The sequence below is a fragment of the Nesiotobacter zosterae genome, from assembly GCF_033843645.1.
GTDB lineage: Bacteria > Pseudomonadota > Alphaproteobacteria > Rhizobiales > Stappiaceae > Pseudovibrio > Pseudovibrio zosterae.
In genome coordinates this window covers 151,922-209,592 of the sequence record NZ_JAWXVZ010000005.1, presented here as the reverse complement: position 1 = coordinate 209,592, position 57,671 = coordinate 151,922, and the positions used below count along the sequence as shown (strand labels likewise).

The 57,671-nt window shown below is 56.4% G+C and carries 47 protein-coding genes and 3 tRNA genes (1 of these 50 cut by a window edge); 16 read left to right on the top strand and 34 right to left on the bottom strand.

Annotation, left to right across the window (positions count from 1 at the left end; all coding sequences use genetic code 11):
• Positions 1 to 317: 317 nt before the first annotated feature.
• Positions 318 to 1,820 (bottom strand): IMP dehydrogenase, encoded by a 1,503-nt coding sequence (gene guaB, locus Q3Y58_RS09200; RefSeq protein WP_274217028.1) that lies wholly within the window; start codon positions 1,818 to 1,820, stop codon positions 318 to 320.
• Between the two features lie 337 nt (positions 1,821 to 2,157).
• Between guaB and Q3Y58_RS09195 the strand changes: the two genes are divergently transcribed.
• The gene (locus Q3Y58_RS09195) at positions 2,158 to 3,588 is read left to right on the top strand and encodes an MFS transporter (protein WP_319622008.1); all 1,431 of its coding nucleotides are present in this window, start codon (positions 2,158 to 2,160) and stop codon (positions 3,586 to 3,588) included.
• 38 nt (positions 3,589 to 3,626) lie between these two features.
• On the opposite strand, the gene Q3Y58_RS09190 is transcribed toward Q3Y58_RS09195, so the two are convergent.
• From Q3Y58_RS09190 to Q3Y58_RS09180, 3 genes are all read right to left on the bottom strand, one after another.
• Positions 3,627 to 4,334 carry an RlmE family RNA methyltransferase gene (locus Q3Y58_RS09190; protein ID WP_274217030.1) on the bottom strand — a complete coding sequence of 236 codons (708 nt, stop codon included), beginning with the start codon at positions 4,332 to 4,334 and terminating at the stop codon, positions 3,627 to 3,629.
• Entirely contained in the window at positions 4,331 to 5,674 is a 1,344-nt protein-coding gene (locus Q3Y58_RS09185; protein WP_319622007.1) for a Ppx/GppA phosphatase family protein, read from the bottom strand. The genes Q3Y58_RS09190 and Q3Y58_RS09185 overlap by 4 nt, the downstream gene beginning before the upstream one ends.
• A gap of 460 nt (positions 5,675 to 6,134) precedes the next feature.
• On the bottom strand, positions 6,135 to 6,830 hold the full coding sequence (locus tag Q3Y58_RS09180; RefSeq protein WP_319622006.1) for a gamma-glutamyl-gamma-aminobutyrate hydrolase family protein: 696 nt from the start codon (positions 6,828 to 6,830) through the stop codon (positions 6,135 to 6,137).
• A gap of 90 nt (positions 6,831 to 6,920) precedes the next feature.
• Here Q3Y58_RS09180 and Q3Y58_RS09175 point away from each other — a divergent pair, with 90 nt between their 5' ends.
• Positions 6,921 to 7,391: a DM13 domain-containing protein gene (locus Q3Y58_RS09175; protein ID WP_274217033.1), complete on the top strand. Its 471-nt coding sequence runs from the start codon at positions 6,921 to 6,923 to the stop codon at positions 7,389 to 7,391.
• 81 nt (positions 7,392 to 7,472) lie between these two features.
• Here Q3Y58_RS09175 and Q3Y58_RS09170 read toward each other — a convergent pair whose 3' ends face one another.
• Positions 7,473 to 8,468 (bottom strand): amidoligase family protein, encoded by a 996-nt coding sequence (locus Q3Y58_RS09170; RefSeq protein ID WP_319622004.1) that lies wholly within the window; start codon positions 8,466 to 8,468, stop codon positions 7,473 to 7,475.
• Between the two features lie 358 nt (positions 8,469 to 8,826).
• Between Q3Y58_RS09170 and Q3Y58_RS09165 the strand changes: the two genes are divergently transcribed.
• Both Q3Y58_RS09165 and Q3Y58_RS09160 read left to right on the top strand, forming a co-directional pair.
• Positions 8,827 to 8,900 (top strand) — tRNA-Gln (locus Q3Y58_RS09165).
• 344 nt (positions 8,901 to 9,244) lie between these two features.
• Positions 9,245 to 9,318, top strand: a tRNA-Gln gene (locus tag Q3Y58_RS09160).
• Between the two features lie 27 nt (positions 9,319 to 9,345).
• On the opposite strand, the gene Q3Y58_RS09155 is transcribed toward Q3Y58_RS09160, so the two are convergent.
• The gene (locus Q3Y58_RS09155) at positions 9,346 to 9,690 is read right to left on the bottom strand and encodes a hypothetical protein (RefSeq protein ID WP_274217035.1); all 345 of its coding nucleotides are present in this window, start codon (positions 9,688 to 9,690) and stop codon (positions 9,346 to 9,348) included.
• Between the two features lie 222 nt (positions 9,691 to 9,912).
• Between Q3Y58_RS09155 and Q3Y58_RS09150 the strand changes: the two genes are divergently transcribed.
• Complete coding sequence (locus Q3Y58_RS09150; RefSeq protein ID WP_274217036.1) at positions 9,913 to 10,254, top strand: hypothetical protein; 342 nt, start codon at positions 9,913 to 9,915, stop codon at positions 10,252 to 10,254.
• A 38-nt stretch (positions 10,255 to 10,292) separates the two neighbouring features.
• On the opposite strand, the gene Q3Y58_RS09145 is transcribed toward Q3Y58_RS09150, so the two are convergent.
• From Q3Y58_RS09145 to puuE, 4 genes are all read right to left on the bottom strand, one after another.
• The gene (locus tag Q3Y58_RS09145; RefSeq protein WP_319622003.1) at positions 10,293 to 13,457 is read right to left on the bottom strand and encodes an efflux RND transporter permease subunit; all 3,165 of its coding nucleotides are present in this window, start codon (positions 13,455 to 13,457) and stop codon (positions 10,293 to 10,295) included.
• A 30-nt stretch (positions 13,458 to 13,487) separates the two neighbouring features.
• Positions 13,488 to 14,756 (bottom strand): efflux RND transporter periplasmic adaptor subunit, encoded by a 1,269-nt coding sequence (locus Q3Y58_RS09140; protein ID WP_319622002.1) that lies wholly within the window; start codon positions 14,754 to 14,756, stop codon positions 13,488 to 13,490.
• A 299-nt stretch (positions 14,757 to 15,055) separates the two neighbouring features.
• Entirely contained in the window at positions 15,056 to 15,748 is a 693-nt protein-coding gene (locus Q3Y58_RS09135; protein ID WP_274217039.1) for a L,D-transpeptidase, read from the bottom strand.
• A gap of 346 nt (positions 15,749 to 16,094) precedes the next feature.
• Positions 16,095 to 17,000, bottom strand: a complete 906-nt coding sequence (puuE, locus tag Q3Y58_RS09130) for an allantoinase PuuE (protein ID WP_319622001.1) — start codon at positions 16,998 to 17,000, stop codon at positions 16,095 to 16,097.
• A 202-nt stretch (positions 17,001 to 17,202) separates the two neighbouring features.
• Between puuE and Q3Y58_RS09125 the strand changes: the two genes are divergently transcribed.
• From Q3Y58_RS09125 to Q3Y58_RS09110, 4 genes are all read left to right on the top strand, one after another.
• Entirely contained in the window at positions 17,203 to 17,499 is a 297-nt protein-coding gene (locus tag Q3Y58_RS09125) for a hypothetical protein (protein ID WP_319622000.1), read from the top strand.
• 192 nt (positions 17,500 to 17,691) lie between these two features.
• Positions 17,692 to 18,243 (top strand): PadR family transcriptional regulator, encoded by a 552-nt coding sequence (locus Q3Y58_RS09120; protein ID WP_274217043.1) that lies wholly within the window; start codon positions 17,692 to 17,694, stop codon positions 18,241 to 18,243.
• Positions 18,244 to 18,320: 77 nt separating this feature from the next.
• The gene (locus Q3Y58_RS09115) at positions 18,321 to 19,361 is read left to right on the top strand and encodes an efflux RND transporter periplasmic adaptor subunit (protein WP_319621999.1); all 1,041 of its coding nucleotides are present in this window, start codon (positions 18,321 to 18,323) and stop codon (positions 19,359 to 19,361) included.
• Positions 19,361 to 22,831: an efflux RND transporter permease subunit gene (locus Q3Y58_RS09110; RefSeq protein ID WP_319621998.1), complete on the top strand. Its 3,471-nt coding sequence runs from the start codon at positions 19,361 to 19,363 to the stop codon at positions 22,829 to 22,831. The genes Q3Y58_RS09115 and Q3Y58_RS09110 overlap by 1 nt, the downstream gene beginning before the upstream one ends.
• 126 nt (positions 22,832 to 22,957) lie before the next feature.
• Here Q3Y58_RS09110 and pssA read toward each other — a convergent pair whose 3' ends face one another.
• From pssA to Q3Y58_RS09090, 4 genes are all read right to left on the bottom strand, one after another.
• On the bottom strand, positions 22,958 to 23,803 hold the full coding sequence (gene pssA / locus Q3Y58_RS09105) for a CDP-diacylglycerol--serine O-phosphatidyltransferase (RefSeq protein ID WP_319621997.1): 846 nt from the start codon (positions 23,801 to 23,803) through the stop codon (positions 22,958 to 22,960).
• Positions 23,804 to 23,816: 13 nt separating this feature from the next.
• Positions 23,817 to 24,518 (bottom strand): phosphatidylserine decarboxylase, encoded by a 702-nt coding sequence (locus Q3Y58_RS09100; RefSeq protein ID WP_319621996.1) that lies wholly within the window; start codon positions 24,516 to 24,518, stop codon positions 23,817 to 23,819.
• 96 nt (positions 24,519 to 24,614) lie between these two features.
• Positions 24,615 to 26,522, bottom strand: a complete 1,908-nt coding sequence (locus Q3Y58_RS09095; protein ID WP_319622123.1) for an ABCB family ABC transporter ATP-binding protein/permease — start codon at positions 26,520 to 26,522, stop codon at positions 24,615 to 24,617.
• A 441-nt stretch (positions 26,523 to 26,963) separates the two neighbouring features.
• The gene (locus Q3Y58_RS09090) at positions 26,964 to 28,271 is read right to left on the bottom strand and encodes a LysM peptidoglycan-binding domain-containing protein (RefSeq protein ID WP_319621995.1); all 1,308 of its coding nucleotides are present in this window, start codon (positions 28,269 to 28,271) and stop codon (positions 26,964 to 26,966) included.
• A 228-nt stretch (positions 28,272 to 28,499) separates the two neighbouring features.
• Here Q3Y58_RS09090 and Q3Y58_RS09085 point away from each other — a divergent pair, with 228 nt between their 5' ends.
• Positions 28,500 to 29,102, top strand: coding sequence for an LOG family protein (locus tag Q3Y58_RS09085; RefSeq protein WP_274217049.1), 603 nt, complete (start codon positions 28,500 to 28,502; stop codon positions 29,100 to 29,102).
• A gap of 72 nt (positions 29,103 to 29,174) precedes the next feature.
• Here Q3Y58_RS09085 and rarD read toward each other — a convergent pair whose 3' ends face one another.
• From rarD to Q3Y58_RS09065, 4 genes are all read right to left on the bottom strand, one after another.
• Positions 29,175 to 30,101, bottom strand: coding sequence for an EamA family transporter RarD (rarD, locus tag Q3Y58_RS09080; protein ID WP_319621993.1), 927 nt, complete (start codon positions 30,099 to 30,101; stop codon positions 29,175 to 29,177).
• Positions 30,102 to 30,143: 42 nt separating this feature from the next.
• Positions 30,144 to 31,745 carry a citramalate synthase gene (gene cimA, locus Q3Y58_RS09075; protein WP_319621992.1) on the bottom strand — a complete coding sequence of 534 codons (1,602 nt, stop codon included), beginning with the start codon at positions 31,743 to 31,745 and terminating at the stop codon, positions 30,144 to 30,146.
• 109 nt (positions 31,746 to 31,854) lie between these two features.
• Positions 31,855 to 33,297, bottom strand: coding sequence for a cysteine--tRNA ligase (cysS, locus tag Q3Y58_RS09070; RefSeq protein ID WP_319621991.1), 1,443 nt, complete (start codon positions 33,295 to 33,297; stop codon positions 31,855 to 31,857).
• Between the two features lie 39 nt (positions 33,298 to 33,336).
• A complete protein-coding gene (locus Q3Y58_RS09065; protein WP_274217054.1) occupies positions 33,337 to 33,558 on the bottom strand; it encodes a hypothetical protein in 222 nt (73 codons plus the stop codon).
• Positions 33,559 to 33,575: 17 nt separating this feature from the next.
• On the opposite strand from Q3Y58_RS09065, the gene Q3Y58_RS09060 reads away from it, so the two are divergent.
• Positions 33,576 to 35,429 (top strand): L,D-transpeptidase family protein, encoded by a 1,854-nt coding sequence (locus Q3Y58_RS09060; protein WP_319621989.1) that lies wholly within the window; start codon positions 33,576 to 33,578, stop codon positions 35,427 to 35,429.
• A gap of 231 nt (positions 35,430 to 35,660) precedes the next feature.
• Here Q3Y58_RS09060 and Q3Y58_RS09055 read toward each other — a convergent pair whose 3' ends face one another.
• Positions 35,661 to 36,164, bottom strand: coding sequence for a CreA family protein (locus Q3Y58_RS09055; protein ID WP_319621988.1), 504 nt, complete (start codon positions 36,162 to 36,164; stop codon positions 35,661 to 35,663).
• Between the two features lie 185 nt (positions 36,165 to 36,349).
• Between Q3Y58_RS09055 and Q3Y58_RS09050 the strand changes: the two genes are divergently transcribed.
• Positions 36,350 to 37,561, top strand: a complete 1,212-nt coding sequence (locus tag Q3Y58_RS09050) for a DUF2865 domain-containing protein (RefSeq protein WP_274217057.1) — start codon at positions 36,350 to 36,352, stop codon at positions 37,559 to 37,561.
• Here the strand turns inward: Q3Y58_RS09050 and gltX are convergent.
• The 9 genes from gltX to rpiA form a co-directional block, all read right to left on the bottom strand.
• Positions 37,524 to 38,888, bottom strand: coding sequence for a glutamate--tRNA ligase (gene gltX / locus Q3Y58_RS09045; protein ID WP_319621987.1), 1,365 nt, complete (start codon positions 38,886 to 38,888; stop codon positions 37,524 to 37,526). The two genes, Q3Y58_RS09050 and gltX, sit on opposite strands and share 38 nt — an antisense overlap.
• A gap of 133 nt (positions 38,889 to 39,021) precedes the next feature.
• Entirely contained in the window at positions 39,022 to 40,242 is a 1,221-nt protein-coding gene (locus Q3Y58_RS09040) for an MFS transporter (protein ID WP_319621986.1), read from the bottom strand.
• A gap of 110 nt (positions 40,243 to 40,352) precedes the next feature.
• The gene (locus tag Q3Y58_RS09035) at positions 40,353 to 42,023 is read right to left on the bottom strand and encodes an NAD+ synthase (protein ID WP_319621985.1); all 1,671 of its coding nucleotides are present in this window, start codon (positions 42,021 to 42,023) and stop codon (positions 40,353 to 40,355) included.
• Positions 42,024 to 42,129: 106 nt separating this feature from the next.
• Positions 42,130 to 42,756 (bottom strand): response regulator, encoded by a 627-nt coding sequence (locus tag Q3Y58_RS09030; RefSeq protein ID WP_274217062.1) that lies wholly within the window; start codon positions 42,754 to 42,756, stop codon positions 42,130 to 42,132.
• A gap of 106 nt (positions 42,757 to 42,862) precedes the next feature.
• Entirely contained in the window at positions 42,863 to 44,227 is a 1,365-nt protein-coding gene (locus Q3Y58_RS09025; RefSeq protein WP_274217063.1) for a class II 3-deoxy-7-phosphoheptulonate synthase, read from the bottom strand.
• 367 nt (positions 44,228 to 44,594) lie between these two features.
• Positions 44,595 to 45,275, bottom strand: coding sequence for a gamma-glutamylcyclotransferase family protein (locus tag Q3Y58_RS09020; RefSeq protein ID WP_319621984.1), 681 nt, complete (start codon positions 45,273 to 45,275; stop codon positions 44,595 to 44,597).
• Positions 45,276 to 45,292: 17 nt separating this feature from the next.
• The gene (gene gor / locus Q3Y58_RS09015; protein ID WP_319622122.1) at positions 45,293 to 46,675 is read right to left on the bottom strand and encodes a glutathione-disulfide reductase; all 1,383 of its coding nucleotides are present in this window, start codon (positions 46,673 to 46,675) and stop codon (positions 45,293 to 45,295) included.
• 131 nt (positions 46,676 to 46,806) lie between these two features.
• The gene (locus Q3Y58_RS09010) at positions 46,807 to 47,322 is read right to left on the bottom strand and encodes a DUF2059 domain-containing protein (protein WP_274217065.1); all 516 of its coding nucleotides are present in this window, start codon (positions 47,320 to 47,322) and stop codon (positions 46,807 to 46,809) included.
• A gap of 55 nt (positions 47,323 to 47,377) precedes the next feature.
• Positions 47,378 to 48,067, bottom strand: a complete 690-nt coding sequence (gene rpiA / locus Q3Y58_RS09005) for a ribose-5-phosphate isomerase RpiA (RefSeq protein WP_274217066.1) — start codon at positions 48,065 to 48,067, stop codon at positions 47,378 to 47,380.
• A 234-nt stretch (positions 48,068 to 48,301) separates the two neighbouring features.
• Here rpiA and gph point away from each other — a divergent pair, with 234 nt between their 5' ends.
• From gph to Q3Y58_RS08985, 4 genes are all read left to right on the top strand, one after another.
• Positions 48,302 to 48,976: a phosphoglycolate phosphatase gene (gph, locus tag Q3Y58_RS09000; RefSeq protein WP_274217067.1), complete on the top strand. Its 675-nt coding sequence runs from the start codon at positions 48,302 to 48,304 to the stop codon at positions 48,974 to 48,976.
• Positions 48,977 to 49,311: 335 nt separating this feature from the next.
• Complete coding sequence (locus Q3Y58_RS08995; RefSeq protein ID WP_319621983.1) at positions 49,312 to 50,616, top strand: MFS transporter; 1,305 nt, start codon at positions 49,312 to 49,314, stop codon at positions 50,614 to 50,616.
• Between the two features lie 121 nt (positions 50,617 to 50,737).
• A tRNA-Val gene (locus Q3Y58_RS08990) sits at positions 50,738 to 50,813 on the top strand.
• Positions 50,814 to 50,962: 149 nt separating this feature from the next.
• Complete coding sequence (locus Q3Y58_RS08985; RefSeq protein WP_274217070.1) at positions 50,963 to 51,178, top strand: hypothetical protein; 216 nt, start codon at positions 50,963 to 50,965, stop codon at positions 51,176 to 51,178.
• Positions 51,179 to 51,244: 66 nt separating this feature from the next.
• On the opposite strand, the gene trpB is transcribed toward Q3Y58_RS08985, so the two are convergent.
• From trpB to Q3Y58_RS08955, 6 genes are all read right to left on the bottom strand, one after another.
• The gene (trpB, locus tag Q3Y58_RS08980; protein ID WP_274217072.1) at positions 51,245 to 52,459 is read right to left on the bottom strand and encodes a tryptophan synthase subunit beta; all 1,215 of its coding nucleotides are present in this window, start codon (positions 52,457 to 52,459) and stop codon (positions 51,245 to 51,247) included.
• A 234-nt stretch (positions 52,460 to 52,693) separates the two neighbouring features.
• Positions 52,694 to 54,277 carry an ABC transporter substrate-binding protein gene (locus Q3Y58_RS08975; RefSeq protein ID WP_274217074.1) on the bottom strand — a complete coding sequence of 528 codons (1,584 nt, stop codon included), beginning with the start codon at positions 54,275 to 54,277 and terminating at the stop codon, positions 52,694 to 52,696.
• A 481-nt stretch (positions 54,278 to 54,758) separates the two neighbouring features.
• Positions 54,759 to 55,586, bottom strand: a complete 828-nt coding sequence (locus tag Q3Y58_RS08970) for a dipeptide ABC transporter ATP-binding protein (protein ID WP_274217075.1) — start codon at positions 55,584 to 55,586, stop codon at positions 54,759 to 54,761.
• Complete coding sequence (locus tag Q3Y58_RS08965; RefSeq protein WP_319621982.1) at positions 55,586 to 56,425, bottom strand: ABC transporter ATP-binding protein; 840 nt, start codon at positions 56,423 to 56,425, stop codon at positions 55,586 to 55,588. Before Q3Y58_RS08965 ends, Q3Y58_RS08970 begins: the two co-directional genes overlap by 1 nt.
• A gap of 5 nt (positions 56,426 to 56,430) precedes the next feature.
• Positions 56,431 to 57,330: an ABC transporter permease subunit gene (locus Q3Y58_RS08960; protein WP_274217078.1), complete on the bottom strand. Its 900-nt coding sequence runs from the start codon at positions 57,328 to 57,330 to the stop codon at positions 56,431 to 56,433.
• A 3-nt stretch (positions 57,331 to 57,333) separates the two neighbouring features.
• Positions 57,334 to 57,671 carry the 3' portion of an ABC transporter permease subunit gene (locus Q3Y58_RS08955; protein ID WP_319621981.1) on the bottom strand. The gene runs 673 nt beyond the window's last position, so the window shows 338 of its 1,011 coding nt (coding positions 674-1,011); its start codon lies off the right edge, out of view; it ends in the stop codon at positions 57,334 to 57,336.

The window sequence follows — 57,671 nt, the reverse complement described above, 5'->3', positions numbered from 1 at the left end:
TCAAATGAACAGGAATCAACTTATAAGGGTGATGCCATGCACTCTGCATCGCATCGCCACCCCTATTTGCTGCAGCACTCAGGGAGATGCTGATTGCTCTGTGCAGGCTGGTTTCCAGCTTATGGCGGAAGTGCCACATACCGCTAAGACGTCAATCACAGTCTGAAGCTGAAACCATAAAGAGAAAGCTAGCGCTTTTTCTTTCCCGGGGACGCCACACCCACCCTCTTTGGCTCCCCGGGTTTGGGCGCTAGAGACAAAAAAGGGCCAGCTGAACGTATCAGCCGACCCTCTTGATCTTTTATCTCACAACTCGCTTAGACAGCGCCAGGATAGTTCGGGCTTTCCTTGGTGATTGTCACATCATGAGCGTGGCTTTCGCGCAAGGATGCGCCAGAGATGCGAACGAACTGCGCGCGCTCTTGGAACTCAGCCATGGTCGGCGCACCGACATAGCCCATGGAAGCACGAACACCGCCTGCAAGCTGGTGCAGTACGCTGAGCAGCGGCCCTTTGTATGGAACCTGACCTTCAATTCCCTCTGGAACCAGCTTGAGCTTGTCGCTGACCTCCGCCTGGAAATAACGGTCGGCAGAACCACGTGCCATGGCACCAACGGAACCCATGCCGCGATACGCCTTGTAGGAACGGCCTTTGTGGAGGTAGACCTCACCCGGGCTTTCTTCGGTACCAGCGAGAAGCGAGCCCACCATGGAACCGGATGCACCTGCTGCAAAAGCCTTGGCCATGTCGCCGGAGAACTTGATGCCGCCGTCTGCAATGATTGGCGTGTTCAGCTTCGCGCCTTCATCAGCGCATTCCAAAATCGCGGTGAGCTGAGGCACACCCACACCTGCAACAATACGTGTGGTACAGATGGACCCTGGACCAATGCCGACCTTCACACCGTCTGCACCCGCGTCAATAAGGGCTTTTGTACCCTCACGGGTTGCCACATTACCGGCAACCACTTCCACGTTGCTGTGGTTTTTCTTCACGCGAGCTACCGTATCGAGCACTGCCTGAGAGTGGCCATGCGCAGTATCAACCACAAGAAGGTCAACGCCAGCATCAATGAGCCCTTCTGCGCGCTTCATGCCTTCATCGCCGACGCTCGTGGCAGCAGCTACAAGAAGACGCCCCTGCGCATCCTTTGAAGCGTTCGGGTTCAATGTGGCCTTTTCGATGTCCTTTACCGTCACCAGACCGATGCAGTTGCCAGCAGCGTCAACCACCAGCAGCTTTTCGATGCGGTGATGATGCAGAAGGCGCTTTGCTTCCTCCTGATTGACGTTTTCGCTAACGGTCACAAGGTTTTCGCGGGTCATCAGCTCAAACACGCGCTGGCTTGGGTCCGACGCAAAACGGACATCGCGGTTGGTGAGAATGCCGACGAGACGGCCGGTGTAGTAGCCACCGTTCTTGCCGTTTTCGACAACCGGAATACCTGAGATGCGGTGAGCGTCCATCAGGTCCAATGCGTCCTTGAGGCTTGCTTCCGGACCAATGACCAGTGGGTTCACCACCATACCGCTTTCGAATTTCTTTACCTGACGAACTTCCTCGGCCTGACGTTCTGCGGTCAGGTTCTTATGGATTACGCCGATGCCGCCAGCCTGTGCCATGGCAATTGCCAGGCGTGCCTCGGTAACCGTATCCATTGCGGCTGAAAGGATCGGCAGACGCAGGCTGATATTGCGGCTGATCTGTGAGGTGAGATCTACCTGACCTGGCATCACTTCAGAGTGACCAGGCAACAGGAGCACGTCATCAAAAGTCAACGCCTGTTGACCGAATGAAGGCTCAAAAAATTTCGGCATTGCCAATTTCCCTTCGTGTCGTATGCGGCACTCTTTCCATCTCGGGAGGAGCGAAATGGATTGCTGATAGAACCAGCTCTGCCTAGAGAAGTTGACGCGGGTCATTACCACGGGATTGCGACCTTGAAAAGACACCCCCTGCAATATTTCATGTAAGGTGCACTGGCAGGCGAGCGACCTGTGCCCGCATTGCAGGTAGTACTGCGCAGTTGATGCCACTGGATGCATGGCAGCCATGCGCCGACAGCCCCCTTCTAGGCGCGCAGTGCCGACTCACTTAGGCTTGATTGGCCTTCCATAGCAGCTTCAAGCTCATATAACCAAAAAGAGACCTTCCGTGACGCCTCGCCTGCGCCTCATCGCCCTCATCGTTTCCTGCGCCCTCATGTTGAACATGATTGATGCGACTGTTCTTGGAACGGCCCTGCCCGCAATCAGCCGGGACTTCGGCGTGTCTGCGGTTTCCATGCACATGACCATGTCGATCTACCTGTTGATGCTGGCAGTGTTCATTCCCATCAGCGGCTGGATTGCAGATCGCTTTGGCACCAAGCCGGTTTTCATCGGTGCGCTGATCTCCTTCATGTTGGCTTCAATAGCCTGTGCTCTGTCACAGGACCTGACACAGCTTCTTGTTGCGCGCGCTTTCCAAGGCATGGCAGGTGCCTTGACCCTACCGGTTGCCCGCCTGGTGCTGTTGCGTTCAGCACCGCGCAGCGCAATGGTGCAGGCCATGATTTGGGTCAGCGTGCCTGCCCTCGTGGGCCCTGTACTTGGCCCACCGCTTGGCGGGTTTCTGGTGACCTATGCAACCTGGCACTGGATTTTCTGGATCAACATTCCCATCGGTGTCGTGGGCGTAATCATGGCACTGATTTACTTCGAGAACTTCAAGGCGGAAGAACAACAGCGATTTGACTGGATCGGCTTTGTGGTGTTTGGCGCAGGGGCCGTTGCTCTGGTTTTGAGCATCGAAAGCCTGCTGCAATTCGGCCCTCTTGCCCCTCTTACACTCGCCCTTGCCGTTGGCGCGATGATCGCCTTCACGCTCTATGTGGTTTATGCCAAGCGCGTCTCCAACCCGATGCTGGAGCTGGATCTTCTGCAGATCCCCGTGTTCCGCGCCAGCGTGGTCGGCGGCACCTTGTTTCGCATGGGTACCGGTGCCTTTCCCTTTCTCATGCCCTTGATGCTGCAGGAAGGCTTTGGCAAGTCTCCGCTGGCCTCGGGCATGCTCGTGGTTGCCACCGCCCTAGGCGCACTGTTCATGAAAATTTTCGCCACCAAGACCCTTGCGCGGTTTGGCTTTCGTCAGGTGCTGATCTGGAACACGGTGCTGGTCACCCTCTTGATGGCGATGGTTGTGTTCTTTGGCCCGCAGACCTCTGCGATCGCGATCTTCATCGTGCTGTTCTTCAACGGCTTCTTCCGCTCACTTCAGTTTACCGCCATCAATTCGGTGGGCTACTCGGAACTGGATGATGCGCAAATGAGCCGTGCCACCAGCTTCAGCTCCATGGCGCAGCAGCTCTCTTTGACCATGGGCGTGGGTGCGGGGGCCATCTTCCTTTATGCCTTCCAGTCCTTGCGAGGCGGAACGGAATTGGCAGCTGTCGATTTTTCTCTGGCCTTCGCCGCGATCTCGGGGATCATCCTGCTGTCGATTGTGGAGTTCGCGCGTCTTGACCCCGGCGCCGGAGCCGAGGCTTCACAGCACCAGCCCGCCACCGTGGGCGGCGCAGCTCGTCCGCCGTCAGACAGCCGATGAAAGGGCATGAAAAAGGCCGCTCACGGCGGCCTTTTGGGTTAGCGCTGGTTGTTGCCCCGGTAGCCCTTGGCGAGAATGTACATCTCTGGGCTTTCCTTGCGGCTGGCCGGTGGCTTGATGTGGGCGACCGACTTGAACTCCTTTTTGAGTTCCTGAAGAAGAGAGGATTCCGCCCCGCCAGCAAACACCTTTGACAGGAACAGACCGTCCTTTGCCAAGTTCTGGCGAGCAAAGTCGATGGCAACTTCAAACAGATAGGTGGTGCGCAGGTGATCCGTCTGGCGATGGCCAGTAGTTGGTGCCGCCATGTCGGACATAACCATATCGGGTTGGTGACCACCCAGAGCATCCATCAGCATTTCCGGTGCATCATCGTCCAGAAAGTCCTTCTGCAACAAGACAACACCCGGGATGGGCTCCATTTCCAGATAGTCGATGCCAACCACAAGCGGCTCATCATCCGTAGAGCCGACAATTGGCACAGTCACCTGACACCAACCGCCCGGCGCGGCACCCAAATCAACGACGCGCATTCCCGGCTTGATGAGCTGGTGCTTTTCGTTGATCTCCAGCAGCTTGTAAGCCGCACGGGAGCGATAGCCATCAATCTTTGACTTCTGCACATAGGGGTCATTCAACTGGCGTTGCAGCCAAAGCGTTGAAGAATTTGAACGTTTGCGCGCAGTCTTGACGCGCGTGAACATGTTTCGGTCCCCACGTCCGCGACCACTGGTGTTGCCACTCATCTTTTTTCCTTTCCAACACCGCTGCGTCGTTTGTTCTGTCCACCGCGCCAGACCTTGTCTGAGGCCATCATCTCCATGAGGATGCCTTCGCGCAATCCCCTGTCGGCCACCCGAAGGCGCTGACATGGCCATTTGCGGCGAATGGCTTCCAAAATGGCGCAGCCTGCAAGCACAAGATCGGCACGATCCTCACCAATACATGGGTTGAGGACGCGCTGTTCGTAAGACATGGCGAGCAATTTGCCGACCATGGCGCTCACGTCTTCGCTGTCCATCCAAGCCCCGTCGACACGGCGGCGATCGTATCTCTTGAGTTCCAAATGAACCCCGGCCAGTGTGGTCACCGTTCCAGAGGTTCCAAGCATATGAACATTGCCCGTTTCAATGGCGCGAGACAGCTCGCGGCTCAGCGGGAATGCTTCCAGCTTCTCGGCGACGTCCTGTATCATGGCTTCGAACAGATCGGAAGTCACATTCTTCCCGCCATGGCGCTCAGCAAGGTTCACAACACCCACAGGAAGCGAAATCCAGGTGCGGATGAACCGGGTCAGCGCAAAGCCGCGGGCACCGTATCGGTTGCGCAGATCCAACCACACGATCTCTGAGGAACCGCCGCCAATATCGAAAAGGAGCACACCATCGGCATCTGGATCGACAAGTGAAACACAGCCGGCAACGGCAAGCCTGGCCTCCGTTTCCTGGGAAACGATCTCTAGATCGAGCCCCGCCTCGTCACGCGCGCGGGTGATGAATTCCTCGCCATTGTCCGCTGCCCGACAGGCTTCGGTGGCAATGAGGCGGGACCGTTTGACACCGCGCTCATCGAGCTTCTGGCGGCAAATTTTCAGGGCTTCAATGGCCCGTTCCATTGCCGCATCAGACAGGCGCTTGGAAGACCCCACCCCCTCGCCGAGCCGGACGATGCGTGAATAGGCATCCACCACGCGGAAACCACGCTGCTCCGGGCGCGCAATCAGCAGGCGGCAATTGTTCGTGCCCAGATCCAACGCCGCATAAAGCTCCTTGACGTGTCCATTGGCTTTATAGAGGCCCTGCTGACCACCCACCTGAGGTGGGTATGGCTGTTTACCCTCTCTGCCAGCTTTCCAGAACCTGTCCTTGCCATAAGACTGACTGTTGGGTGCCCCCCCTTTGCGGGTGTCACCGTCGCGGCGCGGCTCATCGTTTGGACGGGGCTTGCGCCTCGGCCCGTAAGGGTCCTGCTTGCTGCGATTTTCCTGAGTTTTTGCCTTTGGACGCTCTTGCCGCTCTGGTTCAGGAACCGGTGCAGGAGGCGTTTCAATATGCACAGAGGTGCCGTCCGGCTCCACATGGACCACCGGCAAGCTTCTGCTTTGGTTTGCGAGCGCCCGACGTTCGGCCCGATTGGGCTTTTGCCTACGCGCTTTCCTCTGGCGTTTAATGCCTTCCGGACGCGAAGATACCTTCTCCCCAGATGCACTTGGAGAGACTGTTACTTGAGGGGGTGCCTGATGATTGGCCTCCCCGCCACTCTTTCTTCTCTGCCGCCTGCGCCTTCTTGTGGCGTAGTGGCCGCTTTTTGCGCCGGACGACTTCACTCTGGCTTCAGAGGAATCGTCACCCGTTTTGCTCAAGTACTATGCCTTTGTGGAGCCGCCGTAAGCCGGTAGCTCATGTCATTTCAAGTTACCTTCATATTAGGGATTGAAACGAGGAAGGGCAATGGGCGCTTTCCGGTGGTACAAAGCAAATTGCTTGCCACTGTGAGGCGAGTAGCGGTTCAATAACTGCGGCGCCCAAACAACCGCTTAGGCAAGGTCAGGTGTTTTGCGCAGCGCGGACCAACGCGCGGAACATGCGCAGGCTCGAAGGGCGGTACAAGATGAGCTCGGGATGCCACTGGACGCCGAGCACAAACTGCTCCTGCCCCTGTTCCGATTCCAGCGCCTGTACCATGCCAAGAGCATCGCGCGCAGACACCTGCAGTCCGCGCCCCAGCGTTTGCACCGATTGGCGATGCAGGCTGTTTACACGCGGGCGCAAATCGCCCTTGAAGGTACGCGCTACCAACGTGGCTGGCTCAACCTCAATGAACCGACGTGAGAAGACCTTCGCCAGAAGGCTCTCGGTTGGTTGGAACCCCTCATAGATGTCGCGAGCATTCTGGTGGAGCGTTCCCGACCGCGCGACATTGATCATTTGCGCGCCGCGGCAAATGCCAAGAAGAGGCTTGTTCTCGGCGCTTGCGTGTTTGACCACAGACAGTTCCAGTTGATCACGCGGGTGGTCGAGAAAGTGGCTCCCGGTGTTTTTGTGACCGTAGAGGTCCGGGTTGATATCGCTGCCTCCGGTAATTAGAAAGCCATCGCAGGTACTCATACGCTTCTCGGAACCCGGCATGAGTTTCACAGGCTTTCCGCCTGCAAGAAACACCGCCAACCACGAAAACACCCAGAGAGTGCGGCCGGACTTCTGTGAAGTTGTGATGCCAATGGGCGGTCGTTTTCCAATCATGTGCCTAGCGATGTGAGTTCCTTTCTGACATGTTGCGGTTCGACAGAGTTTGTGACCTGAGGTAGTGGTTTCAGTATTTGGAGGACGAACATGTTGCGGCTTTTTATTGGCATAGTGACCCACGGCGCGGCGCTGGGGCTTGGTTTTGCGCTTGGCGTCTATTTTCTTCCCATTTTGACCGCCCCTCCTTCACCAGATGTCGCTGCGCTGCAGGAAATGGCCGAAGACGCGCTCTACACCTCTGAATTTGAGCAGGACTTGCGCGGGCATGATTTTCTTCATTGGGGCAAAGGCACAGTCAGTTTGACCAGATCGCAGATCGTGCACACTGGTGAGCTGGCCCCAGGCCCCGACTATATGGTCTACCTCGTACCGGAGTTCGTTGCGCACGAAGATGAGTTTTTACCGCTCAAAGACCAAAGTCAGGTTATCGGCCCGGTCAAAACCTTCCAAGGGTTCGTGCTCGATATCCCGGAGGATGTTGATATAGAGAACTACACCACCGTTCTGGTGTGGTGCGAAGCCTTCTCTGAGTTCATCGCGGCGGCCAAGTACAAATAGATATCAGAACCCTCACCGACAGGTCCCGGCCCGCCATCAGGCCGAAGCTTTTTGCAAGCAAATCGGTCTCATCGGGCCCGGTCACCGCCAGCGAAATCCGATCCCTTCAGCATGCCAGATGGCCGCTGGCTCCAGCATTCGGGCATGGTCCCGTTTCCAATCTTTCATGAGGCTGGTGAGCATGTCCGGCGCTGCCGCCAGCTTCTCAACGTACTGCCAACGCTCCCACTCCAGCGAGAGCGACCACGCCGGATTTCCCAGTTCACAATTTGGCAACCGATAGTGATAGGTAGGCCGCGGCGATATCTTCTCCTCGGCCCCATAGAGGCTTCGCACAAGCTCCCCATTTAGATGCGCAAACAGTGGCAACAGATCGAGCGATCTGCTGCGGGTCGGGTTGTGGCTGTGATAGTCCAAAACGAGCTGCTTCAGGTTCGGCGCATAATCGGGTGACACCACCAATCGGCGATAGTCATTGGGAAACGGCGCCACAAAACCGGATATGCGCCTTGATAAATCCACGCCATGTTCTTCCATCAGCCACGGCTCAAGAAGCAAGAAGCTTTGTATGTGGCGCAAGATACTTGCGGTCTCAGTGGAGACGGCTTCAGCGTTGATGTGAAGGCCAAAAGCATAAAGCAAACTGCCTTTCGTCCCCATACCACCGGTCTCTCTGATCCGTGTGATCAAATGCTCGAGACGATCGATCTTAGAAATAGGCACCGGCGGCAGAACGATCTCAAATGGCACGACCTTGACGGCCACCTCACCAATGGTGTCACCAACTTTTTGCGGCAGATCGCTCAAAGCATCAGGAAGTTTGATCTCCTTTGGCAAATCCTCGTTTAGGGCGTGGTGGAGTTTTTGAAGCGGTGCAGAGTCCAAAAGCAGCTTGAAACTGCCCCATTCGGTGTCTGTAACCTCGCCGCTAAGCGGGTTCATGAGCTGCGCATGGCCGCCGTAAAGGTCAACAATGACGTCGGCAACCATGGCCAAGTTTACGCCAGCGTACTCCACTTCAAAACCAACGCAGCGCTGGGTATCGTCTTTGCCAATTGCACCTTGGTCTGCTGTCACGCGTTTTCCTTTCATCATTGCGGCAAATCTATTCCTAACAGGCAAATGCGACATCGCATGCCACATTTGCGCGCGGCGCATCTCCAAGAGCCACCCACGATAGCAGGATCAAGTTGAAACGGGTGGGTCTGCCGCCCGCTCTTGCGCTCTTGCCGAGCGCGCCACTAGGTTGTTCCTCGTAGCCACCTGTCAGTTTTGCACAGAATGCAGCTGGATTTGCTGAAGAAACGCAGGTTTTTGAAATGATTGGTTTTGATCCGATTGACAAGATGCGCTGTGGGTCATAAATAGCAGCCCACCAGCGCGGTCGGGCCACAAAAGCCCAGCCATAGATAATGCGCTAACCTATTGGTTCTACTGGGGAATAGTTTAATGGTAGAACAGCGGACTCTGACTCCGTCAGTCCTGGTTCGAGTCCAGGTTCCCCAGCCAAGCCTCTCCCGACATCCTTAGAGTTTCACAATGCTTACCAGCACGCCTCAAGCAAGGCCTGTAGGCAGATGATCGTCAGCTTGGCACTTGTCACGGGCGTGCGAGGCACCTGGCTGCACACTGCCAGTCAGTGACGCAGGGACCTATTGAAGTCCGAAAGACAGCACTTCAGTTGCGGTAAACTGGCTTCAACACCAATTAACTGCACTGAAATTGTTTCACACAGGCTTTTGCCAAAAAGCAGCATGAGGCAATTGACAAGCCAAAGGCGACTAAATAAACAGGCGTTCATCGACGCCGCCACGGCGTCCGGGCGGCGCAAACGCTTCGCCAATTGGTTCTACTGGGGAATAGTTTAATGGTAGAACAGCGGACTCTGACTCCGTCAGTCCTGGTTCGAGTCCAGGTTCCCCAGCCAACCGACCTTTTTCAAGACAGTTGAAATCTATTTGGTCAGGGCAAGTGTTTTCTTGCTACCGAGTGCCCATGACGTTCCAAAACTGTCATAGGCCATACAGCTGACCGACAGCCTGCTCCCAAACAGCAAACACTTTACGGTCCTGACACCAAGCAACTGGCTTTGCAGCTCGATAGCTGATTTTGCCGGCCACATCAGCTCAACCCGAGTTATTCCATAGTCACTGTAGATGTTCAGGGCCTTGGCATTGAGCACCTCTGCCCGCCCCTCTACCACGGAGAGCTTTTGAATTTCGGTCGCATTGACCGGGATGGAGTTCAGGGAGACGGCTCCCAAGAGTGTCAACAGTGCTGTTGTTATGGTTTTCGTCATGAGATCGCCTTTCTGGATGGTTGACGATCCTTAACCTTACCATAGGTCAGGTGCATTTTTTGCGCTTTATTTCATTTGCATTACAAATCGCGAAAGTTCTCTTAAATACTGTCTCTTTTCTGCATAATATGAAGTAAATTTAACAAGGTAAGATCCCGCTTTATTAATAGGTTCAACCTAGCTTGTTTTCGCATAGTAATCACAGGCCCGAAAGAGAATAAAATGTTAACAACATCGAGCCTTCATGAGCATATAGTCACCTGCGAGAACCTATTGGAAGAGCACGGAGAGGCATTCTGGCGCGATCAACTTAGTGCCACGCGTGAGGTGGACATGATCGGCAACACATATGTGAATGCGGAAAAGCTGCTTGAACTGTTTCATTCCAGTCCATCGCTGAGAGATGTTTATCTAACCCGCACGCGCATGCATGCTCTGTCAGAGGATGAGCAGATCCATGCCAATGCCCGGCTAAGCGAACTTTTCCTGCAAATCTATTATCTTGCGCGCCGCTACATCAAAGACGATGTGGAAGTGATCCACCGCTATACCGGCTATCGCTGAGGGGCTCCCCTGCCCCTCAGCGGCCTTTTCACTTGCGATCAGTCTGGGTTTTTGTGCGCAGCGCTATCTTGCAATGCTGCGCGCATCTCCTCATGAACGCGTGCCAGATGATGCTGGCGCGGTGTGCTGAAGCGGGCAAGCAGCAGATACGCTGCCGGCGTTACAAACAGCGTTGCAACCGTTGCAAAGCCCAGGCCGCCGACAATCACCCAGCCCAGCTCCATACGCGCTTCGGCACCAGCGCCAAAAGCGAGGACAAGTGGTACTCCACCGAGCACTGTGGAAATGACCGTCATCATCACCGGGCGCAGGCGCTGAAGGCATGCCTTATGGATGGCGTCTCGCACTGAGTTGCCTTGTTCCCGCAGCTGATTTGCAAACTCCACCACCAGAATGCCGTTCTTGGCCATGATCCCTACCAGAAGCACCATGCCGATCTGGCTGTAGACATTAAGCGAGCCGCCGGTCCACGCGATGGCAAACACTGCAGCGGCCAGACCGAAGGGCACTGTTGCCAGAATGACAGTGGCACTGAGGAAGCTTTCGAACTGCGCTGAAAGCACCAGAAACACGATCAGGATCGCAAAGCCGAAGGTCAGCAACATGTTGGATGATGTCTGTTCCAACACCGCAGCCTCGCTGAGCAGCGTGATTGTCACCTCTGGAGGAAGCACCTCAGCTGCAATACGGCGCATGTCCTCAATGGACTGGGACAGATCATAGCCCTCATTAAGGCTCATGGAGATCGGTACGGCGCGCTGTTGCCGCTCACGGGTCAGCGACGGGGCGACAGCCTCCTCCTTGACGCTCACGATGGATGACAGGGGCAACATTGTGCCATCTGCGGCCTTCACGAACAGGTTTTCCAGATCGCGCGTGGAGCGCAGCGGTGTCGCTCCGGACTCCATGATCATGGGGATACCATCATCTTCCACGAACAGCTCTGCCACTTCCGAGCCATCCAGCAACATGCGCAGGGTGGAGATCACCAGCTCTGGAGACAGGCCCAGATCTTCCGCCCTGTCCCGATCCACGCTGAACAGCAGCTGCGGCTGGGTCGTGTCATAAGAAATGTTCGTGCGGCCGATCTTGTCACCGAGTTCATCCTGCATGGCCTGGGAAAGCGCCTGTGCCCCTTCTGCCAGCACGTCGTAGTTGGTGCCCGTCACCGCAAAACGCAGACCTTCCCCCGCCCCGCGGATGCCCAATGTGTTCGGCTGAATGAGGAACACATCAATACCCTTCAGGCTCATCATGGCGCGGTTCATCTCCGCCACGATCTCCTGCTGGCTTCTGTCTCTTTCACTCCACGTTTTCAGTGGCAGAATGAGGAAGCCCATGTTCTTGCTGTTTCGTACACCCGCAATTGTCATGAGGTTCTGCGCTTCACCGCTCTCCACATAACGGCCAGCAATATCCTCGATCTCCGCCAGTTTTGAGCGGGTGTAGTCAAGGCTTGAGCCCTGCGGCGTACGGGCCATCATCAAGATGATCGAGCGATCTTCAAGCGGAGTGAGCTGCTCCGGCAGGGTCTGGTAGTAGTTCCAGCCCAGCGCGCCGAAGCCAATTGAAATTGCCACCACAAGAAGCGGCACCTTCAAAGCCTTGTTGAGCAGCATTTCATAGATGCGCGCAAGCACGCCGCCCATCTTCATGATGAGCACCCATAGCATGGAAGGGCGCGCCGCCTTTTGCGCGTCGACCGGCTTCAAGATCCGTGAAGCCATCATGGGCGCGAGGGTAAGCGCGACGAACGATGACAGCAGCACACAAATGGCAAGCACAAAGCCGAACTCGGAGAACAGCTTGCCCACACTGCCCGAAAGAAACGAGATTGGGATGAACACGGCAGCAAGCGTTGCTGTGGTGCTGACAACCGCAAAGAACACTTCCTTCGTGCCAAGAATGGCAGCGGCGTGGGTTCCCTCGCCCTTTTGAACGCGCTTGGAAATGTTCTCCAGCACCACAATGGCATCGTCCACCACCATGCCGGTGGCCAGCAACAGTGCCAAGAGGGTCAAGATGTTCATGGAAAAGCCGACAAGCCAGATCCCGACCACAGCGCCCATAAGTGCCACTGGCACAGTAACTGCCGGGATCAGGGTGACACGCCACGAGCCCAGAAACAGCATGATGATTGCGATCACGATTGCCGTTGCCATGAGCAGGCTGATGAGAACTTCCGAGATGGCGCTCTCAATGAACACCGCATCATCTGCCGTGATGATGATTTCAACATGCTCGGGCAGTTGCTTTTCCAACTCGGCAATCACCGCCCGCACATCCTGAGAAATCTCGATGGTGTTGGAATCTGCGGCGCGAATGATGCCCAGCGCAATGGCGCGCACGCCATTGATGAACGCCCCTGACGCGGCATCATCAGGTCCGTAAGTCACCAGCGCCACGTCGCGGATGCGGGTGGTGCTGTTGATTTTCACGGCGGCGATGTCTTCTGCGGTCTCGATGTCATTGTGTGCCCGGACATAAAGCTCCTGGTAGGTGGTCTCCAACGCGCCGCCAGAGGTGTCCATGGCCAAAGCCTCAAGAACACCGCGCACATCGTTGGGCGTCAGCCCCCGGCTGGAAAGCGCCGTCATGTCCAGCGCGATCTTGAAGACCGGCTCCCGGCTGCCGTAAGTGTCCACACTGGCCACCCCTGAAACGGAGGCAATGCGGTCAACGATCACGTCTTCAACGAGTGCGCTGAGGTCTTCCACCCGCATCTGGGATGACGTCACCGTGGCGCGCATGACAGGTTCGGCGTTCGCGTCGGCCTTCACCACGGTGGGAGTGTCGGCGTCATCTGGCAGGTTGCGCGTTACACCGCCAACGGCGTCACGAATGTCGTTGGCCGCTTCGCCCACATCAACGCTGTCGGAGAATTCAACGGTGACGCGGCTACGCCCATAGCTGGAGGTAGAGGAGATTGAGGATACACCTGAGGTGCGTGCAACCGCCTCTTCAATCACACTGGTGACTTCTGCATCCACCACCTCTGGCGGCGAGCCGGAATAGGTTGTGGTGATGGTGATCACCGGACGGTCCACGTTCGGCATTTCGCGAATTTCAACACCGAGCAACGCCGCGGCGCCTGCTACCACGAGCAGAAGGTTCAGCACGATCGCAAGAACAGGACGGCGCACACACAGCGCGTAGATGCCACTGTAGAGGTTCTTGTCCTCCACCGCATTTTGCTTATGCATGGGATGGGTCTCTTTCTACACTGGACAGACTTAACGCACACCGCTGGAGGCAGCAGCCTGCTGCCCCACCCCGGAAGCGCCGTTTGGCAACGTGGTTTGCTGGTCCTTTGAGGCGTCGGAGCTCACGGCCTCTGGCATCTGCAAGCTGAAGCCCGGCTGCGCGGTGATGGTCAGCTTGGCCCCTTCTCGAAGACCACGGGAGCTTTCGGTAATCACCACCTCACCCGGCTTCAAGTCGGCCTCAACCAAAATCAGATCCGAGTTGCGCTCGATAATGGTAACGGGCAGACGCTGGGCCTTGTTTTCCCGAGCAACCCACACATAAGAGCCGTCTTGGTCCCATCGCAGGGCCAGTGGTGGGACGGCGGGCCATTCTTGCCCCTCCAAAAGCACACGAACGGAGAATGCCAGTCCAGACTTAAGCAAATCACGCGGATTGCTTACAAGAGCGCGCAGTTTCAGGGTTCGGCTTTCAGAGCTTACACGGTTATCAATGGTGCTGATCGTGCCATTGAAAACAACACCGGGAGCCGCCTCTGTGGTCAGCTCGACGCGGCCGCCGATAGCCACTTCATTAGCGAAACGCTCCGGCACGACGAACTCCACCAGGATTTCCGCGCGGTCATCAAGCCCGCTAAGGCGTGTCTTGTCATCCACCAGATCGCCAATTTCCACGTCCACAATGCCAAGCGTCCCTTCGAACGGCGCAACTACCCGGCGTTTATTGAGTTCGACGCGGGCCTTCTCAAGTTGCAGCTCAGCTTTCTCCTTGGCGATGCGCGCATCTTGCAGCTGTACGGAGGAGATGGTTTGGCTCTGGCTTTGGTTCAGGCGCTGGTAGCGGTCCACCTGATCGATGGCATCCTGAAGCTCAATCTCTGCCTGGCGCAAAGCCAGTTGTTCATTGATGCTGTCCAGCGTGAATAGTGTATCGCCCGCCTGCACCTTGTCACCAGCGCTGAAAGCAATCGTTGTCACGCGGCCACTCGTTTCAGGATAAAGATCGGTGGTGCGAATGGATCGGCCAGTGCCGATGGCACGGACAAAGGTGTCGGTTTGCGCCAAAACCACGTTACGGGCGTGGACAGCGACCTTACGCGGACCGCCCGGCCCCATGCCCGGAGGACCGCCTGCTGGCTGTGCGTTTGCTGTGGCAGCATTTGCGTCCTGCACCACACCCAAGTCTTTCAGTCCCGAGAGCTTCTGGCTCTCCAGCATGGGGGCGCCGATCATAAAATAGCCAGCTGTTACGACTGCAACCGTAACGCCAGCAGTAGCTGCGAACTTCAGAGCCTTCATGGGGAAGACACTCCAATCTCTTTTTCAGTGCGGAAGGAAGCCTTGCCAGCTTCTCGTAGAATTACCCGAATGGTTCCGGGGCCAGAACACAAATGCCACCGGAATCCTAGTGGTAGTCTTATCTCCGAATTCGATGGAGCACGCCAGTGTTGTGCGCGCCCGAAAGGTAACCAACTATCGGAAACATCGTCTCCTGATACACTTTGATACACTTATAGCAGGTCGAACCACGGCGTTTGGATACAAACAAAAACGGCTGCCCGAAGACAGCCGCTTGAAAAAACTTGGGTTTGCAGCTTTTACACGGCTGCCACTGACTGGCGCACCACAACGGGGCTGCCATCTGGCACACGATTGTAAAGGTCGATTATGTCCTGATTGAACAAGCGAATACAGCCGCTCGATACATTCTGTCCGATAGACCAGTCTTCGTTGGTGCCATGAATGCGGTAAAGCGTATCAACACCGTTGTCGAACAGATAGAGGGCCCTTGCGCCCAGCGGATTGCCAAGCCCCGGCTCCATGCCATTCCGGTATTTTTCCAGCTCTGGCTGGCGCGCAATCATGTCCGACGGCGGTGTCCAACGTGGCCACTGGCGCTTGTACTGCACTCTGGCATCACCAGACCACTCGAACCCTGCACGACCGACGCCAACGCCATAGCGCATGGCAGTGCCGTCAGCCCGCACCAAATAAAGGAACCGTTCGCCCGGATCGACCACCAGCGTGCCTGCACGCTCAGGACCAGTGTATGGCACCACCTGACGCAAGAAACGAGAATCCGAAACCTGTTTCAGATCGACAGCGGGGATTGGGAATTTTTCATCCGGAATGGGGCCGTACATGGCGACGTAATAAGGATCAGCGCGCAAATCCAAAGTTGCACGCGGCCGCGGGCTGGAGGTTGTCTGGCACCCTGCCAACAAGAGGGCCGATGATCCAACGAGGAAGCTGCGGCGGGTCAGCTTCGATGAGGCCAACTCGTTTTTCATTCCTATTAGTTCTTGTGCCTTCACCGCACTTTTTCCTTTTAATCTAACATGGGCTTAGGGCAGATCTTGCACGCCTACCCTAACGAACTTCTGCAGGAAGCCCAAAAATTTATCATCAAATTTGCCCCACTTATGCTTAATGGACATTAAACCAGGTGTAACAGCGCGGGACCCCAATACTCACAGAGGCGCTTAGACCATTTGATTATGTCGAAATAAGGCAAACAGAACCTGATACCACAGGGGCCTCTGGTGGATTTGTGTGTTTTAAACAAACAAACCGCTCACGAAATTGTGTAGCGGCTTGCTCTTCAACTTTTAAGGGGGAGAAGCGAAATCTGGCCGCTCAGCCCGGCTTGTGGTGCTCATGCCAATGGCGCGCAATGTCAACGCGCCGGGCCACCCACACATCGCTTTTCGCTGCAACATAATCCAAGAAGCGGTTCAGCGCTGCCATACGTCCGGGGCGTCCCACGAGACGGCAATGCAAACCAACTGAGAGCATCTTGGGCGCGCCCTGCTGCCCTTCCTCGTAGAGCGTGTCAAAGCTGTCCCTCAAGTACGCGAAGAACTGATCTCCCGAGTTGAAACCTTGCGAGGTTGCAAAGCGCATATCATTGTTGTCTAGCGTATAAGGCACAATCAAGTGCGGACCGTTTTCGCCTTCGGTCCAGTAGGGCAAGTCGTCGGCATAGCTGTCTGCATCATACAAAAAACCGCCGGTCTCCATGACGATATCCCGCGTGCGCTCGGAACATCGGCCGGTGTACCAGCCAAGGGGCCGCTCCCCTGTCACCTCTGTATGAATGCGAATGGCTTCCTCCATGTGGAAGCGTTCTTCCTGCTTGGAAAAGTCTCGGTATTCTATCCACTTGAGGCCGTGAGAAGCGATTTCCCAGTCGGCTTCCTTCATGGCAGCCACGGCTTCCGGATTGCGCTGCAAGGCTGTCGCCACACCGAAAACCGTTACCGGCATGTTGCGGGAGGTGAATGCGCGCCACAGCCGCCAGAAGCCTGCCCGGGCCCCATACTCATAAATGGTTTCCATGTTCGGATGGCGTTGGTTCACCAGGGGTTCGGCGCCAATAATCTCTGAGAGGAACGCCTCTGAGGCCGGATCGCCATGGAGGATGTTGTTTTCCCCGCCCTCTTCGTAGTTGATCACGAACTGGAGGGCGACCTTGGCCCCCTTCGGCCACTTGGGGTCCGGTGTCTGCCTTCCATAACCCACTAAATCTCTAGGGTAATTCATATCTATGGTGCCTCGCCTGCAAAACGCTACTTAAACCAATGGGATTGCTTGCTTTTTAGTTGCAATGCCAGCACATCCCCAAAGCGGCATCAAGCCTGTAATCCAACTCGTTCCAAATTTAGTGTCAACGCTCAGACACAATTTACATTTAGCCTCTCATATTACGTTACGTCACGTGCGTTATATCAAGAGGACCTACCTGATGACACTCGCCAAGGATTTCCCGGAGCCCTCGCCTGAAGCCTCTCTCGCTGATCTTCCTGCCGTGTCGCGGTCTCGCACAACGTCTCTTCGCCCCTCCTCATCGCACCGGTCCGGGCGCTACTCAGAACTCATGGCATATGAATGTCAGCTTGAGGAGCGACTTGCAGCCATGAAACGGCTTATTGCCGCGCACAGACCCGACACCAGTTCGCAGGCGTTAAGCCTGCTGCGCCAATGGTTTCCTGAATCAACGCTCCAGGAGCGTATCAGCGTTATCCATCCCAAAGCTGACTAAAAGATCAGCAATCCGCTCCATGATCCGATCCCTGTAGCCCGCGCGTAGGGTAAATGACGGTTGCGTCACTCAACGTTTGACTTATATCGGTTCGATACGTATACAAGCGATATATCGAACCGATACATATACTCGTTTTGAGTTTAATCGCGGCTAACCACCCAGCATGATCATCAACAGGATCGTTTCTTTATGAGTACACGGAAATTCTGCCTCTCTATCCTGATGAAGGGTGAAACGACAGGTTACGATCTTCGCAAACGCTCCAAGGACGGCCTGCATCGCTACTTCACTGATGCCAGTTATGGTTCGATTTATCCGTGCTTGAACAAGCTTGAAGCCGAGGGTCTTGTCACTTCTCGGGAAGAAACTGCTCCCGGCAAGCCTTCACGAAAAGTCTACACCATCACTGACAAGGGGCGGCTTGCGTTCTGTGAGGAGCTGCAGCAACCTCCCTATGACGACACGTATCGCTCCCCATTCTTGTTTACCGCTCTGCACGCGGCGCACCTTTCTCCCGAGTTCCTTTCCGGGCGCATAGATATGCGCATCGAAGAACTCCAAAATAGAATTTCCGCCCTAGAGGCCGAACTGGAAGTCTGCACCCATCCTGCTGGCTGCTGGACGTTGCGTATGGGCATTGCAACGCTCACTGCCGGCCTGAAGTACATCGAAGACAATCGCTCCGAATTGGAAGCCCTGCCTCAAGCGTCCTCCCAAACGCCCGCGCAGGCTGCCGAGTAACTCGAAAAGACAAAGTCATGGCTATCCGTTTTTCATATATTTTGGCCGCAGGGATCGCTGGAGGGATCGCCCTCTGGATGAGTTCGGGCTCCGTGGTTATCGGCGGGCAAGGCGAGAACGATCAATCTGTCCCACCTCCTGCAACCCGTATTTCTGCCGAAAACGAGGAAACGTTTTCCGTTCGTGTTGCCAAGTTTCACAGCCAGATGCGTGAGGCCTATCTTGAGCTGCGCGGACGCACCGAGGCAGACGCCAAGGTTGAGGTTCGGGCTGAAACCACGGCGCGTGTCGCAAAGCGTCCGGTGAAAGAAGGTCAGCAGGTCAAACCGGGTGATCTTTTGTGCGTTCTGGACCGTGGAGCACGCGAGGCCCGCGTTCTGCAGGCGAACGCGTTGCTGGCTCAAGCGCAGCTGGATTTTGAAGCCGCCGATCAGCTTTCAGGCAAGGGCTTTGCCGCCAACAATCGCGTCGCAGCTCTGAAGGCTGCCCGTGATGCGGCTCAGGCCGAATTGCGCGAGGCCGAGATCGAACTGGAGCGAACCGAGATCCGTTCTCCGGTTGAAGGCGTGGTCGAAAGCCCCATGGTTGAAATGGGAACGATCCTGTCTGCGGGACAGACCTGCGCGACGGTTGTCGACCCCAATCCGATGCTTGCAATCGGCACCATCTCCGAAACCAACATTGGCAAGGTCTACATCGGTCAGCCCGCTGAGGTGAAACTGGTTACGGGGCAGAGTGTCAGAGGCACCGTTCGCTACATTGCGCCTTCCGCCGACCCTGACACCCGGACATTCCGTGTTGAAGTTCTGATCCCCAATGAGGATGCCAAGGTTCTGGATGGCGTCACCGCCCTCACCCGCCTCAAGCTGGCGGCGCAGAAGGCGCATTTCATGAGCCCGGCCTATCTGACATTGAACGACAGCGGCATTGTTGGCCTGCGGGGCGTGGATGAGAACAACCGCGTCGTGTTCTACCCTGTGGAAGTCATCGGCGGTGATCGCGACGGCGTGTGGCTCACCGGCCTTCCCGACACGGCGACCATCATCGTTGTGGGGCAGGATTACGTGAGCGCAGGCAAACAGGTAGACCCTGTATTTGAAAGCTTGGAGGTAAACTGATGACTTCCATGCTTGAAGCCATCTTGAACCGGCCTCGAACCGTGCTCACCCTCATGGTGGTCATGGTTGTGGCTGGCATCATGTCTTATATCAACGTGCCCAAAGAGGCCGCGCCTGATATCGACGTGCCGTTCTTCTATGTATCCATCGGTCAGCAGGGCATTTCTCCAGAGGATGCGAACCGGCTCATCGTGAAGCCCATGGAGACGGAACTGCGCGGCCTTGAGGGCTTGAAAGAGATCACCACCATTGCCAGTGAGGGCCATGTGGGTGTGCTTCTTGAGTTCGACATCAGCTTTGACAAGGACAAGGCGCTGGCGGACATTCGCGACAAGGTGGATCAGGCCAAGGCCAACATCCCAGAAGACGCGGATGAACCGACGATCTTCCCGCAGAACATGGCGCTCCAGCCAGTCCTCTACGTGACCCTTTCCGGAGATGTGCCCGAGCGCGCCCTGTTTCGCACGGCGCGCCGCCTTCAGGATGTGATCGAAGCCATTCCGACGGTCAAGGAAGCCAACATGAAAGGCCACCGCGAGGAACTCCTCGAAGTGGTCATCGATACACTCAAGATGGAAGCCTATGAGGTTTCTCAGTCCGAGTTGATCCGCGCCTTGACCCAGAACAACCAGCTCATTCCCGCAGGGTTCATTGATGGGGGTTCAGGCCGGTTCAACATCAAGGTGCCCGGGCTGGTGGAAACATCGGAAGATGTATTCTCCCTCCCGCTCAAGCAATCTGGTGAAAGCGTCGTCACACTTGGCGACATTGCCACCATCAAGCGCACCTTCAAGGACGCTTCGGAGTTCACGCTGGTAAACGGTGAGCGCGCAATCACCCTGGAGGTGGTCAAACGGATCGGTGAGAACATCATCGAAAACAACGCAGCCGTAACCGCGGCGGTTCAGGCCGCGACCAAGGACCTGCCGGAGTCTGTCAAGGTCAACCTGATGTTGGACGAATCCGACAACATCTATCAGATCCTCGGCTCGTTGCAGTCCTCCATCATGACCGCTGTCATGCTGGTCATGGTGATTGTGGTGGCCGCGCTGGGTCTGAAATCCGCTCTGCTAGTTGGCCTGTCCATTCCAACGTCCTTCATGACCGGCTTCTTGATCCTGTCTTCGCTCGGCATGACAGTGAACACCATGGTCATGTTCGGCCTTGTGCTCACCGTTGGGATGCTGGTGGATGGTGCCATCGTGATGGTGGAGTATGCGGATCGAAAGACCGCCGAAGGCATGCCGCCAAAGCAGGCCTACATTCGCGCCTCCAAGCTGATGTTCTGGCCCATTGTTTCGTCCACCGCCACCACGTTGGCCGCCTTCTTGCCCATGCTGCTGTGGCCGGGGGTTTCCGGTGAGTTCATGAGCTACTTGCCGATCATGGTGATCATCGTTCTGTCTGCGTCCCTGCTGACCGCAATGGTGTTCCTGCCGGTGACGGGGGGTGTGATCGCAGGTGTCTCGGCTTTCCTTGGTCGTCATGCGGAATGGGTCATGACCCCCATGGTGTTGGCGGCCGTTGGCCTGGTGGTTTCCACTTTGCCGGTACTGACAGCAACGCTTGGTTCCCTCGCGCTTGTCGCGGGCATTGGTGCTGCTCTTGTTTTGGCCCTGCCCGTCTTCCGCGTCATGCGAAGGCTTGCGGACATCTCCCGCAGCCGGACTGAAAAACGCCGCATTGAAGAGTTGGAGGCAGCGCGCGCTTTCTCAGGTGAAGGCAGTTTCGACCCGAAGCAGGTCAAGGGCTTCACGGGCATCTATGTGCGCACCCTTAAGCTTCTGGCGGGGAACGTGGTTGGCTCCACGCTCACCATCATTGCCATGGTCGGGCTGTGCGCCGGGATTCTGTTCAGCTTCATGGCCAACAGCACAGGCGTTCAGTTCTTTGTTGATGAAGAAGCAGAACGCGCCACTGTGTTTGTCTCGGGCCGAGGCAACATGTCGGCCATGGAGTCGCTTGATCTGGTTCGAGATGTAAACGACATCGTCCTTGCCATTCCGGGCATTGAGAATGCGGTGGCAACCGCGTTTCCGAGCGGTGGCAGTGGCAGCGTGGGCGGCAGCGACATCCCTGTCGACCTGATTGGCCGTCTGGACTTGGAGTTCACCGACTTCTGTTGTCGCCGCACAAGCGTTGAGATCTTTGAGGACATTCGCAAACAGACCTCCTCGCTGGCAGGCATCCGGGTTGAAACCCGCGCTCAAGAGGGTGGCCCACCAACAGGCAAGGATATTCGGCTGCAGGTCACGTCCAACGACTATGACGCAGTCGTTGCCGCAGTTGGGCGCATTCGCAACCACGTAGACCAGATGGAAGGCCTGCTCGATCAAGAGGATGGTCGTCCCCTGCCCGGCATTGAATGGTCGCTTGATATCGACCGCGAACAAGCCGCCCGCTACCGCGCTGACATCTCGGCGGTTGGGGCCATGGTACAGCTTGTGACGAACGGCGTTCTCATCGGCAAGTACCGCCCGTCTGACGCGGAGGATGAAGTTGATATCCGTGTGCGCCTTCCTGAAGAAGAGCGGACGTTGGACCGGTTTGACGCCCTCCGCTTACAAACCGACTTGGGCATTGTACCTCTGGCCAACTTCGTGGACCGTACACCGCAGCAGAAAGTGTCCACCATCACCCGACGTGATGGCCTTTATGCGATGGACGTGAAGGCCTCGGTTGATCAGGCTGCTGGCTTCCTCGTGGATGACAAGGTGAAGGAGCTTCAGGCCTGGCTCGACAGCCAATCCTTCCCAGAGGGGGTCTTCCTGAAGTTCCGTGGTGCAGATGAGGAGCAGAAAGAATCCGGTGCCTTCCTCATGCAAGCCATGATCGGCTCGCTGTTCCTGATGTTCATCATTCTGGTCACTCAGTACAACAGCTTCTACCAGAGTGTTCTCACGCTCTCCACGGTGGTTTTGTCCGTCTTTGGCGTGCTGCTTGGCATGCTGGTAACCGGGCAAAAGTTCTCGATCATCATGACGGGTACGGGCGTCGTGGCGCTGGCCGGTATCGTGGTGAACAACGCCATTGTTCTCATCGATACCTATAACCGCCTGCGCTCGGATGGCGTTGAGCCGATGGATGCGATCCTGCAGACCTCTGCCCAGCGCTTGCGCCCCGTGTTGCTGACAACGATCACCACCATCGCCGGTCTGATCCCGATGGCGACGCAGTTGAACTTCGACTTCTTCAGTCAGGTGACCACTTATGGCGGCACAACAGCGGTGTGGTGGGTGCAGCTTTCAACGGCGATCATTGCAGGTCTGGGGTTCTCCACCCTGCTCACCCTCATCATGATCCCGGTCATGCTGGCTCTGCCAAACGTGTGGTGGAATTTCATCTCCAGTCTTACCAGCAAACGGAGCAGCAGCGCACCGGATGCGACAGACGGCATGGAGGCTACAACAGCAGGTCTGGCAATGAGTGGCAAGACCAAGGTTGATGACGTTCAGATCGCAGCGGAATAATCTGCGAACGGCGTCAGCGCGTCTATCAAACAAAAATGCCGGGGCACTGCCCCGGCATTTTTATTGGGTCTTGCGAACAAGACAAAACTCTCTAGCTCAAGCTAGACGCCTTTGAAGATGTGACCCTCAGGCCTTGTCTTCGGTGTCCTGAAGAGCGGCTGCGGCGGCCTCTGCATCTTCTCGCATGTGCTTTCGGAAGGACCGGAAGGCAAATGGAATGGATGCCAGATAGCCCAGGGTGACCACCGTCATTGTTTCGAACGGGAAGCTCAACAGCAGCGCGACAAGCGCAACGAACACCACGAACAGCGGTAACACCCATTCGCGCCGTACACGGGTGCCAAACTGCTTGCCGGAAAACGATGGCAGCTGGCTCACCATCAAAAAGCCGATGAGCAGCGCATAGAGACCGACCGGCGTTGCCAGTTCCTCATAGTGCGGCATGCCAAGGCGCTCGATATAGAGCGGCAAAAGCACGATGATGGCTCCGGCAGGTGACGGCACGCCGGTGAAGAACTTTCCGGCCCATTTGGGCTTTTCCTCATCCAGCGCCACATTGAAGCGTGCCAAACGCAGCGCGCAGCATATGGCGTAGATCATGGCCGCGATCCAGCCAAGCGATCTGGCCTCATCCAGCATCCAGGCATAAAGGATGATGGCAGGTGCCACGCCGAAGTTCACAAAGTCCGACAGTGAATCCAGCTCCGCCCCGAACCGGGACGTGCCCTTCACCATGCGCGCAACGCGGCCATCAAGGCCATCGAGGACAGCAGCGAGGATGATGGCTCCCATCGCAAATTCCCAGCGCGCTTCAAAAGCCATCCGAATGGCTGTCAGGCCCGCACATAGCGCCAGCAGTGTCACCACGTTTGGCAAGATCATGCGCACGGGAACCTTCTGAAAGCGCCGAGTTCTTTTCTTTTTGTTCTCAACTGACCCGCCCGGGTCATATGGAGGAAATGGAGCCGTCACCCTTGTCTACCTCTTACGAGTATCGCGTTACGACATCGTTCTTTTCTGTGCTTTTCAGGTCGGCAATGATGCTTTCACCGGCAATCATCGTCTGGCCCAAAGCGACTGACGGCTGCGTACCATATGGCATGTAAACGTCAAGGCGAGACCCAAAGCGAATGAGGCCAAAACGGTCACCTGCTGAAATTGTCTCACCTTCTTTCACGAAACACACAATTCGGCGCGCCACCAGTCCGGCAATTTGCACAACGCCGATGCGGGCGTTTTCGTTTTCGATGACGATGCCGTTGCGCTCGTTGTGTTCGCTGGCCTTGTCCAGTTCCGCATTCAGGAACTTGCCCGCCTTGTACGCCACGCGGGTAATCCGGCCAGCCATTGGCGCACGGTTCACGTGACAGTTAAACACGTTCATGAAGATGCATACGCGCATCAGAGGCTCTTCGCCCATGTCCAACTCACGCGGTGGCACGGCAGGACCGATCAAGCACACCGTACCGTCCGCAGGCGATACGATCAAACCGTCGCGAACAGGCGTCACGCGTGGCGGATCACGGAAGAAGTAGCAAACCCACGCTGTCAGGATCAAACCAATCCAGAACAACGGTGACCAGAACCAACCCAGGATCAGCGTCGCCACCCCAGCAATGGCGATAAATGGATACCCTTCCCGGTGGATCGGGACAAAGGTCTTGGAAATCGTGTCCGCAAGAGACATAGCACACCCTTTAGCTGTCAGTGCGTCTTGGCCAGTTGCAGCTGTCCCCACCCCGAGAAACAGCCACTGGCACAAGGCGTCATAGAGTGTCTTGTCTTACCCTTCAACTGGAAGTGATTCAATTGCGCTTTCTTCGGCTGTTTTTCCCTTGAGAATGAAACCCTCGTCTTGCTTGCGCATGGCTTCCAGTCTGGCTTCGGCTTCATCCACTTCGCGCTGGCGCGCCCACATGGAGGCATAGAGGCCATCTTGTGCCAGCAGTTCTGCATGGGTGCCTTGCTCAACGGCAACGCCTGCCTTCAGGACAAGGATGAGATCGGCATTCACCACCGTCGACAAACGGTGAGCGATCACCAGCGTTGTCCGGTTTTTTGACACCAGATCGAGAGCTGACTGGATCTCCTGTTCCGTATGCGTATCTAGGGCAGAGGTTGCCTCATCCAGCACCAGAATGGGCGGTGCCTTCAAAATGGTGCGGGCAATGGCAACGCGCTGTTTCTCGCCGCCAGAAAGTTTCAGGCCGCGCTCACCTACCTGACTGTTGTAACCCTCTGGCAGGCTTTCAATAAACCCGTCAATCTGCGCCAGACGCGCTGCTTCCCGCACCTCGTCATCTGTCGCGTCAGGGCGGCCATAGCGAATGTTGTAGGCAATGGTGTCGTTAAACAGCACCGTGTCTTGAGGAACCATGCCAATCTTGTGGCGCAATGAGCTTTGGGTCACGTCGCGCACCTCCACCCCATCAATGGTGATGGCCCCGCCGGTCACATCATAGAAACGGAACAGCAGGCGCGAGATGGTGCTTTTGCCTGCACCGGACGGACCGACAATGGCAATGGTCTTGCCAGCAGGCACTTCAAAGCTCACACCATGGAGCACCTTTCGGGCTTCATCATAGTGGAAGTGAACATCGTCAAACCGAATGACACCCTGCTTGATCTCAACCGGCTTGGCGTTTTCCTTGTCCTGAATCTCGGGCTCCACACCCAACACATCGAACATGGCTTCAAGGTCGGCAATGCCCTGCCGGATTTCGCGGTAGATGAAGCCGATGAAGTTCAGGGGCATGGCCAGCTGCATCAGCAATGCGTTGATCATGACGAAGTCGCCAATGGTCTGCTCGCCCGCCTGAATGGCCCGCGCCGACATTGCCATACAAACCGCCATGCCGATGCCCAGGATCAGAGCCTGACCAAAGTTCAGCCAAGCCAGCGACGTCCACGTCTTGATGGCCGCTTTTTCATAGCCTGCCATGGCATTATCGAACCGCGTCCGTTCCATGCCTTCGTTTCCGAAGTACTTGACCGTTTCAAAGTTCAGCAAGCTGTCCACGGCTTTGGTGTTGGCATCCGTGTCCGCTTCATTCATGTCGCGGCGAATTTGAATGCGCTTGTTGGAGGCTTTCACGGTGTAAAGCACATAGGCCACCACCGTTGCCGCAACCACGACCACATAGAGGAAACCGAACTGGAACCAGATCACCAACGCCATGAAGGCGAATTCGATTACCGTCGGCACGCCGTTGAGGATCGTAAAGCGCACGATGCCCTCGATGCCCTTGACACCGCGGTCGATCACCCGTGTCAGCCCGCCGGTGCGGCGTCCCAAATGGTAGCGCAAAGACAGGGCGTGGAGGTGCTGGAAGGTCAGGTTTGCAAGTTCGCGAACCGCATGAAGCCCCACCCCGGAAAAGATGGCATCGCGGTACTGGTTGAACGCCACGGCCAGAATTCTGGCAGCCTGATAGGCCAGAACGAGCATCACAGGTGCAATCAGCACCTCTGGCAACCAAGAGGGCAAGTCACTCTGATTATTCAAGGAATCTGTTGCCCACCCAAAGAAGTAGGGCGAGAACACCGTGACGATCTTTGCAATGATCAGGGCCACCATCGCGATGACTACCTGCTTTTTCAAGTCCGGTCTGTCGGAGGGCCACATGTAGGGCCAAAGGGCTTTCAGCGTATTGAACAGACCGCTGTCATCGGCATCCAGTTTGGGATTCATGCTCCGCTTTGAAGGCGCGGACTTGTTCTGAGGTGAGGCTGTCATGCCTGTGCCTTTTCATTGCTAGGATCAGCGGGGACGAACCAAGGAGGGCAATGGCGTTTCAACCGCATCTGATCTGATCAGGGTTTCCGTCGGCCACGGAAAGCGTAAGCGCTGCAATCAAGAAGATCGATTGGTTCAGGGCCTTTTCTCAAGGCTTCGATCCTCATGGGTACAGCTCCAGGCGCTCTTTCCAAAACAAGGCCAGTCGTCCTGAATTAGTGTGTCTGGGCGAAATTAACAGGCCCGGATTGGCCCCAAATTCAAGAATTTTTTCGAAAACCCATTGGTTTACAGCAGTTCAAATAAAGAGATTCCAAGCCACACTCAAGCATCCTACGAAAAAGCGCTGCCCGTTGTTCGCGGACAGCGCCTTGTCTTCCTGCTTCATGGCGCAGATTAGTTGGTTTCTTCCTGCCAGTTCAAATCACTCTCTGGCAGCACAAACACCTGACCCGGATAAATAAGGTCGGGGTTGCGAATTTGGCGATCGTTTGCCTGATAGATCGTGGTGTATCTAAAGCCATCGCCGTAGACGCGGCGGGAAATGGTCCAGAGGTTGTCTCCCTTGCGAATGATCACATTCGGCAGTTCGCCCACGCCCGCTTCAATGGTTGCCCCTGCAGCGCCGGAAGCGGTGCCAGAGGCAACGGCCAGCAGCGGCTGCAAGATCACCTTGTCATCGGTCTTGGCAAAGGTCACCTCGGCACGGGCGACCACCTCGCCCTCACTGCCCTTTACCTGATCGGCGCGTACCTCAACATTTCCGGTGGCAACGTCACGGGCACCTTCCACCAGCCAGCGGCCGTTCTTGTCCGTGGTCACTTCGCCAATCAGATCTTCACCCACATAGACGCGGACCTTCGATCCCGGAGCGCCTTCACCGGCCACATAAACTTTTCCGTCCTGAGACTCCACCGCTTCAACGCGCAGGTTGCCGTCTGATACCGCAGCACCGCCTGTGGGCGCGGCAGAGGCCACTTGCTGGTCCGCCTCTGAAGCGGGCTGAGCATCGGCCTCAAGCCCATCTCCTGTGGTTTGCGTTTGCGGCGCAGCTGCAGCGGTCTGAGTGTCTACTTCAGGCAGTTGCAGCACGGTGGACGGTCCATCCGGATCGTTCAGTACTACCAGCACTTCGCCGCCCTGCTCTTTTGGAATGGAAACGGCAATGCGCTGCTTTGAGACTGACTTTTCCTGGGTTGTCTCATTGGTCGCTTCAAGGCTCACATCGTGGTTGCCTGGCGGAAGCGGCTTGTCCAGCACAATGGCAAACTCGCCGTTTGCATTGGCAACGCCCCGGCCCACAATCTTGCCATCAGCCACCACAACGACAACGGCACCGGCTTCCGTGCGTCCCGCTACAACGGCGTCGCCCGTGGGCTCAACGCGCATCACGTCAAATGTTGGCGTGTTGTCAATCTCAACCGGTGCGGCCTGAACCGGCGCTTCCGGTTCGCTTGGGGTTTCTTGCGGATCCAGCGCGGCAACTTGCGTTTCATCTGCGTTGCCTGCAGCTTTTTCCTCATCCGTTCCAACGCCGCCAGACTGCTGGCCGCTGCCGCGAACCGGCGTTACCAGAGTACCATCGCCTGATGCGGTCTGTTGAGAGGATGAGCCAGTGTTCAGCACATATACGCCAACACCTATGGCCGCCACGGCCACGAGTGCAGCCGTCCCCAATAGCCAGTTCATCCCTTTATTTGCCATTTTATCCGTTCGCTCCTACTGTCGCGACCTTTCGCACCAACGGCGCGGTGGTTTGCGCCTGTTTTGGCATCTTTTCCGCTATCTCTCAATATCTTAAACAATATCGCGCGTTTTCGCATCATTGTGCGCGATATTTATATTTAACATCACGGCCAAAATGCTAGATTTGGCGGATGATCCTCATGAACCCCAAGCGACTCCCATAAAAATACAGGCACCTGAAGCAATATGAGTGAACTAAATACCATCTGTGTGTACTGCGGCTCCGGCGAAGGAACCAATCCTGCCTATGCAAAAGCTGCAGAAGCCCTTGGCCGCCTTCTTGCTGAGAACAACATTCGTCTCGTCTATGGTGGCGGTTCCATTGGTCTTATGGGCATCGTTGCACGAAGCGTGCTTGAACATGGTGGCAGTGTTACCGGAGTTATCCCTGAGTTCCTCAAGAACCGTGAGGTGATGCTAACGGAAGCCCATGATCTGATCGTCACACAGGACATGCATGAGCGCAAACGGATCATGTTTGAAAAGGCCGATGCGTTCATCGCCTTACCGGGGGGCATTGGCACCTTGGAAGAGCTGGTGGAGATGCTGACCTGGGCGCAGCTTGGGCAGCACCAGAAGCCGGTCCTTCTAGCAAACATCGACGGTTTCTGGGAACCGCTGAAGACCCTGTTGCAGCACATGCAGCAGGAGAAGTTCATCCGCGAAGAAATGGAAGTGCGTTACGAAGTCACCGATGACATGGAAAACGCCATTCCGCTGCTGCGTGCCTCCATTCAAAAGCCGGTCCTGCACAAGGACAAGGCGGTTGGTACCATCGCGGACTACTAATAGTCGGGTCTAAAAAACCAAGCGAACAGCCGGACACGCTCCGGCTGTTTCTTTTTGTGGCTTCAGCGCGCCCTACCGGGCTGCCCGCCGTTTGCGATAGCCATAGACGCTGTCGATGGTGAAGATCGCCAGCGCACACCAAATGACCGCAAAACTCAGGAAGCGCTCCCAGCTCAACGTCTCGTTCCACACCCAGACAGCCAGAATGAACTGAAGCGAAGGCGCAACGTACTGCATGAAGCCGATGTAAGTGAGTGGCAATCTGCGCGCGCCATAGGCAAACAGGGTCAGTGGCACGGCGGTCACAAGGCCGGTTCCGATCAACGCAACAAGCAACCATGGGTCGTCATGGGGCACCACGTTCATGCCGATGCTTCCAAAATACGCCAAGCCAAACAACGCCACCGGCGTTGCAATCAGCACCTCGCCCAACTGCCCGGACAGCGCCCCCACCGGCGTTCTCTTGCGCACCAGACCATAGAGCGCGAAGGAGATCGCCAGATAAAGCGAGATCCACGGAAATATTCCGAGCAGGAACGTCTGATAGAGCACAGCCAGAAGCGAGATGGCCAGTGCCAGTACCTGCCCTTTTGAAAGCCTCTCTTTCAAAAACACAACGCCCAGCGCCACGCTCACCAATGGGTTGATGAAATAACCAAGACTGGCGTCCAGAATGCGGTCAGCTTCAACCGAATAGATGAACACAAGCCAGTTTGTGGTCACCAGCAGGGTCGCCAGACACACCATGAAGAAGGTGCGTTTACTGGCAACGATTTCCCGCAGCTGGTGCAGTTTGCCCACAAGCGCCAGATAGCCGCCGACAAACAACACCGAACCAAGAATGCGATAGCAAATGACGATGGCCGCCGGCACTTCCGCTGTCAGCTTGTAGTAACCGGGCACCACGCCCCACAACAAATAGGCCCCAAAAGCAGACAGGAGCCCCAGCTTGAAGGCTTGGGCCTCATCTGTCGTGATGCTTAGTTGAGATTGCGCCATGACCGGTCTCCACGACAGACCAAGAGCGCTTCAAAAAGCGCTTCAGGCTTTCGCTTGTTCAGTTTTGAAGATGATATAGCGCACGGAATCGACGAGCGCTTGAAACGAGGCGTCGACAATATTGCTGGACACTCCCACTGTAAACCAGCGGTGTCCGGTCTCCTTGTTCATGCTTTCGATCAAGACCCGTGTAACAGCGCCCGTACCACCATCGAGGATACGCACTTTGTAGTCGATCAGTTCCAGATTGGTTATCATGGCCTGATAGCGTCCCAAGTCCTTGCGCAAGGCAAGATCAAGCGCGTTTACAGGGCCGTTACCTTCGGCAACGGACATGAACGTTTCGCCGTCCACATCTACCTTCACGACAGCTTCTGACACTGTCACCTGCTCGCCCAGCGCGTTGTAGCGCCGCTCAACGCCAGTGCGGAATGAAATCACGTTGAAGAAGTCCGGCACAGAATACAACCGGCGACGTGCCAGCAACTCGAAGGATGCATCGGCAGCCTCATAGGAGTAACCGCGGGCTTCCAGCTCTTTCACCTCGGCCAACAGCGTATCGAGGCGCGGATCGTTCTTGTCCGCTTCCACCCCAAGACGCTTCAACTCGCCCAACAGGTTGGACTTGCCCGCCTGATCGGAGACCAACACGCGGCGCTGGTTGCCGATCATTTCCGGCGGCACGTGCTCATAAGTTTCCGGCTCCTTCAAAAGCGCAGATGCATGAATTCCGGCTTTGGTCGCAAAGGCGCTCCGGCCCACATAAGGCGCATGAATGTTGGAAGATCGATTCAGGATTTCATCAAAAGCTCTTGAAATTCCAGTCAATTCTCTCAGAGCGCCTTCTGTGACACTGATCTCGAACGTCTCCATGAACGGCGACTTCATCATCAAGGTCGGGATCAGCGTGACAAGGTTGGCGTTGCCGCAGCGCTCTCCAATCCCGTTCAGTGTTCCCTGGATCTGGCGCACCCCGGCGCGCACAGCGGCCAGCGAGTTGGCCACCGCATGGCCCGTATCATCGTGGGCATGGATCCCCAGGTGTGTACCTGGTACGGCTTCCTGAACGGCCTTGACGATGGAGGCAACTTCTTCAGGCAGCGTGCCGCCATTTGTGTCGCACAAAACGACCCATCGGGCACCAGCATCATAGGCGGCCTTGGCACAGGCCAGAGCGAACGCCGGGTTGGCCTTGAAGCCATCAAAGAAGTGCTCACAGTCAACGAGCGCTTCTTTGCCAGCCTCAAGTGCGGCCTTCACGCTTTCACCAATGCCTTGAAGGTTTTCCTCATTGGTGGAGTTGAGTGCCACCTTCACGTGATAGTCCCAGCTTTTTGCCACATAGCAGATCGCGTCCGACTGGCTTTGCAGCAGCATCTGGACGCCCGGATCGTTGGCGGCTGAGCGTCCTGCCCGCTTGGTCATGCCAAAGGCGGTAAACTTGGCCTTTTCCGTGCGTTTCTTCTCGAAGAACTGAGTGTCGGTCGGGTTTGCTCCCGGATACCCGCCCTCCACGTAGTCGACACCAAGCCGTTCCAGGAGGCCTGCGATGGCGATTTTCTCGTCAACGGAGAAGTCGATGCCCGAAGTTTGCGCCCCGTCGCGCAAGGTTGTGTCAAATAGGTAGAGCCGTTCTTTGGCCATCTGTTCTTGTTCCCGACTGGATTTCTGGAAGGCCAGCGCCACAGGTCTTGCCTTCTTTTGCGAAGGTCTTGCGTCCCATGATTGGCGCTGGCTGTCGTTTGTTGCGTGTTTACTTCACTTCCCAGGTGGTTTCGATCTCACCTGTTTCCTTGTTTTTCTGATCCTTCAGAATAATGCCTTCGGCTGCCAGCTCATCACGAATGCGATCTGACTCGGCAAAATCCTTGTTCTTGCGCGCCTCAAGACGCAGAGCGATTTGCTCTTCAACACGCGCTTGAAGCGCAGGATCAATGTTCTCCAGGGTGGATTGCTCCTCCCTCGTTTGAGCTTCCACCCAAGACTTTGGATCGAAACCAAGGAAAGCAAGGCTGTCTGCCAGCTGCTGAGCAGCTTCCTTGTCGCCGGACCGGGCATTGCGAGCCAGCTTGTGCATGGCGGCAAAGGCGCGCGGCGTGTTCAGGTCATCCGTCAAGCCCATCACCACTTCGTTCTCGGGCTTGGGATCGCTGTTCTGCACCACACCCAGCTTGATGAACAGGTCGGTCCAACGCTTGATCTGCTTTTCCGCTTCCACAAGCCCTTTTTCGGTAAAGTCGATGGGCTGGCGGTACTGGGTCTGCAGCAGTGTGTAACGGATCGCTTCACCGGACCATTTGCGCCCGCCAAAGTTCTCGCTCTCCAGCAGCTCATGAACCGTGTAGAAGTTGCCAAGAGACTTGGACATCTTCTCACCTTCCACCTGAAGGAAGCCGTTGTGCATCCAAACGTTCGCCATCACCGGCGTGCCATGAGCACAACGCGACTGAGCAATTTCGTTCTCATGGTGCGGGAACGTCAGATCGATGCCGCCGCCATGAATATCGAAAACGGTACCCAGGTGCTTTGCAGACATGGCAGAACATTCGATGTGCCAGCCCGGACGCCCCGGCCGCTCGATGCCGCATGGGCTGTCCCAGCCCGGTTCGCCCTCACCGGCAGGCTTCCAGAGCACGAAGTCGGTCGGGTCCTTCTTGTAGGTTGCCACTTCCACCCGGGCACCAGCAATCATCTCATCCAGAGAACGCCCGGAGAGTTTGCCGTAGTCTTCCATGCTGGGCACGTTGAACAGCACATGGTCGTCCACAACGTAGGCATGGCCCTTCTCAACGAGCGTTTCGATGATCTGTTTCATCTCCTCGATGTGCTCGGTGGCGCGTGGTTCGATATCAGGGGACTGCGCACCCAATGCTGCCATGTCATCATGAAACTGCTGAGCCGTGGTTTCGGTCAGCTCGCGGATCGTGATGCCCTCTTCGGCAGCGCGGGCGTTAATCTTGTCGTCAACGTCGGTGATGTTGCGGGCATAGGTGACATGCTCCTTGCCGTAAATCAGGCGAAGAAGGCGTGCCAGCACGTCAAACACAACCACAGGACGGGCATTGCCCACATGCGCGTAGTCGTAAACGGTCGGACCACACACATACATGCGCACGTTCTTCTCATCGATCGGTACGAACTCTTCCTTCGTACGCGTGAGGGTATTGGTGAGCATCAATTTGTGCTGAGCGCTCATGAATGTGGATCTCCTGGCCGGCTGGCCGGGACGTCCATCTCACATGTCAAGGCAGGAAGGAACGGCCACAGCCAGCGATTTCGCTAGCTGCAAATAATGGTGATGAAAGAAGAAATGTGCATCGCCGTTTTCATGACCTTGCTTTTCGCTGATTGTTGCGTACAGGTCAAGGTGCTGCAAACAATCCTCACTAAAGTTTCTATAGTTAATTTTATCTTTGGCTTTGAGGGGCAGCTTTAATCGTATTGCTGTTTTAAACAACTAGGAAGCCGCCGCTCGTGACCTCCCTGCGCACTCATCTATGCATATCCGCTGCGCTGATTGCTCTGACCAGCACCACTGCTCTTGCGGAAGAAGTCAATAAAAAACAATTTGTTGACCCGCTTGGATTGCATGACGGTGGCGCTATCGTGGCACTCACGCAAGACAACACGCCGCCAGACACCACCGGTTCCATTGTCGTGCCGGAAGAGGAAGTGTCTGCGCAGCAGCCAGCACCGGCCGCATCCGCAAAACCACGAATCGAACCGCCTTCAAAGCAACCCGCAGAGGTTGAAAACCAGCGCGAAGAGCCGAAAGCGGAGCCCATCGCGGCGCGCAAACCGTTCAGCTCATCTGTTTTCCGCAGTTTTTTGAAGAGTTCAAAGAAATTTGAAGAGAGCAAGCGCGAGCAGCTCGAGGACTTTTACAGCGACCATCGCTACAAGCCGCAATGGACAGAAGCGAGCGGCCTGTCGGCGGCTGGCAAGGAGCTTCTGAGCGCCGTACGCAACGCCTCTTCTCACGGCCTTCGTGCCGAGGATTACCTGCCCCACAGCTATGTGGCACCGACCAATTCATTTGCCGGCTGGCCCGCACAAGAACAGGTCGAGCTGGACCTGACACTGGCCTATCTGCAGTTCGCTGGCGATCTGGCTGCCGGCGCGGTCAAACCGTCACGCACGGGCGACGATATCTACCTTCAGCCCACACGGCCCAGCAATGAGGATCTGTTTGAGCGCCTTGAAAAGGCCAGCTCCATTTCCGCTTTGCTGCACGCGCTCCAGCCACAAGATCCATCCTACGCCCTGCTGCAAAAAGAGCTCAAGCGCTACCGAGATCTGGCCAAGACCAAAAAGCTGGTGCGCGTACCGAGTGGCCCGACCTTGCGCGCTGGCGATGCGGACAGCCGCGTGGAAACCATCAAGCAACGTCTTGCGCAGGAGGGTTACTACACCGGCTCTCTGGCAACCCAGGACCGCCAGTATGACGGCGACGTTGTAGAAGCCGTAAAGGCATTTCAGCGCGCCAACGGTCTGGCTGCGGACGGCGTTGTTGGCCGCAACACACTTGCGGTGATGAACACCTCCATCGACGATCGTGTGCGGCAGATTGAGGCCAATCTGGAGCGCCTGCGTTGGTATGACTATCAGGCAAGCGGTCGCTTTGTGGATGTGAACATCGCTTCCCAGATGCTGCGCATTGTCGAGAACGGTCGCACCGTGCATTCAACCCGCGTGGTGGTGGGCAAGCCGAAGTACAAAACGCCGATCTTTTCCCACCGCATCTCCTATGCGGAGGTAAACCCTACTTGGACCATTCCCCGTTCCATCGCTCTCAAGACCTATCTGCCACGCCTGCAGAAGGATCCTGTTGCGGTCATGCGGCAGGGCATTCGCGTGTTCCATGGCAACCGGGAGATTGATCCGCGCAGCATCATCTGGTCCACGGTACAGCCGCGGTTCTTCAACTTCACCTTGCAGCAGCGCCCCGGCGCGAACAACGCGCTTGGCGGCGTGAAGTACATGTTCCCGAACCGCCATGCCATTTACCTGCATGACACGCCCTCCAAGCATCTGTTCAGCCGCTCAAGCCGGGCGCTGAGCCATGGCTGCATCCGCGTGGAAGATCCGTTCGCTTTCGGTGAGAAGCTGTTCTCGAAGGATGGTTGGACGCAGGACCGATTTGCTCAGCTGCGTCAGCGCACGCAGGACCCACAGCGCATCAACCTGTCTCAGAAGGTGCCTGTACACCTGCGCTACTTCACGGCGTTCATCGGCGAAGATGGCAAGGTTCAATTCCGTCATGACATCTATGGCCATGACAAGGGCCTGATCAAAGCCCTGTCTGCTCAGAATTATCCATATTCCTGAGGCATTTAGAAACATGAACGGATTCTGAATGCAGCGCTCAGCAACGCTTCAGACCGCAAAGCCTATTGTCTCCTCATCACCGGCACACAGGGTGCTGGCCATGAGGAGACAAACAAATGACACGGATGCTGGTTGGTGCTTTCACTCTCGCAACGCTGATCTCTAGCCCAGTTGTTGTATTTGCCGCCGTCAAGCTGACCGTTGGCGCTTAAGGCCACAAAGACCGCCCTTTCAGTCCTCCAGATGATCTGCGCATTTTTGTGCTGGCTGGTCCCCCCAAGGCATAATGGGCACCGTGGACGTTGAATTCTTCGGGCTGCCTTCCACCAGCTTGTCGGAGTAGACCAGATAGACAAGCGTGTTCCGCTTGGCGTCGCATCCGCGCACGATGCGCATTTTCTTGAAGAACAGGCTGCGGCTTTCGCGGTACATTTCATCGCCCTGTTCAAACTTCTCGGTAAACTCGACAGGGCCAACCTGACGGCACGCCAGCGAGATGTCGGAGACTTCCTCCGCTACGCCGATAAGGCCGCTGAAGCCACCCTTTTCCGGCACCGTGAAGTGACAGGCCACGCCCTTGACGATGGGGTCATCGATGGCATAGGTCGCCAGCTTGTGATCTGGGCTCAAGAATTTCCAGACTGTCGATTTCTTGAAAATGAGATCCGGTTCCTGAGCCAGTGCCGGGGCGACCAACAGGCTCAGCGCGAGTGAAATCGCAGCGATAATCTTCATAAAAGCCTCGTTCCGTAAAATACACGCAAGTTTGATATAAGAGACCTATGCCACAACGCCAAAGAGAAACGGCCTATTAAATCCGTGCTACTTTACTTTTGCTGGCCGAAGGACAAAATATCGCCAGCGTTATGGTGCTCTAACACGACGCAGTTCCACAAACAGAGTATTTGATAAAAACCATCATGTTGTTCGGCAAACCCGCTACCGTCCTGTTCACCGCCCTCGTTTCCAGTGCCCTTGCCGTTGGAGCCGTTCACGCGCGCCCACAGGCCTGCACCAGTCTGGAAGCGGAGTTCATTCGCCTGAGCAACGAAGCCAGCGGGGCGCCGCGGAGCGCCATCCTTGCTGATTCCTATGAGCAGCAGCTGGAAGCCATGCGCCTGACACGGCAGCAGGCCCAGCGTCTTGGCTGCGGCGGCCAGTTTGCCCCCCAGCAGCAGTGTGATGCCCTTGCTTCGCGCCTGTCGCACATGCAGGCCAATCTGGACTTCCTTCAGGACGAGCGCTCGCGCAGCATCCGCGCAGGTAGCGTTCATGAGCGTCTTGCTGCTGTCCGCCAGTCCCTTATGGACCTGAATTGCGGTGGTGGCGGTCCGTCCATTCAGCAACCTGTTCAGCCGGTTTATGGCAGCACCATCGAGCCCGGCGTTCCCACACCGCCCGGAGGTGTTCAGCAGGCCCCCGTCTACGGCAGCGTCCCGAACGACAACCGCCCCACCTACATGCGCCCTGATGTGCAGCCGCTCAGCCCGCAGCCGAGCCGCTCCTCAGCGACGATCAACCAGAACGGGGCCGCGAGCTACACCAGTTACTGCGTGCGCACGTGTGACGGCTATTACTTCCCTGTGAGCAGCAGCACACCGCAGCAGTACCTCAACGAAGATGCAGCGCTGTGTTCCTCCATGTGTCCGGGTACCGAGACCCAGCTTTACGTTCATCTGCAAGGGGAAGGTATTGAGCAGTTGCGCACGCCGCAAGGTGCGCCCTACACCGCCTTGCCAACGGCCTATCAGTTCAAGAACGGCACTGCCCCGTCCTGTTCCTGTCAGGGCGGCATGGAGCTGCCTCAATCAAACAGCATTGAAGAAGCGTCCCTGCCCGCGCTTGATGGCGTTTCCGTCGCACCAGACTACTCCACAGGCGCGGTCAATCCTGCCGCTCCGAGTACACTTTATGAAGTTCAACCTAACGGTGAGATTCAAGAACTCGATCCAAACGACCTGACAACGCAGAGTCAGCAGGATGAAGTTGTGATTCAAGAAGAACCTGCGGCCTCGGAAGAAGCCGCTGCACAAACAAAAACGGTGCAGAGCGAACGCCCTGCACCGCGAAAGGTTGAACCCAAGTCCGGCCCTGTCAGACAAGTCGGTCCAAAGTTTTTTGCCGACCAATAAGCGGCAGCATGCTCTTCAGGTCTGGCCCGTGGGACAGACCTGTGAGCGCCTGACGCAGTGGCATGAACAGGCCCTTGCCCTTGCGGCCGGTCTTGTCCTTCACCGCCTTGGTCCAGGTGCCCCAGGTGGTTTCATCCCACGGCTCTTCTGGCAGCAGTTCTTTTGCTTCTGCGATGAATGCGCGGTCTTCCTCAGCAATCACTGGCGTAATCTGGCCATAGGCGATCGGGGTCCACTCCGTCACGTCCTTGATGGAAGAGCAGTTTTCCTTCACCGCATTCCAGAAGGCTTCACTTGCCTCAATGCCCAGTGTTTCCAGACGCCATTTGACTTCTGCAAATGGCAGTGAATGCACAATCTTGGCAGACAGATGCCCCACATCTTCCGGGTCGAACTTGGCGGCTGACTTGGAAATGCCGGTGAAGTCGATCATCTCGGCGAGCGCTTCCAGATTGGCCGCCGGTTCCACGGCGTGAGAGGTGCCGGTCAGGACGGCGAGCGAGCAGACGGCCATTGGCTCGTAGCCTGCTTCGCGCAGAGAGCTGATGGACAATGCGCCGGAGCGCTTGGACAGCCCCTCTCCGCTTGCCGTCGTCAATAGGTTATGGTGGCCGAAAAACGGAACAGGCGCGCCCAGAGCTTCAAAAATTGCAATCTGAACGCCGGTATTGGCCACATGGTCTTCCCCACGGATCACGTGAGTGACCCCCATGTCCGCGTCATCAACGATGGAAGGCAGCGTGTATAGGTAAGTCCCATCGCCGCGGATCAGCACCGGATCAGAAAGCGAAGCCAAGTCCACGGTCTGGCGGCCACGGATCACATCATCCCAGTGCACTTCAGTCCGCTGAAAGGTGAACGGATCGCCTTCCGGGTGGTTTGGCAGCTTGAAACGCCAATGGGGCGTGCGGCCTTCTTCCTTGAACTTTTCCAGCTGCTCATCGGTGTACTTCAGGCCAGCGCGGTCATAGACCGGTGGCTTGCCGAGCGCCCGGGCACGGTTACGGCGACGTTCCAGCTCATCGGCGGTTTCATAGCACGGATACAAGAGCCCGGCTTCTTTCAGCTTTTCAGCTGCCGCATCGTAGAGCGCAAAACGCTCGGACTGCTTCTCAACGCGGTCTGGCTTGATGCCTAGCCACGCCAGATCCTCGCTGATGGACTGGGCGAACTCTTCTGTCGAACGCTCCCGGTCGGTATCATCAAAACGCAGGATGAAAGATCCACCTTGCTTTTGAGCATAAAGCCAATTGAAGAGTGCTGGACGCACGTTACCGATGTGAATTCGGCCGGTTGGCGATGGTGCAAAGCGGACGGTTACAGTCATGATCTGTCCTTGTCTTAAGGAAACGAAATTGATGCTCTTCCGGTAGCCTGTTGCCCTTCAAGGGTCAACCGTTTGACGGCACGCCGGGCGCGCCATGCGCAAGAAACCTGCGGGTTTCATTCGTGGCCTCACGTCAAGCAGGTGCGCGCTGGTCGTTCATGTGCGTGCGTACAACAAAAAGCCCGATGCTGAGGAGGAAGCAATAGGCGGCACAGTAGACAAACTGCTCGGAGAGCGGCACGCCCGTGTCCACCAAAAGCCCCATGACACCAGGGGCCACGGCCGACCCCAACACCATGAGCGCCGTATAGAGCGCACGAATACTGCCAAGGTGCCCCGTGCCAAAGCTTTCAGCCAGATAAGCGGACATGACCGCGCCCCAACTCCCCATGGAGATCGAGAAACACAACATGGCGAGAAAAACGAGGCTTTCCGTATGCACTTGAGACAACACCAGAAGGCCTGCGCCAAGCGGAACGATCATCAGAGGCAGCAGGCTTGCTGCAGAAAACCGGTCGATCAGCGCACCGGAGCTTAAAGAGAACGCCGCTCCCATGGCCGCATAAAGCGGCAGCAATGACGGAATGGTGGTCCGCGCCCAGCCCTTGGCTTCCATGAGTTGAACCTGATGGAACATGACCCCGGTCATGAGCGCGGGTACGGCAATTGCCGCTGCCATCGCCAACCAGAACCGCCAGTCCTTGATGACCTGCGTGCGCGTCCAGCTCACCACTGGCCCCTTTTCCACCTCGCTCAGCTTTGGGTTTTGCGGGGTGCGTTCTGTACGCAGCAGCAAATAGGCAACCGGCAGGAAGCCCACCAACAGGGAGATGCCCGCCAGAACCCAAAGGTTACGCCAGCCGAAGCCCACCATCAGCGCAACGGCCACCAGTGGCAGCATGGCTTCGCCCAGCATGTTACCGAAGTTGGCAAGGCTCAGCGCTTTCCCGCGTGAGGCATTGAACCACCGCGCCATGGCTGTCTGGGAGATGTGCGGCAACGCCCCTTGCCCAAACAGGCGCAAGCCAAACAGGGCAAGAGCCAGCAAGATCACATTCTCCTGCCACGCCATGAAAAACGAGAAGCCGGCAAGCACCACCAGCGCCGAACAGCCAACGACCACGGTGGACACGTAGTCCACGATCTTGCCCACCCACACCAGACAAAAGGCGCTTGCCAGTGTGGCCATCATGTAGAGAGAACCAAACTCTCCGTGAGACAGCCCATAAGCCCCGCGGATTTCTCCAGAAAACTGCGCAATGAAGAAAGTCTGACCAAAGCTGGAGCCAAAGCCAAGGAGCATTCCGCCCAGAATCCAGCGGGCATTACTCGTGAAGAACTTAATGAAATTCAAAGGGATACACCAATGTGCGGGGAAACTGATTCAAGCTGCTCCAAGCAGCAAGAAAGCCGGAGAGAGGTGCACTCTATCCGGCTTTCTGGTCTTTCACAATCGAGCAACGCTCAACGGGAGCGGTCGCGGAACCTGTTGGTTATCGGATAGCGGCGATCACGTCCGAAGTTCTTCTGGGTGATCTTCACACCCGGCGCGGCCTGACGGCGCTTGTACTCGGCAATATATAGCAGGTTCTCGATACGGTGGATGACCTCCACTTCATGGCCGCGCTGCGCGATGGCATCAACGGACATTTCCTCTTCAACGAGGCAGTGAAGAATGTCATCGAGAACATCATATTCAGGCAGGCTGTCCTGATCCGTCTGGTTTTCACGCAGCTCCGCCGTTGGTGCTTTCGTGATGATGTTGCGCGGGATCACCTCGCCTTCAGGCCCCAAACAGCCGCTAGGGCGATTGCTGTTGCGCCAGTCGGAGAGCCGGTAGACCTCGGTCTTGTAAAGGTCTTTGATCGGGTTGAAGCCGCCGTTCATATCACCGTATAGCGTGGCATAGCCCACGGACATCTCGGATTTGTTGCCGGTGGTGACCACCATGGAGCCAAATTTGTTGGAGATCGCCATGAGGATCGTGCCACGAGCGCGAGACTGGAGGTTTTCCTCTGTAATGCCCGGCTCGGAGCCTGCAAACATCTCGGCCAGCGCAGAGTGGAAGCCTTCAACCGGCTCGGCAATCGGCACGATATCGTAGCGCACACGCAGAGCATTGGCGCAGTTCTTGGCGTCGACGAGACTTTCCTCGGATGTATACCGATACGGCAGCATCACACAGTGCACCCGCTCCGCGCCAAGCGCGTCCACCGCCATGGCCGCACAGATCGCGCTATCAATCCCGCCGGAAAGGCCGAGCACCACGCCCTTGAAGCCATTCTTGTTCACGTAGTCGCGCAGACCCATGACACAGGCCTTCCAGTCGGCCTCGTCGTTTTCTGGCAGGCGCGTCATCTCGGAACCTTCAAGCCGCCATGAACCGTCATCCTGCTTGGTGCAGTCCACATAGGCGATGCCGGCTTCCAGCTGAGGCATTTGCAGCGCCAGAACACGGTCTGAGTTCAGCGCAAACGAGGCGCCATCGAACACCACCTCGTCCTGTCCGCCAAGCTGGTTGCAGTAAACAAGTGGCAGCTCGGTTTCAACAACCCGTTGGATCATGATCTGCAGGCGGCGTTCTGCCTTGCCTCGGTCGTAGGGAGACCCATTGGGGACCAGAAGCATCTCAGCGCCTGTCTCTGCAAGGCACTCGGTTACCTCGTCGGTCCAGGCGTCCTCACAGATCGGCACGCCAATGCGCACACCGCGGAAATTGATTGGTCCCGGCAAGGGTCCGGAATCAAAAACCCGCTTTTCATCGAAGACGCCATAGTTTGGCAGATCCACCTTGAAGCGCAGCGCTTCCACCTTGCCGCCATCAAGATAGGCCACGGCGTTGTAAAGCTTGTGATCCTGCGTCCATGGCACGCCAATCAGCATGGCCGGGCCACCTTCTGCGGTGTCAGCGGCAAGCTCTTCCGCAGCGGCGCGGCAGGCTTTCATGAAGGCAGGCTTCAACACCAGATCTTCTGGCGGGTAGCCGGAGATGAACAGTTCGGAGAACAACACCAGATCGGCGTTTTGTGCAGCAGCGTCTTTATAGCATTTGCGCGCCAGTTCTATGTTTCCGGCGATATCACCCAAACGTGGGTTGGCCTGAACGACGGCAATGCGAAATCTATCTGAAATCATGGGGATGCTAGATCTTAGCCTCGTGTCAAATCATATCCCCTGTGTAACGGGTCGAGGCCTGAGAGACAATCAAATAAGAACAGGAAGTGCATCCCCTGCGCACCATCTATTTGCCACGCCGAAATGGCACCTTCTCTTGCGGCGCTTTGACAAGCCGCTCATGTACGCCTTTGTCGCTTTTGGATTTCATCTCCTCGGCAACAGCTTTCAACGGGTGATCAGGCGAGGCCGGATCGAGATTCTTCTGGCGCTCCTCCTCCAGCTTTTGCAAATGCTGGTTCAAGTTGGAGCGTATGGCGCTTTCCTTCAAGTTTGGCTTCTTGCGGATGTAGTGGCCTTCCATGATCGCAATCATGCGGTCTTGCAGGACGGCTGGCGACAAGGGTTTTGACAGGAACAAGTTGACCCCGGCCCGCATCGCCTGAATGACCACAGACCGGCGCGCATCGGCGCTGATCACGATCACGGGTGTCTGGGCAATGTCTGGATCTGAGTCTTCACGCAGGATGCGCAGGAAATCCTCGCCATCCAGCGGGCGCATGACCCACTCGCACAGGATAATGTCCGGTCTGCGGTCAATCGCGATGGCGATCGCATCCGCCCCGTCCTGCGCTTCGTAAATGTTGCGAACGCCGAACCCTGCCACCATGGTTCGAAGCAAGCTTCGCATGTAGTTGTTACCCTCAGCAATCAGAACAGAGTAATTGCTCAAGGCAGCTTTCTTGTGCCGCACGCCACGTCTCCCGGCAACCTGTTAACTGCACTCTACATAAGGTAAAGGGCCACTGGTTAGCGGCCCTTTAACACAACTTAAAATTTTCTGAAAAATAAAAGTCAGCCTATTGAGCTGCTTCCTTTTCAGCCTCTTTGCGCAGGTTTTCCGCAATTCTGAAGGCCAGTTCGATAGACTGGTCTGCATTCAACCGTGGGTCGCAATGGGTATGGTAGCGGTCCCCAAGGTCCTCAGCGGAGAGCTGATGTGCACCACCGGTACATTCAGTCACGTTGCGGCCGGTCATTTCCACATGAACACCACCGGCGTGAGAACCTTCAGCGCGGTGTACAGCGAAGAATGCATCGACTTCCTGCATCACGCGCTCAAACGGACGGGTCTTGTAGCCGTTGGCGGTAACCGTGTTGCCGTGCATCGGGTCACAGGACCAGACAACCTTGCGGCCTTCACGTTCCACGGCACGAATGAGCTGTGGCAGATGGTCGAACACCTTGTCCGCGCCGAAACGGGCGATCAGGGTCAAGCGGCCCGGTTCGTTTTCCGGATTCAACAGGTCGATCAGTTCCAACAGGCCATCCGGAGACAGGGATGGGCCACACTTGAGACCAATTGGGTTCTTCACACCGCGTGCAAACTCAATGTGTGCGTGATCAGGCTGACGGGTACGGTCCCCAATCCAGATCATGTGGCCAGAGGTGGCGTAATGCTCACCAGTGGTGGAATCCACACGGGTCAGCGCCTCTTCATAGCCGAGCAGAAGCCCTTCATGGCTGGTGAAGAAATCCGTAGACCGCAACTGAGGAGCGCTGTCCGGGTCGATGCCGCACGCACGCATAAACTCAAGTGCTTCGGAAATGCGATCCGCCAGTTCCTGATAGCTCTGACCCTGCGGGCTGTCCTTGACGAAGCCCAGCATCCACTGATGCACATGATCCAGATTTGCAAAACCGCCCTGCGCGAAAGCACGCAGCAGGTTCAGCGTCGCAGCGGACTGGCGGTAGGCCATCAGCTGACGATGTGGATCTGGCGTACGCGATTCCGGCGTAAACGCGATGTCGTTGACATTGTCCCCGCGGTAGCTCGGCAGCTCCACGCCGTCCTTCGTTTCGAAGTCGGACGAACGCGGCTTGGCGAACTGGCCTGCAATACGGCCAACCTTCACAACCGGCCGTTTCGCTCCATAGGTCAATACGACGGACATCTGCAGGAAGACGCGGAAAAAGTCGCGGATGTGATCGGGATGATGCTCCGCAAAGCTCTCCGCACAATCACCACCTTGCAAGAGGAAACCACGCCCCTCGGCAACATCAGCGAGCTGCGCTTTCAATTTGCGCGCCTCACCTGCAAACACGAGCGGCGGATAAGATGCAAGGCGACGCTCGACGTCGGCCAGTGCTTCCTTATCTGGATAGTCCGGCATCTGCACGATCGGTTTTGATCGCCAGGAATCCGGTGTCCAATTTTCCGCCATTTTATAAACTCCAACAGTCATTGGCTTGGGGTCCCTCCTTCAAGAAACTGGGAAACCCCGACAAAATAAGTTTCGTATCGAACTCTAAGAGCAAATACGGGGTAGGCTTATACACGGCCATAGCGGCAGATACCAGAGCCCAAACCCGCCAGATTCTGCGCTTGTGGTGAGCTTAGCTCAACAAAGCCAGCCCAAGCGGAAGTTTGTTGCATGCCTTTTGGCCAAAATAGCATAGAACCGCGGTTTTGGAGAGGCGCGCGAAAGCATGTTTCAAACTCAGGCAGATTTTTTGTATGCACAGGCAGGATCTGCGTGTCCCCACCGTCAATTCCTGAGTCAGTGCAAGCCTTTAGCCGCCATGGTTCATCTATCGATTCAAATGCCGGGCACCGAACTCCTGCAAAAGAGAATCAATTCGGCCCTCCAAGTCCTTTGAGATCGTTACGGCACGTGGGTAGATCTTGTCCCCCCGGTCGTTGAGAACCGGCACCCGGTCCCAGCCCTCTGTGGTTTCAAAGAAGTGGCGCACGCCCGCCTCTCCCCACAGCCGGTCGAAACCCGCCAGCACGCAGTCCAGATAGCTCAACAGGATCGGGTAGTCGTCATTGCCCCAGAAATAGTGCTGGTCCTTGATGGCATACATGAAGGTGTCTTCAGGCACATGGGCGCTGGCATCTGGCGCAAAGCTGCCCTGCTCCAGCGTGTTGCGGTCATAGTGCCATTCACGGTCGTCCAGCCATGGCAGGTTGTCTTTCCGGTCCAGCACCATCACGCCGCGGATGTGCGCACCTTGCTTGCGGCGCACGCCCAGCGCACACACACCGGCCATCCCGGCGTGTTCCTTGCCGCGCCAGCGTGCACAGCCCCGCCATTCACGCACCCAGCCGCTCAGGCGGCCCGGTATGACCCTGGTTCCCTCTTGCAGCGTGTCCTCATTCACCAGAGAGCCATAACCGAAATAACTGATCTGGTTGACTGCAACATCCATGAAAATCGCTTCCTGCTCATTTAAAGGCGAAAAGGGCGACCCGTTGATCGCCCTTTTCATTACGGTTGTCCTGATTACTAGCCGTTCTTGCGAATGCGCTCTGTGGGCTCGCGCATGGTGACAAGCTCTTCCGCAGAGGTTGGATGAACAGCAATGGTGCGGTCGTAGTCCGCCTTGGTTGCGCCCATGGTCAGGGTCACACCGATCAGCTGGATCAACTCGCCAGACTCCGGCCCCATGATGTGAACACCGAGGATCTTGTCTGTATCTGCATCCACGATCATCTTCATCATCGTCTTTTCATCGCGGCCTGAAAGCGTGTGCTTCATGGGGCGGAAAGATGTCTTGTAGATGTCGATGTTGTCATAGGACGCTTCAGCTTCGGCCTGGGTCAGGCCAGCCGTGCCGATCTCAGGCTGCGAGAACACGGCTGTCGGGATCATGCTGTGATCGACCACCCACGCCTTGTCGCCGTAGATGCTGTCGGCAAAGGCATGGCCTTCGCGCAGCGCCACGGGCGTCAGGTTGGCACGGTTGGTCACATCGCCCACGGCATAGATGTTCGGCACGTTGGTCTGGCTGTCTGCTGTCACCTTGATGGCGCCCTTGTCGTCAAGCGCAACGCCTGCCTTGTCCAGGCCGAGGTCTTCGGTGTTGGGGCTGCGGCCAATGGCGAACATCACCTTGTCGAACACGTGCTTCTCGCCGGATTTGGCGGTCACATGCAGCTCCTCGCCTTCCTTGTCGATCCGGGCAATGGTGTCCTTGGTGATGACGTTGATGCCCTTCTTCACCATCTCCTCATGAAGCGTGGTGCGCACATCATCGTCAAAGCCGCGCAGAATTTCCTCGCCGCGGTACATCAAGGTGGTTTCAACGCCCATTCCGGCGAAGATGCCTGCAAACTCAACGGCGATGTAACCGCCACCGGCCACCAGGATGCGCTTGGGCAACTCAGCCATGTGAAAGGCCTCGTTGGAGGTGATCACATGTTCGCGGCCCGGCAAGTCGGGATCAATGTTGGCCTTTGCACCCACAGCAATCAGGATACGCTCGGCCGTCACGACCGTGTTGGTTGCCAGAAGGCGGATTTGGTTTGGCCCTTCCAGCACTGCACGGGTGTCGTGCAGCTCCACACCGACCTTATCCAGATTGCGGCGGTAGATGCCTTCAAGGCGGGTGATTTCCGCGTCCTTGGCTTCAACCAGCTTGGCAAAGTCAAATGATGGCTTTTCGGAAAGACTCCAGCCGTAACCGGCGGCATCTTCAAAGTCCTTGCCGAACTTGGAGGCATAAACAAACAGCTTTTTCGGAACGCAGCCGCGAATTACGCAGGTGCCGCCGTAGCGAAATTCCTCAGCCACACCAACGCGTGCGCCATGTTGAGCGGCAATTCGCGCAGCGCGTACGCCGCCCGAACCGGCGCCTATGACGAAGAGGTCATAATCATACTGTGCCATGGGCATGGGCCTTTTCATTAAAAAGGCCGTGTCTTCAACGACTACGGCCTTGCAAAACACCTTGCAAAAATAAGGGCGGCCCGAACTTTTTCAAGTCGCGGGCCGCCCTTGCACACAATCGTGAACCAAGCTTACTGAGCTGAGAGCTGCTGCAGGCGCTCGCGAGAGATGGCAACCATCTGCTGGCTCAGTGCATCGCTCCACTGCTTTGCAGCGCCCATGGAAAGCGCGCTCAGCTGGCCACCCAGCTTGGCGAGCTTGGAGCCCGCTTCAGTGTTGTAGAACGTGGCAATCTGCTTCAGCTCTTCTTCGGAAAAGCGGCGTGCCCAAACTTCATAGATCAGCTTGTCGAGCGCAGGACGCTCAGCTGCCAGTTCCAGAGCCACTTCATTGACCACGGTGTCGATTTCCGCGCTCATGGCTGGATTGGAGCGGATGAACAGCGTGCGGGTGCGCTCAGCAACATCTGGCAGGATGTTGTCGAAGCCTTCGATGGAGCGCGTTGCAATGACCGCGTCACGGGCTGCATCCAGGTGCGCCGCAGAGAAGGTTTCTTCCTGTGCGATAGATGGAGCGGACAACAGAACGACCGCCAGCGCTGCACCAGCAAGGCTCTTTCCAACCGCATTCAGTGATTTAACGAGCATAATCGGAGCTCTCCCCTTCAAATGAATAGTAATCACAGGCCATCGGGCCCGGATGTTAGCGCTCAATGATCTTTACCTGATCCGTGCCCGCAACATAAGCGCGCATGGCCAGATTAATAAAGAGGCCATTCTCAACGACCCCCGGAATATCATTCAGTCCAGCGGCAAAAGCCTCAGGATCTGGAATGGATCCCAGATGCGCGTCAATGATGTAGTTGCCATTGTCGGTCACCAGCGGCGCGTCTGCGCCACCGCGCAGCACCAATTCCCCAGCAAGACCATGGGCTTCCACATGCTTTTCCAGTTTTACACGTGTCGCGCCAAGGCCGAACTGCACAACTTCGATTGGCAGCGGGAACGTGCCGAGCGTTTCCACAATTTTCGTCTGATCTGCAATGACGATGAAGCGCTGGGAGGCCATCACGATCATCTTTTCGCGCAGCAGAGCCGCCCCGCCGCCCTTGATCAGAGCAAGGCCAGGCGCGATTTCGTCCGCCCCGTCAATGCACAAATCCAGTTCAGGTGTTTCATTGAGCGTGGTCAGCGGTACACCGAGTTCACGGCACAGGCTGGCGCTGGCTTCAGACGCAGGCACGCCCACAACATCGAGGCCACCCTTCACTTCTTCCGCCAGAAGCTTGATGAGTTCGTTGACTGTAGAGCCGGAGCCAATGCCCAGACGCATGCCGGATTTGACTTCCTTCAGTGCCGCTGCGGCGGCTTCAACCTTCAATGCTGCGCTCATTGCGATCCCACAGATTTTGCGGCCAACTTGCCTGCGCTCCCGTTTTGACCAGAGCACAAGTCTTGAGTGTTTACCTCAGCCGACCCATTTCCCTTTGGGGGCTGCTTAACATGTCCAACAAACAGGGCCAAGCAGGAAAAGAAAACTCCTGTATGCGGGTTCACTGCAAATTGACAGTTCACATTCTTGCGCTAGGTTGGCGCCACTTTAAGCGAACGACTACGGGCATTCCTAATGATAAAACCAGTATTGGTATTCGATCTCGACGGCACCCTTGTAGAAACTATGGGAGACCTCACAGCTTCTATGAATCACGTCCTGGTTGAAGCCGGATATGAGGCCATTGAGCCAGAGCGGGTGCGTACGATGGTCGGTGCTGGCGTGCGGGTTCTCATGAGCCGCGGCCTCAAGGCCAATAAGGTCGAGCCAACAGATGAAATTCTTGATCCGTTGCTGGACAAGTTCATCAAGTATTACGAGAACCACATTGCGGACCATTCTCACCCGTTCCCGGGTGCGCTGGACGCGGTGCGTACCATGCGCGAAAAGGGCTGGAAGACGGCAATCTGCACCAACAAGATGCACGGTCTTGCCATGCCTTTGCTGAAAGCACTCAACATGCTTGAGCTGTTCGACGCTGTTGTCGGCGGAGACACCTTCTCCAAGAACAAGCCTGACGCCATGCCAGTGTTTGGCGCCATTGATATGGCGGGCGGTGATACCGCCGGTTCCATTTTTGTGGGCGACTCTCGTGCAGACATTCAGGCCGCGCGCAATGCAAACCTGCCAGTGATTGCGGTTGATTTCGGCTACACCGATGTGCCGGTTGCGGACCTGCATCCTGACATCGTGATTTCACACTTCAACGAGTTTGAAGCAGCCGTAGAAAAACTTTCTGCACAAGACTGATCGATTTCACATCGATGATCTTCTTTAAAAGGGCGCTTTCGGGCGTCCTTTTTGTTTGCCCCTCTCCTCGGGCTTTGTTGACGATGCTCCCCTGCCTTTCTGTCTCGCCTGCCGACCTGCTTCCGCCACCTTCACCTCAAGGCCAGCTTGCGGGCCATCGCTGCATGCGGGCGGCGGTCATTGTGGCAAGGTGCCCCCATTTCTTCGAGAAAAAGCCTTACGCCCCCCAAAATATCTCCCCAGGTCGCTGTCATTGTCCGGGCAACGCTGCAAGGGCGGCGCGTGTTCTCCAGCCCTCCCTGACAACAAAAAGAAAAACATAAGCGACTTATCCCATGGTCAGAACCTACCTTGTGTCCTTGTTGGCCATCATTATTGCTGCATCCTGCATGCAAGTGACCAGCTCAGCGCTGATGACCTTTGTGCCGCTGTATGTGGGCGCGCAGGGCGGCGATACTTTTGAAGTCGGTCTCATTGCCGCGGCTTATTCCCTTGGCTTCATGGTGGGGTGCCTGCGTGGCTTGAAGATCATCAACCGGGTCGGTTACATCCGCGCCTTTGCAGCAGGTGCCGGGCTGACCGCCATCATGATCATCTTCGCCCGTATGACCGACAGTCTGGTGGCATGGGCGGCCCTTCGCTTCATTATGGGGGGTGCCATTGCCATGCTGTTTTCAGCGGCTGATGCTTGGCTGAGCGTCGCCACGCCTGACAACGTGCGCGGGCGTATCCTCTCCATCAACTCACTCGCCATTGGCGTGATGGCAATCTTGTCCCAGGTTCTGCTCTTTCACTTTTCCGATGATCCCCTGCTCATGCTGGACGTCATGTTGCTGCTCAGCGTCTGCTCCATCGTACTTTTGTGCCTCACCCGTTCTGTGCCGCCGGTTACCGGCGACAAGGCAAAGCTGTCATTTCGCCAAGTCTTCAAAGAGGTGCCGGTCGCCCTGCTTGGGGCGTTTGTTGCAGGTGCCATCACCACCAGCTTCCTGACAGTCGTCCCCTTTGCCTTGAACGATGCAGGTGTGGCCGCGGGCACCACGGCGTTTCTGGTGGCCCTGCTTTATGTTGGGCGTTTGATCTTCCAATGGCCCATGGGTGCGCTCTCCGACATGATGGACCGCCGCTTTCTGATCCTGCTGTGCGCTATCGTCATATGTATGCTGTGCGCACTTTACTTGATTACTGATCCCTTCAAGAACTGGCAGACGATTGGGGACACCGATGACAACCTGTTCCTCATTTTGTCGATTTTGCTGGTGGTCATTGGCGGTTTGAGCTTTCCGCTTTATTCCCTGTGCCTTGCGCATGGATTTGAGTTCAAGGTGGACAATGGCCCGGCGCTTTCAACTTACCTGCTGTTTGTCTGGGCATTGGGCAGTGTGTTTGGCCCGCTTGCGATCAGTGCCATGTCGCCGGTGCTACCGGACCGGGCGGCCCCAGTCCTGACGGTCGTGCTGTCGGGTCTGCTGGCGCTGTTCACAGCCTGGCGGCTCTACCGGCGGCCGTCGCGCAAACCCGTGCTGGAGCTTTCCTACACGAGCTATCCAAGTTCCGGCCTTGGCCTTTCTCCGGAGACCGTGGCCAATGCGCTGGAGAACGCGTCACCTGCTCGTCACACATTGGGAAAAGCACAATAAAATCCGAGGGGAAGAAGTTTTATACAAATCTTTTGGGAAAAAGTTCCGAGGAGGCTTGCGCTCTCAAATCAAACCGCCTAAATACCCCTCCAACGACGACGCGCCGCACGGCGCTCTGGTCGGGCGATTAGCTCAGTTGGTAGAGCGCTTCGTTTACACCGAAGATGTCGGGAGTTCGAGTCTCTCATCGCCCACCATTCCTCTCCCCGAAAATTATCCCTCCGCCCAAGAAATTTGAAGCTCCATCTTGCTGGCTGATTGCGCGCGCAAGTGAACGCAAAAACTTGCTTGAAATCCGTCTTTCATTCATTACATCGCAAAAGCAACGCAACGGATGGAGGGCGTGTTGGCAGCCAACAAGAAAAAAAGCTGGTCTGAGCAGGTGTTCCTGTTCGGCGGCATGCTTTTCGGCCTATGCACCTTGATTTTTGCCGCACTGGTTTTCGTGCAGGTGCTTTTGTATGGGGGCCCGAACTTCAAAGTGGCGGCAGGCCTTGCCACTGTCATCGGCGTCCCTTCCGCTGTTTATCAGAGGGTCAAAGGCCCCCGAGAAGATGCCTGACCACCCGGACGGCATATAAAAAAGGAGGCTCAGCGGCCTCCTTTTTTATTTTATTTTTTCAATGCCTTACAGCGAATAGCCCTCACCGTGGCCGAAATTGTCGGTCACATAGTCAAGGTCTTTGTCCCCCCGGCCAGACAGGTTCACCAGGATGGTTTCACCCGCCATGGTCTTGGCGATTTTCATGGCGTAGGCAACCGCATGGCTGCTTTCGAGTGCCGGGATGATGCCTTCATGGCGAGACAGCGCATAAAACGCCTGAAGGGTCTCCTCATCGGTTGCATAGCCATACTGGGCACGCCCTGTTTCATGCAGGTAGGAGTGCTCTGGCCCAACGCCCGGATAGTCCAAACCGGAGGCGATGGAGTGGACCGGTGCCGGTTCCCCGGCCTCATTCGTCAGGACCAAGCACTTGAAACCATGGATCATTCCCGGCTTGCCGTAGGTGATCGTTGCCGCGTGCTGCCCTTCCTCTGGCCCCTTGCCCATAGGTTCAACGCCATGGAGTTTCACGCCGTCATCATCAATGAATCCTGAGAAAAGACCCATTGCGTTGGAGCCACCACCCACACAGGCGACAACGTGATCTGGCAGATTGCCGGTCATTTCCAGAAACTGTTCTCGGGCTTCTATGCCAATGATCTGCTGGAAGTCACGAACCATCTTCGGGAATGGGTGCGGCCCCACGACTGAGCCAATCGCGTAGATCGCTTCTTCTGTCTGCCCAAGGTAAGATTCAAAAGCAGAATCAACGGCTTCCTTCAATGTGCGGCCACCAAAGCCCACCGGTACGACCGTTGCACCGAGCAGTTTCATGCGCTTGACGTTGGGGTGTTCCTTGGCGATATCCACCTCGCCCATATGGATTTCGCATTCAAGGCCGAAGTAGGCCGCAGCCGTTGCCAGCGCCACACCGTGTTGTCCCGCGCCAGTTTCCGCAATCAGCTTCTTCTTGCCCATGTGTTTGGCCAAAAGCGCTTCAGCCATACAGTGGTTGAGCTTGTGCGCACCGGAGTGGTTTAGGTCTTCCCGCTTGAGGTAGATGTTGGCACCACCCAGCTTTTCCGAGAGGTTTTTGGCGTGAGAAATGGGTGTCGGCCGGCCTTGATAGTGCTTTCGAATGTAGCGAAGCTCAGCGATGTAAGAGGCATCCCCGGCAATGCGATCATAGGCTTCAGCTATCTCCTTGAAGTGAGGCTCAAGCTGTGGCGGCAGAAATGCGCCCCCATACTCGCCAAAATACCCCTCTTTATTCGGAAATTGCTTCAAATAACTGGTCATTGTTCCCCCGCAGCCGAGCCAGTTACACGGGCTCGCATCTTGTCAGTCTTATCCATCAGCACCGGGCCGTTTTCAGCCTCTGGCGCCCTTGCTTGCAGACCTCCATCATTCAACGTGGGGTAGCGCGGCGCAAGCGATCTTTTGGCCTAGGAGATACCGGAAAAACTCAACAAAAAAACCCTCCGGCAGTTTCCCGCCGGAGGGCTGTTCTTATAAGAGCAAATTGGGAGGCTCTTACTTGATATCTACGCCGTAGAAGATGTGACCACCGAACGGGTCGATCTTGTAGTTCTCAACGCGAACGCTGATTGGCTCAGACACAACAGAGTGCGCAATGGTTGCCCAAGGAGCCTGCTCCTTGAAGACCACCTGTGCCTGACGGTAGAGCTCTGCACGCTCTTCCGGATCAGCGGTTACCTTGGCCTTCTGGATCAGGTCTTCAAATGGCTGGTGGCACCACTGAGCGCGGTTTGAGCCTTCAACAGCATCACAGCCGAGAAGTACTGCGAGGAAGTTGTCCGGGTCACCGTTGTCACCGGTCCAGCCGAGAAGAACAGCACCGTCGCGGTCCAGTTCCTTGGAGCGCTTGAGGTACTCACCCCACTCGTAGGATACGATCTCGACGTTCACACCGATCTTGCTGAAGTCTTCCTGGATCAGCTGCGCCATACGACGTGCGTTCGGGTTGTACGGACGCTGAACCGGCATTGCCCAGATCTTCATGGAAAGATCCGTTACGCCTTCAGCTTCCAGCATGGCCTTTGCAGCTTCCGGATCGTATGGATCGTCAACGATTTCATCGTTGTAGGACCAGATGGTTGGTGGCAGCGGGTTCTTTGCAACCTTACCTGCACCCTGGAACACAGCTTCAAGGATCGCATCCTTGTTGATGGCCATGTTGAGGGCCTTGCGGACCTTCGGGTTGTCGAATGGTGCCATCTGGGTGTTGTAGCCCAGGTAACCGACGTTCAGGCCTTCCTGCTGCATCAGGTTGATGTCTGGATCAGCCTTCATCGCTTCAATGTCAGCTGGGTTCGGGTAAGGCATCACATGACACTCGCCCGCCTTGAGCTTCTGATAGCGAACGGATGCATCTGGCGTGATTGCGAAAACGAGGTTGTCGATTGGTGCCTTGCCTGCCCAGTAGTCTGGGTTGGCCTTGTAGCGAATGATCGCATCTTTCTGGTAGCCAACGAGCTGGAAAGGACCGGTACCGACCGGGTTCTGGTCGAAGGCATCCTTGTTGTCCATCATCGCTTCAGCATATTCAGCCGAGTGAATGGCAGCGAAGTCCATGGCCAGGTTTGCAATCATCGGCGCTTCCGGGCGGGCGAGCACGAACTTGACGGTGTAATCGTCAACCTTCTCGATGGACTTGATCAGGTCCGGCATGGACATGGCGTTGAAGTACTCGTAAGTACCGCCCGATACCATGTGGTACGGGTGGTCCTTGTCGTACTGACGCATGAAGGAGAAGATCACGTCATCGGCGTTGAAATCACGCGTAGGCGTGAAGTTCTGTGTGGTGTGGAACTTGACGCCCTCGCGCAGCTTGAAGGTGTATTCAAGACCGTCCTCGGATACTTCCCAGCTTTCGGCAAGCGCAGGCACGATGTTGGTGGTGCCGCGCTCGAACTCTACAAGCTTGTTGAAGATCTGGCGGGACGAAGCATCAAAGGTGGTACCAGCGGTGTAAAGGGAAGGAGTGAAACCTTCTGGAGAGCCTTCAGAGCAATAAACGAGGGTCTTGGCCATGCTCGGTGCAGCCAGAACCATGGAAGCGGCCAGTGCGCTACCAAGCAAAAATGATTTTTTCATAGTACTTCCCCAACTGATTGGTTTTTTCTGCAGAAACCAACTGGCTCTCCTGCAAAGCTTCGCTCTCTCTATCCCACGAAACCATGCAGACCAGCTGTTAATTCTGTTCGCCGAGCACCACCCCTGTTCGGTCAGAAACGAGCTCCTCATTTCAACCGCCGGTGCAGCTCACTCGCCTACTCTGATATATATTGAAGGAAAAAATACGTAAACACCTCATAGGGCATTTTTGGTATATTCTCCCTTGGAGGGCCCAAAACCCTTAGGATTTATGTTGGCTTGAGTGAGCGAAACGTAAAATTTTGCCCGTCCCGAGTTGCCGTTTTGGCGTCTGGACGCTGGAACAATTTCAGGTTGCCACCACCCGCGCGCGTTCAATTGCGAGAATCATATTTGTTCGTTTCTTCGCTTTTTCACGCACAAACAAAAAAGGCTGATGCACCGCACCAGCCCTTTTCATCAAGTCAGTTGTGATCAAGCCCTACGCCGTGCGTGCCAGGCGTTCCTTGATGTGGGCCACATCCGCCCGCGGCGTGGCATTGAACAGGGTCTTTGTGTAGTCGTGCTTCGGATCGCCGAAGACTTCATCACGCGTGCCATACTCAACGACTTCGCCGAAGTACATCACCATCACCTTGTCTGCGATATACCGCACCACGGAAAGGTCATGGGAAATGAACAGGTAAGTCAGATTGAGCTCTTCCTGCAGGTCGGCCAGAAGGTTCAGGATCTGGGCCTGAACAGAAAGGTCGAGTGCAGAGACCGGCTCATCGAGGATCAGCAGAGACGGGTTCAGGACCAGCGCGCGCGCAATCGCCACACGCTGGCGCTGACCACCGGAGAACATATGCGGATAGCGGTTGTAGTGCTCAGGACCTAGCCCCACTTTGACCAGCATTTCCATCGCCTTGTCGCGGCGTTCCTGCGGTGTCATGTCGGTGTTGATCATCAATGGCTCGGTGAGCACATCGCCAATGCGCTGGCGCGGGTTCAGCGAACCATAGGGGTTCTGGAACACGATCTGTACCTTGCCGCGCATTTCCGGCGTGATCTTCTGCTGAGCAATATCGATCTTCTTGCCTTCGATCAGCAGATCACCTTCCGTTGCAGGGTCGATCAAGGTCAGAATGCGTGCGAGCGTAGACTTGCCGCAGCCACTTTCGCCAACAACCGCAAGGGTCTTGCCCCGCTCCAGCTTGAAGCTGATGCCTTTCAGCGCGCGTGTGATGTTCAGCTTGCCGAACATGCCCTCTTTGGTGCGGTATTCCCGGACCAGATTGCGGGCCTCAAGAATGATATCCTCTGACATCACGCCCCCTCGCCGTTCAAGTGGAAGTCGGAGACCGTTGGAAGACGATCGCCTGTTGCGTTTTCAGGCAGCGCAGAGAGCAGTGCCCTGGTATAGGCATTCTGCGGGTTTTCGAAGAGGGAAAGCACATCGGCTTCTTCCATCTTCTTGCCCTTGTACTGCACCACCACCCGGTCAGCGGTTTCTGCCACAACACCCATGTCGTGGGTGATCATGATCAGGCCCATGCCGGACTTCGCCTGAAGATCCATCAGCAAATCAAGGATCTGCTTTTGAATGGTCACGTCGAGCGCAGTGGTTGGTTCATCAGCAATCAGCAGCTTGGGCTCACATGCAATTGCCATGGCGATCATGACACGCTGGCACTGCCCGCCGGACATCTGGTGCGGGAACTTCTTCAGCGTCTTTTCCGGCTCTGGCATACCCACGGAGTTGAGCAGCTCAACAGCACGGGCCTTGCGCTGCTTCTTGTTCAGCTCGGTGTGTTCTTTCAGTGTTTCGTCAATCTGAAAGCCAATGGTAAAGCACGGGTTCAAACTGGCAATTGGCTCCTGAAAGATCATGGAAATGTCCTTGCCAATCACCTTGCGGCGTTGGCGTGGGGACATGGTCATCAGGTCCAGTCCTTCGAACACCATCTTGTCAGCTTTGATATAACCGTTGTTGGCCAATAGACCCATCACCGCCAGCATGGCCACGGACTTGCCCGAGCCACTTTCACCCACGATGGCCATGACTTCACCGGCGTCAACGGAATAGCTCACGTTGTCCAGTGCGCGGAAGCGGCCATTGACGGTGTCAAACTCAACCGTCAGGTTTTCGATTTCTAAGAGAGCCATTGTGATCAGCTCCTCTTCAGCTTCGGATCGAGTGCGTCGCGCAGACCATCACCGATCAGGTTGATCGCAAGCACGGTGGTCAGGATTGCAAGACCCGGGAAGGTCACAACCCATGGCGCACGCAGGATGAACTCGCGGGCTTCTGCCAGCATTGTACCCCATTCTGGGGTCGGAGGCTGTGCCCCCATGCCGAGGAAGCCGAGAGCTGCCGCATCCAGAATGGCCGTAGAGAACGACAAGGCCGCCTGAACGATGAGTGGCGCCATACAGTTTGGCAGCACCGTCACGAACATCAGGCGCAACGTGCGTACACCAGAAACGCGGGCCGCCATCACGTATTCACGGCTCATTTCAGAGATCACTGCCGCGCGTGTCAAACGCACATAGTACGGCTGCTGAACGATCGCGATTGCGATCATGGCATTGATCAAGGACGGCCCGAGGATCGCCACCAGAACAAGCGCGAGAAGCAAGGATGGGAACGACAGAATGATATCCATGATGCGCATGATCACGGTATCGATCCAACCACGGAATGTACCAGCCACGAGGCCCAGACAGATGCCGACCACCAGCGCTACTGACACAACGACCACGCCGATAAACAGGGAGAAGCGGCTGCCGTAGATCAGGCGAGACAGGAGATCGCGGCCGACGGCGTCCGTACCCAGAATGTGGTTCCAGCTTCCGCCGTCCATCCACACCGGTGGCACAAGAAGCGCATCGCGGTACTGATCAGTTGCACCATGGGGTGCAATCAACGGCGCAAATACTGCGATCACCACGAGGGTCAGGAAAAAGTACAGCCCGAAAACCGCACCACGGTTAGTCTTGAAATGACGCCAGAAGCCTTTGAGAACTTCAATGCGGGTATCCGGCGCGCTGCTATGAGTTGTATCAGTCATGATTTACTCCGAATGCCGGATCTTGGGATTGATCAGACCGTAAGCCAGATCGACGATGAGGTTCACGATCATGATGATGGCTGCGATCATGAGCAGACCGCCCTGCACCACCGGGTAGTCACGACGGAAAATACTATCGACCATCCACTTGCCGATGCCTGGCCATGAGAAGATCGTTTCCGTCAAGATCGCACCAGCGAACAAAACCCCGATCTGAAGACCAATCACTGTGATCACTGGAATGAGCGCGTTTCGCAGCGCATGCAAACCGACCACGCGATAGGTGGACAGACCTTTGGCCTTTGCTGTGCGGACGTAATCCTCGTCGAGAACTTCCAGCA

Excerpts from the sequence above, each read along its gene's own strand:
- guaB (WP_274217028.1), bottom strand. The coding sequence starts at position 1,820 with ATGCCGAAATTTTTTGAGCCTTCATTCGGTCAACAGGCGTTGACTTTT.
- Q3Y58_RS09190 (WP_274217030.1), bottom strand. The coding sequence starts at position 4,334 with ATGAGTGGCAACACCAGTGGTCGCGGACGTGGGGACCGAAACATGTTC.
- Q3Y58_RS09180 (WP_319622006.1), bottom strand. The coding sequence starts at position 6,830 with ATGATTGGAAAACGACCGCCCATTGGCATCACAACTTCACAGAAGTCC.
- Q3Y58_RS09175 (WP_274217033.1), top strand. The coding sequence starts at position 6,921 with ATGTTGCGGCTTTTTATTGGCATAGTGACCCACGGCGCGGCGCTGGGG.
- Q3Y58_RS09155 (WP_274217035.1), bottom strand. The coding sequence starts at position 9,690 with ATGACGAAAACCATAACAACAGCACTGTTGACACTCTTGGGAGCCGTC.
- Q3Y58_RS09150 (WP_274217036.1), top strand. The coding sequence starts at position 9,913 with ATGTTAACAACATCGAGCCTTCATGAGCATATAGTCACCTGCGAGAAC.
- Q3Y58_RS09145 (WP_319622003.1), bottom strand. The coding sequence starts at position 13,457 with ATGCATAAGCAAAATGCGGTGGAGGACAAGAACCTCTACAGTGGCATC.
- Q3Y58_RS09140 (WP_319622002.1), bottom strand. The coding sequence starts at position 14,756 with ATGAAGGCTCTGAAGTTCGCAGCTACTGCTGGCGTTACGGTTGCAGTC.
- Q3Y58_RS09135 (WP_274217039.1), bottom strand. The coding sequence starts at position 15,748 with ATGAAAAACGAGTTGGCCTCATCGAAGCTGACCCGCCGCAGCTTCCTC.
- puuE (WP_319622001.1), bottom strand. The coding sequence starts at position 17,000 with ATGAATTACCCTAGAGATTTAGTGGGTTATGGAAGGCAGACACCGGAC.
- Q3Y58_RS09125 (WP_319622000.1), top strand. The coding sequence starts at position 17,203 with ATGACACTCGCCAAGGATTTCCCGGAGCCCTCGCCTGAAGCCTCTCTC.
- Q3Y58_RS09120 (WP_274217043.1), top strand. The coding sequence starts at position 17,692 with ATGAGTACACGGAAATTCTGCCTCTCTATCCTGATGAAGGGTGAAACG.
- Q3Y58_RS09115 (WP_319621999.1), top strand. The coding sequence starts at position 18,321 with ATGAGTTCGGGCTCCGTGGTTATCGGCGGGCAAGGCGAGAACGATCAA.
- Q3Y58_RS09110 (WP_319621998.1), top strand. The coding sequence starts at position 19,361 with ATGACTTCCATGCTTGAAGCCATCTTGAACCGGCCTCGAACCGTGCTC.
- Q3Y58_RS09100 (WP_319621996.1), bottom strand. The coding sequence starts at position 24,518 with ATGTCTCTTGCGGACACGATTTCCAAGACCTTTGTCCCGATCCACCGG.
- Q3Y58_RS09095 (WP_319622123.1), bottom strand. The coding sequence starts at position 26,522 with ATGAATCCCAAACTGGATGCCGATGACAGCGGTCTGTTCAATACGCTG.
- Q3Y58_RS09090 (WP_319621995.1), bottom strand. The coding sequence starts at position 28,271 with ATGGCAAATAAAGGGATGAACTGGCTATTGGGGACGGCTGCACTCGTG.
- Q3Y58_RS09085 (WP_274217049.1), top strand. The coding sequence starts at position 28,500 with ATGAGTGAACTAAATACCATCTGTGTGTACTGCGGCTCCGGCGAAGGA.
- rarD (WP_319621993.1), bottom strand. The coding sequence starts at position 30,101 with ATGGCGCAATCTCAACTAAGCATCACGACAGATGAGGCCCAAGCCTTC.
- cimA (WP_319621992.1), bottom strand. The coding sequence starts at position 31,745 with ATGGCCAAAGAACGGCTCTACCTATTTGACACAACCTTGCGCGACGGG.
- cysS (WP_319621991.1), bottom strand. The coding sequence starts at position 33,297 with ATGAGCGCTCAGCACAAATTGATGCTCACCAATACCCTCACGCGTACG.
- Q3Y58_RS09055 (WP_319621988.1), bottom strand. The coding sequence starts at position 36,164 with ATGAAGATTATCGCTGCGATTTCACTCGCGCTGAGCCTGTTGGTCGCC.
- Q3Y58_RS09050 (WP_274217057.1), top strand. The coding sequence starts at position 36,350 with ATGTTGTTCGGCAAACCCGCTACCGTCCTGTTCACCGCCCTCGTTTCC.
- gltX (WP_319621987.1), bottom strand. The coding sequence starts at position 38,888 with ATGACTGTAACCGTCCGCTTTGCACCATCGCCAACCGGCCGAATTCAC.
- Q3Y58_RS09035 (WP_319621985.1), bottom strand. The coding sequence starts at position 42,023 with ATGATTTCAGATAGATTTCGCATTGCCGTCGTTCAGGCCAACCCACGT.
- Q3Y58_RS09025 (WP_274217063.1), bottom strand. The coding sequence starts at position 44,227 with ATGGCGGAAAATTGGACACCGGATTCCTGGCGATCAAAACCGATCGTG.
- Q3Y58_RS09020 (WP_319621984.1), bottom strand. The coding sequence starts at position 45,275 with ATGAAAAGGGCGATCAACGGGTCGCCCTTTTCGCCTTTAAATGAGCAG.
- gor (WP_319622122.1), bottom strand. The coding sequence starts at position 46,675 with ATGGCACAGTATGATTATGACCTCTTCGTCATAGGCGCCGGTTCGGGC.
- Q3Y58_RS09010 (WP_274217065.1), bottom strand. The coding sequence starts at position 47,322 with ATGCTCGTTAAATCACTGAATGCGGTTGGAAAGAGCCTTGCTGGTGCA.
- rpiA (WP_274217066.1), bottom strand. The coding sequence starts at position 48,067 with ATGAGCGCAGCATTGAAGGTTGAAGCCGCCGCAGCGGCACTGAAGGAA.
- gph (WP_274217067.1), top strand. The coding sequence starts at position 48,302 with ATGATAAAACCAGTATTGGTATTCGATCTCGACGGCACCCTTGTAGAA.
- Q3Y58_RS08995 (WP_319621983.1), top strand. The coding sequence starts at position 49,312 with ATGGTCAGAACCTACCTTGTGTCCTTGTTGGCCATCATTATTGCTGCA.
- trpB (WP_274217072.1), bottom strand. The coding sequence starts at position 52,459 with ATGACCAGTTATTTGAAGCAATTTCCGAATAAAGAGGGGTATTTTGGC.
- Q3Y58_RS08975 (WP_274217074.1), bottom strand. The coding sequence starts at position 54,277 with ATGAAAAAATCATTTTTGCTTGGTAGCGCACTGGCCGCTTCCATGGTT.
- Q3Y58_RS08970 (WP_274217075.1), bottom strand. The coding sequence starts at position 55,586 with ATGTCAGAGGATATCATTCTTGAGGCCCGCAATCTGGTCCGGGAATAC.
- Q3Y58_RS08965 (WP_319621982.1), bottom strand. The coding sequence starts at position 56,425 with ATGGCTCTCTTAGAAATCGAAAACCTGACGGTTGAGTTTGACACCGTC.
- Q3Y58_RS08960 (WP_274217078.1), bottom strand. The coding sequence starts at position 57,330 with ATGACTGATACAACTCATAGCAGCGCGCCGGATACCCGCATTGAAGTT.